Raw genomic sequence first — 55,662 nt, 5'->3', positions numbered from 1 at the left:
GACCTTCCGCTCCGGCATAAACCCCTGCTGCCACGCCAGATGGTCCGCCCCCAACAATCAGCACGTCGAAAAGATCATCCGTCTGAACCGCCAGACCCAGTCCGATCACTGCGGCAACGGCCTCTGGCGTGTGCGGTTCGATTTTCTGGTCTTTGCCAAAAATAACTGCCGGATAGGCCCGGTCAATCTGACAACGCGCGGCCAGATCATTGCCCTCATCAGACGTGATCGCGACTTCGCGGTAGGGAATTCGGTTGCGTGCGGCAAAACTGGCAATCCGCCGAATGTCAGCGCTTTCCTCACCCCCCAGCAGCGTCAGCGCACTGTCAGCGTGTTCGACCGCCCGCCTGCGCCGCGCCGCCAGAACGGTGACGACAATATCGCTCATCTCCGGCATGTCCGACATCAGGCTCAGCATGTCCTGACGCGGCACACACAGAACCTTGCTGTCCCTGACAGCGCGTGCACCAGCCAATGACACACCACCCGACAAGAACTGCAGATCGCCAAAAAACTGACCCGCGCCAAGTGTTGCATTTCCCATTCGCTCGGATGTGCGCGGGTCAACGGCCTCAACCTCGCCTTCCAGCACGTAGTGCAACTGATCCATCACAGCGCCCGGTTCTTGCACCATGTCGCCGCTCTTGAAGTCGCTGATGGTCCCGACCTTGCGCATCGCCGCGACGTGGCTTTGGCTCAACGGCGTGCGCACCATGGTGGCCAGATCGTCAGCAAAACTTTCCATCAGCTTTCCTTTCCCTGACCAAACAACCCACCAAGGCTTCGCTTGATGATAGTGCGCACTTTGGGGCGCTTTTCGGCTGCGAACGGCAATGGCCTGCAGACTTCAATCGCGGCCACGCCAACACGGGCGGTCAGTGCCCCGTTTACCAGCCCCTCACCAAAGCGGCGGCTTAGCTTGCCCAACAAAGACCCACCAAGGATCGGCTCAAGCATGTCATCACCCACCGCCACGGCCCCGGTGGCCACCAGATGGGACAGCACCGCACGGGTCAGCCGCCAAGACCCGAAAAATCCAGACCGCCCACCATAGACTTCGGCTACGCGCCGGATCATCCGCAAATTGCTGGTCAGGGCCGCGGCAACGTCCGCAAGCGCTATCGGCACCAGCGCGGTGACCGTTGCAACCTGCCGGGCTGCGGCTTCGACCTCACGGCTGGCGGCGCGGTCCAGCGGGGCCAGCAACTCGACTTCCGCCAGCGCCAGCAACCCTTGTGCATCCAATTGATCACCGCGCAATTCTGCCAGACGGTCCCGGCCCCAGCGGGTGTCTTCGCGCCCTTTATAAAGACTTACCAAATGGTCCGTGACATTGCGTGCCGCCGTCAAATCCCCTTGCGCCAATGCTTCACCGGCCTCATGGCGCAATCCGTCAAGCCGCGCCAACCGACCAAATGCCGCTATCTCGCGCAAACATATCAGCGCCAGCACCAGCAGAAATGCGGCGATCAGCACCGTCATCGCCCAGCCAAGCAACGGATAGCGCGCGATCAGGTTGGTCACAAAATTCCACGCTGCGATGGACACAAGCGCCGCAACCAGCGCGCCACCGAGCGCCCAAAAGAGCCGCATCAACAGTGAGGGTTTGCGCGCCGCCAACCGCGCTGCGATCTGCATCGCCTGACCCTGCGGCGCAGGGACCGTGAGATCAGGAACCGGAGGGGCCTCTGACACGGCCGGACGCGGTTTGCTGTCTTTTTCAAGATCAAAAAGGACGGGTCCTTTTGCCATCACGCGGCCTCCACTTTCCATTCATACCGGACATCGGGCAGTTTCTCATCTGTATTGCTGCCATCGGTGCGTGCCACCTCGACAAACCCATGGCGTTCATAAAACGCGCACGCCCGCACATTGACCTGAAACGTCCAAAGGCTCAGATGCGCCGCCTTGGCCCGCGCGTCATCGAGAAGCGCCGATCCAACACCGTGTCCTCTGACACTTCGGGTCACATAAAGCGCATCAATCTCGGTGCCATCACTGGCAATAAACCCAACCACACCCCCGTCGTGTTCGGCCACTGTCACCCATCCCCGGTCTATCAAATGACCGGCATGGGCGATGTTTTCGGCCCGCGTATGCAGGCTCGGCATCCAGCTGGTTGTTTCTGCAAATTCAGACAATATCGCGCCAACGGTGCCAGCGTCTGTTGTGCGTGCCGGGCGCAGGTGGGTCACAACCGATCCCCAATCAAAAATTCCGCCACTCTGTCGAGCCGGATATGCGGCGGTCCGTCACCGGGCTTGAGGTTCAGGGGTGCCGGGGCAAAGCGCATCACCTGATAATCCTGATCCAGCCATTTTTCCGCCCCCTTGCGCGCCGGATTAAGCAGATGTGCAGGGTCTTGCGGCAAATCACCAGGATAAAAAGCGGCCTCTTTGCCGGTCTCAAGCAGGGTGCCGCGCACCACCTCCAATGTCTCGCCGTCATGGCTCATTGTGGCCTCGGTCGTGGCACGCAAGGATGCAATTGCCATCGCTGCAGTGCCCGCACCTGCATATTGCGCCCGGTCGCGCGCCTCACGGGTCAATGCCTCCATGATCGCGGTCAGGCGCGGGTGCTGTACATGATGCAAATGATCCGCCTTGGTGGCCGCAAATAGGATTTTCTCAACCCTCTTGCCACCCAAAAGACTGCTCAGAAAACCATTGCGACCGGGCCGAAACGCCGCAAGAATCTCGGCCATTGCTGCGCGCAGATCCTCGACCGCCCGCGGGCCCTGATTGATGGCACCCAATGCGTCAACCAGCACCACCTGACGGTCGATGCGCGCAAAATGGTCCCTAAAAAACGGAAGAACGACCTGTCGCTTATACGCCTCAAACCGCCGCGCCATTTCCCGGATCAGCGACCCGCGCGGCCCGGTATCGGTGCCCGGCAGCGGTGCAAAAGTCAGTACCGGCGATCCCGCCAGATCACCGGGCAACAAAAACCGCCCCGGTGTGCAATCGGAATACCCACTTGCCCGCGCCCTTTGCAGATACGCGGCAAAGGATGCGGCAAGTGATTTGGCCTCTGTCTCTTCTAGCTTGGTTTGCGGATCTGTCTTGGCAACCAACGCACGATACTCGATCGCTTCTTCACGGGTCTCAATACGCCCCAGAACCTGCGCCGACCAGTTTGTATAGCTGATGTCCATAAGCGCAAGATCAAGCAGCCATTCGCCGGGGTAATCCACGATATCAAGGTGAATGGTGCGCGGCCCCTGCAGGCCGGCAAGCAGCCCGTTGGGCCGCACCTTGAGCGACAATCGCAGTTCAGAAATGGCCCGTGTGCTGTCCGGCCAATGTGGCGTCGGACCCGTCAGCGCCCCCAAATGCGCCTCATAATCAAAGCGTGGGATGGTGTCGTCGGGTTGTGGCTGTAAAAACGCGGCCTCAATCCGGCCCTCGGATGCGGCCAACAGCCCCGGCATCCGCCCCCGGTCCAGCAGGTTTGCCACAAGTGACGTAATAAAAACCGTCTTGCCGGACCGCGCAAGCCCGGTCACGCCCAACCGGATCACCGGCTCGAAAAAGGTCTCTGACACGGTGTCCTGCACCGCCTCAACCTGCCGCCAGATGCCATCGGCAATGCGTGAGATAACCAAAACTGCACCCGCCTCAAAATTGTCCTTGCCGCAACATAAGGGTCCGGCACAGGGATTGCCAGAAGCAGGCCACCACGCTAGACGCTGCAAATGCCCCGCTATGCCCTGAAAATTGAATACAACGGCGCGCCATTTGTGGGTTGGCAGCGCCAGACATCGCTGGCTTCGGTGCAGGGTGCGGTTGAGGCGGCGCTGGCCAAATTGGAACCGCACGATCACAAGATCGCCGCCGCCGGGCGCACCGATGCGGGCGTACATGCTCTGGGTCAGGTGGCGCATTGTGACATGAGCGCGCAATGGGATCCATTTCGATTGTCAGAGGCTTTGAATTACCACCTTAAACCGCAGCCTGTTGCGATTGTGGATTGTGCCGCCGTAGGGCATGATTTTCACGCACGCTTCGCAGCACTTGAACGCCGCTACCTCTTTCGCATCCTGTGCCGCCGCGCCCCGGCGACCCATCAGGCGGGTCTGGTCTGGCAGGTCAAAAATGATTTGGACGTGGATGCGATGCAGGAGGGCGCAAACATCTTATTGGGCAAACATGACTTCACGACGTTTCGGTCGACCATCTGTCAGGCCGACAGCCCCGTCAAAACGCTGGATCATCTTCGCGTAACGCGGGTCGAGACAATTGCCGGAACCGAAGTGCATTTTGACGTCCGCGCGCGGTCGTTCCTGCACAATCAGGTGCGTAGCTTTGTGGGGACGCTGGAACTTGTCGGGGCGGGGTCATGGACGCCTGCGGATGTCCAGACCGCCCTTGATGCCCGCGACCGTGCGGCCTGTGGCACGGTGTGCCCACCGCATGGATTGTATCTGGCCGGGGTGTCCTATCCCACCGATCCATTTGCGTAAGATTAGGGTAACGCGTTCCAGTCGCCGTGAAACTTGCCCTCTTCATCCACCCGGTCAAACCCATGCGCCCCAAAGAAATCACGCTGTGCCTGAATAAGGTTGGCGGTGCCACGTCCCCGGCGCATTGTGTCGTACCATGCTAATGATGCCGACAGCGCCGGCAAGGCGACACCCAACGACACGCCCGCCGCGACCACCCGGCGCAGGGCACCGATGCTGTCAGCCACTCGCGCACGCATCGTAGGCGCAAGAATGAGGTGACCGGCAGGCAAATCGCTGCGAAACGCATCCGCAAAATCATCCAACAGCGCTGAACGAATGATGCACCCGGCACGCCAGATCTCGGATATCCGCGCCATGTCGAGCGACCATTCAAATTCCTCGGAGGCCGCCGACAAGAGGCGGAACCCTTGCGCATGGGCCAGAATACGGCCCACAAGCAGTGCCATTTCCAGATCATCGTCGCCGGGCATATCCACGTCCTGCACACCTGCCGCCGACAGCGGTTCGGCCATCAATCGGGTATCTTTTTCAGACGACCACCCGCGTGCGCCCACCGCAGCCTCAATGGTGCTGGCCGACTGCCCCAGTTTCAAGGCTTCGATCAACGTCCAACGTCCTGTACCTTTTTGTCCGGCCTGATCGCGGATCACATCAACCATCGGCTTGCCGGTTCTGCTGTCCGTCGATTGCAGCGCTGCGGCTGATACCTCAATCAGGTACGAAGACAGCGGCCCCTCTTGCCACCGCTCAAAGAGCGCTCCGATCTCGTGCGCGCCTTGCCCACCTGCATCGCGCAGCATCCCATAAACCTCTGCGATCATCTGCATATCGGCGTATTCGATGCCGTTGTGCACAGTCTTTACGAAATGCCCCGCACCATCCGGGCCCAGATGCGCCACGCAAGGATCGTTCTCAAATTTGGCCGCAATCGCCTCTGCCATCGGTCGCAGCTGTTGCCACGAATGATCGGACCCACCCACCATCAGGGATGGTCCGTGGCGCGCGCCTTCTTCCCCCCCGGACACGCCCATTCCAACAAAATGCAATCCCGATTCCGCCATTGCAGCGGATCGGCGGCGCGTCGCGTTGAAATCAGCGTTGCCGCCGTCAATGATCGTGTCGCCCTCACTCAGCAAGGGGGTGATCGCCTCAATCATCTCATCCATCGGTTCACCAGAGGGGATCATGAACAAGATGCTGCGCGGCTGTGCGATGGCTTTGACAAAGTCTTCAAGCGCCTTGGTGCCGGTCAGTTTGGGTGCCAAGGGCCCCGCTTCGTCGATGAACGCGGTAACCCAATCGCTCTCTCGGTTGCAAACCGCCACTTCAAATCCGTGATCTGCAAGATTAAGTGCCAAAGCGGAGCCCATCGTCCCCAACCCATAGACGCCAATATCCGCGCCGCTCTTGGTCTTGTTCATAAAGCCTCTTGCCCCTTTTTTGACAGATCAAGAGTGATACGGCAGATCGCGCAGCGCAAGACCAGTTCAACAATTTGATTTCAATTGAAAATTGAGTTATACACAGGTGTTAAGAATAATAAACAAAACCTGAGGCACTCTGGATACTCATTATGATGCACGTTTTTAAACGCGCATGGGCAGATATGTTCATGCCGATATTGCGCCGACCCAAACGGGTGCAGGTTGCCGCACTTTGTTACCGTGATACGGACGAAGGCAAACGTGTTCTGCTGATCACAAGTCGGGATACCGGACGCTGGATCGTGCCCAAGGGCTGGCCAATTGACGGGCTCGACGGGCCCGGTGCGGCTTTGCAGGAAGCCTGGGAAGAAGCCGGTGTCAAAAAGGCCGACATAGAATCAGAACCGGTCGGCCTTTACGCATACGACAAAGGTCTTGGCGAAGGCATGACAGTGCCGGTTGAGGCGCGGGTATATCTGACCCGCGTGCGCAATCTCAGCGAGGAATATCCAGATTCGAACCTGCGAAAACGCGCATGGTTTGCCCCGCAAGAGGCCGCAGATCTGGTGGACGAGCCTGATCTCAAGGCGATTTTGCGCGCTCTTTAGCCCCCCTGTTGAACGTCACCATTTTGTAACAGACCTGCAATGACGCGCTTGCACGGGCACGCGGTCTATGTCACCTCATCCGCGACCAATTATGTTTCCGGGGGGATAACTGGGCATGGCCAACGCACCGCAAGGCAGCCAGTGGAAAACGCTGGACACAGACCTTAACCGCATCAGTCAAGTTGAACTGGCCACCGCCTATGTCGGACGCCCGATGGTCGGCATGGGCATCGCGCTTGCGTTCATGGTGCTGGCCGGTGTTGCTGCGGCCGTTTTCTTTGGCCAAACGCCGGTAAGTTTTGTCGTTGTCGTGGCGGCGATTTTCGGGGCCTACATGGCCGTGAACATCGGTGCCAATGATGTGGCCAATAATATGGGGCCGGCGGTGGGGGCCAACGCGCTGACTATGGGCGGTGCGATCCTGATTGCCGCACTGTGCGAAAGTGCCGGGGCGCTTTTGGCTGGCGGCGATGTTGTCTCGACCATCTCAAAGGGCATCATTGATCCAGCCTCTATCGCGGATACAAAAGTCTTTGTCTGGGCGATGATGGCGGCGCTGATCTCGTCTGCTTTGTGGGTCAACCTGGCGACATGGGTCGGTGCGCCGGTGTCCACCACACATTCCGTGGTTGGCGGCGTCATGGGGGCAGGTATTGCCGCCGCGGGCCTTGGTGCGGTCAACTGGTCGTCCATGAGCCTGATCGCCGCAAGCTGGGTCATTTCTCCGGTGCTGGGCGGTGGTGTCGCTGCCCTGTTTCTGGCGTTCATCAAGGCGCGCATCATCTACCAACAAGACAAGATCGCCGCGGCACGCATTTGGGTCCCCGTGCTGGTGGGCATTATGGCCGGGGTTTTTGCCGTCTATCTGGCGCTCAAAGGCCTTAAGAAGGTGATCGACGTTGACATGCCCACGGCGCTGTTGATTGGCGCTGTTGTCGGGGCTCTGGCCTTTGCGATATCGACACCGATGATCCGGCGCAAATCCGAAGGCATGGAAAACCGCAATAAGTCGGTCAAGCTGCTCTTTGGTCTGCCGCTGGTGTTCTCTGCCGCCCTGCTCAGCTTTGCGCATGGGGCCAATGACGTGGCCAACGCCGTGGGCCCACTAGCGGCGATTGTGCATGCAACAGAGTTCGGGGTGTCCGAGGCCAAGGTGGTGATCCCGCTTTGGGTCATGGTCATCGGGGCCTTTGGCATCTCCTTCGGGCTGTTTCTTTTTGGTCCCAAACTGATCCGCATGGTCGGCAGCCAGATCACCAAGCTTAATCCAATGCGGGCCTATTGTGTGGCTTTGTCAGCCGCTATTACCGTGATTATCGCCAGTTGGCTGGGCCTGCCCGTCAGCTCAACCCATATCGCGGTGGGGGGCGTCTTTGGCGTGGGCTTTTACCGCGAATGGCATATGGAACGGCGGTTGCGCAGCCCTGATGTGCAGGCAGGGACCGTCAAGCGCATCGCCCCCGAAGAACGCCGCCGCCGCAAGCTGGTGCGCCGCTCGCATTTCATGACCATTGTTGCGGCTTGGGTGATCACGGTGCCTGCCGCCGCGACCATGTCTGCACTGGTGTTCTGGGTGCTCAATGCCATAGCGAACTGAGACCCGGATGTCCGCCTCAGATTACCAGCACCAGCATGAGGATGGAGGCCGCCAACACCGCCATCCCCGCCCATTCACGCCCCGTAATGCGTTCGTGAAAAAACAAGGTTGAGGCCGCGACGCTCAGGATCAACTCCACCTGCCCCAGCGCTTTGACATAGGCTGCGTTCTGCAAGGTGAACGCGATGAACCAGCACAGGCTGCCGCCCATCGATGTCAGCCCAATCCACACGGCAACACGCCGCGCAGACCAGACCGCGCGCATCTGGCCCGGTTCACGAAGCCGCAGCCAGACCATCATGATCAGCGTTTGCATCACAACCACAGCGGCCAATGTGATGGTGGCGCGCAAAATCGGATCATCTTCGATAATCGTCAGGCTTGCGCCCCGGTAGGTAACTGCCGAGATCGAGAACAAGAAACCGGACGCGATCCCAAGGGCCGCCGCCCGTTTGTTCACCTGACCCATGTGCCAGCCTTGCGCGTCCTCGCCGCCCGACAGCAACAGCAATCCCACAATGCCTAGGGCGATTGCGGCAAAACCAATCAGCGTGACGCCTTCGCCCAGCACGATCCAGCCCATCAGGACGGTCTGGATAACTTCGGTTTTCTTGAACGTGATACCGACAGCAAAATTGCGTTGTTTGAACAGCAACACCACACAAACCGTCGCCGTTATCTGTGCGGTCGCTCCAAACAGGCCGTAAATCCAGAAATTCAGATTGAGCGCTGGCATCGGTTTGCCAGAGATTACCAAATAGGTGGCCAGCAGACCAAGGATGAACGGAGCGGAATAGATAAACCGGGAAAAGGTGGCCCCGGCGGCGGACAGCGTTGTTGTCGACAGATGCTTTTGCAACATGAAACGGCCGGTCTGAAAGACCGCGGCGGCGATGCTGACAATGATCCAGAGATCAGGAATGGGACTGTTCATCCCTTCCCATACCGCTAATCCGCGCGCGGCTGCCAGAGCGGATGTGCAACAGGGTCTTTGCGTCTGAACAGAAACTGGCGGAACACCTGCGCATAGGACCTATACACATAGCCATCGTTGCGGCGCAGATACCGCGATCTATGCGCGCGGTAGAGCGCCGGCAAACGGTACCATGAAACGGTTGGATGCATATGATGCACCACGTGGAAATTGTTGTTCAGAAACAAAAGCGCCAACAGACCGCGATCCTCGACAACCACGCTGCGGCCCGAAGCACGCGCATGTGCCTGATGTTCCAGAAATGTGCGTATCTTGAGGATCGACAAGGCGACATAACAAGCGCTCAGATAGACCCACATCGGCACTGCCGACAGCGACACCACCCACAAGACCCCGATCACGCCGGGCAGATGGATCAGCCAATCCAGTGCCACCCGCCTGTCCCCCGCGGCAATCATCCCAAGGTCGGCGCGGATGAAGCTCACCATCCCAATCAGCGGCCCCAGAACCATACGTCCCAAAAGGGTGTTGTTCACCGTCAGCAGAACCTGCATCGGGCGCGGCAATCTCGCCCAAACGCCCGGGTCCAGATAATTGGTCTCAGGATCATCATAGGGGTCGGTCAGGTTGGCATCATTGTGATGGGCAAGGTGCAGGCGCTTGAACCTCAGATACGGCACAAACAGCCCTGGCTGGATCAGGCCCAGCGCGGTCGAGGCCCGCTCTGAGCGGAAGGGATGCCCGTGCAGAATCTCATGACTCAAAGATGAATGCAGAGCCAAAGTAAATATCAGCAAACCAAAGCTGAGGCCCGCCCAGCCGTCTGGCAGCCAAAGTGCCGTCGCCCAGACCGTCAGACACCCGGCAAACAACCAAAGCGTCGGCCAGTCCCACCCTGATATTCCGCGTCTGACAGAAGCTTTCTGTTTGCCGGCGTTGGAAAAAAGGGTCGGCGGGGTATTCATCAATTGCCTTGCGTGGACGTCAGTAACGCGTTTGTGATATCGCGCTGAACCCCGTTCCGCCATTCCGATAATGGTTAACATTGTTCGCCATCTGTGATATTTATCACCGCATGCGGAATATGATGACCAAAATTGAACGCGCGAGCCGGTTCCGCCAGCGATTGGCCGTGGCAATGAAACAGACCAACACCAGCCAAAGCGGTCTGGCGCGCGCCATTCAGGCAGATCGGTCAACCCTATCACAGGCATTGACCGATGACGGAGCACGCTTGCCCAGCGCCCATTTGATCGGGGCCTGTGCCAGCGCTTTGGGTGTCTCGAGCGACTGGTTGCTGGGCCTGTCGGACCGACCTGAATCCGCCGCTGATCTGTTGTCCAATAGCTTTGAAGTGTCGCAGGCCCCGCGCGCGCATGTGGATGAACAGATCTTTGATTGGCACCGCGAGGCGCTTGGCTACAAAATCCGGCATGTGCCAGCCACCTTGCCCGATATGCTGAAAACCGATGAGATGCTCGCATGGGAATACGGGCCGCATATGGGTCGGACCACGCAACAGGCCATCAACGCATCACGGGACCGGCAGGAATGGATGCACAATTCCCGTTCCGAATATGAAATCGCGATGCCGCTTTACGAGGTTGAAAGCTTTGTGCGCGCCACGGGCTATTATGGCGGGCTGACCGCCGCGATTCGGATGGCGCAGACCGATCAGCTGATCACGCTGTCACGCGCATTGTACCCGCGCCTGCGCATCTATCAGTTTGACGCCCGCCGCCTCTACTCCGCACCCATCACCATCTTTGGCCCGCTGCTGGCTGTGCTTTACACGGGTGGCCATTACATGGCATTTCGCGACAGCCAACGGATCGAAACCTTCACCGGTGATTTTGATTTACTTGTGCGCGAGGCCCAGCGCACCGCCCGTGACTTTCCTGATTTCCTCACCGACATGCGCGCGTTGATCCGCTAAGGTCAGACCTTCGGGTCGGGGTTCTCCGTGTGGCCATCGACGGCGATCACCTGCCCTGACACCAACCGCGCCGCGTCCGAGCCCAGAAACACCGCCATATTTGCGATATCGCGGGCCTCAACGAATGACCGCATCGAGGTGCCGACAGCATAGCCGTCATAGACCTGATCGCGGGTCATGCCTTTGGCTGCGGCTTCGCGTGCCAGAACGCCTTCCATGCGCGGCCCCTCGACTGCACCCGGACAGATTGCATTGGCGCGAATGCCAAACGGCCCCAACTCCATCGCAAGGGTCTTCATCAGCCCGATCATACCCCATTTTGCCGCCGCATAGGGCGCGCGGTTCGGATAGCCATAAAGGCCCGCTGTGGACGAGGTGACCACAATGGAACCGCTGCGCGCAACTTTCATCAAAGGGGCCGCATATTTCGCCGCCAGAAAAGCCCCTTCCAGATTGACGCTGACACAGGCGCGCCAATCATCCAGCGCCACATCTTCGACCAATGCCGTTGGCCCTGCGATACCCGCATTCGCGCACAGCACGTCGAGGCCATCAAGCTGTGCAAACACCGCCCGCATGTCCGCCTCGTCTGCCGCATTTGCCCGCTCCGCATGCCAGTGATCAGGACAGGCCGCCAGCGCGGTGGCGTCCACGTCCGTCACCCACACCTCAAAACCTGCGGCGTCGAACCCCTCGGCCATGGCGCGCCCGATCCCGGAGGCCCCCGCCGTAATTAAACACCGCTTCACCGTGGCGCACCGATGGCACGACCAAGCCCAATTGGTTTCGGCAACCGGGCATGGCCCGCCGCAAACCGTCCCAATGCAGCCTCAATCGCCGAACTGGGTGTTGATGGCTTGCGGGTCTCCAGCGACACATGCAGCAGAAAATGCTCCCCCGTCGCCAGCATCCGCTCCCCTTCGCGCATCTCGTGCCACAGGTGCATCTTTTTGCCCGCGCCCTCGATCACGCGGGTGGTGATGGTGATGACAGCACCTGCGTGCACTTCGTCCAGATGGCGAATGTGGGTTTCGGCCGTGAAATAGCTGCCACCACTGGAAATATAGGCCGCATCGCAGCCGATGATCTCCATGAACCTGTCCGTTGCATCAGCGAAGGCATGCAGATACCGCGCTTCGGTCATGTGTCCGTTATAATCCGTCCAATCCAGCGGCACGGTGCGGTGGGCGGTCAACACAGGTTCATCCGCACTCAGGTCGTCCGCGACTGCGCCCAACGCCGTGCCGTGGCGCATCATTTTCTCCTGAATGTTCAGCAACGCCCCCGCGCCCCAATCCTGCGCTTTCAGCCCCCGCATCATCGTCACCAGATTGGTGTCGCGGATACGTTCCAATTCGCGGATCGAATGATGCCCTGATTGCGCATCCGACTGACCTGCAATCAGGTCCACCAGTTCATCGGTAAACTCCGGCACATCCATCAATTTGGTCCACGGCCACTGCAAACAGGGGCCAAACTGCGCCATGAAATGTTTCATGCCTGCCTCGCCCCCCGCCACGCGGTAGGTTTCAAAAAGCCCCATCTGCGCCCAGCGGATGCCAAAACCATAGCGGATCGCGTTGTCGATTTCCTCGGTAGTGGCGATGCCGTCTTTGACCAGCCACAAGGCTTCACGCCAGACCGCCTCAAGGAACCGATCCGCCACATGGGCGTCGATCTCTTTTTTCAAGTGGAGGGCGTACATGCCCAGTGACGCGAGTATGTTCTTGGCGCGGTCAATCAGCGGCCCATCAAACCCCTCGCGCGGGACCAGTTCAACCAGCGGCAACAAGTAAACCGGGTTAAACGGATGCGCGACCATGATCTGATCGGGGCGCGCCATGCCTTCCTGCAACTGGCTGGGTTTGAACCCCGAAGTGGACGAACCAATCACCGCCTCAGGGTCACAGGCCTGCTGGATCGCGCCAAAGGTCTTGTGCTTGATTTCCAGCCGTTCTGGCACGCTTTCCTGAATCCAGCTTGCCCCCTGAACCGCTTCCTGAATGGAACCATGAAAGCTGATCTCGCCCTCATCGGGCAGCGCCACATCCGTCAACCCCGGCAACGACCTACGCGCGTTGCCCATGACTTCGGCAATCTTGCGTTTTGCTTCCGGGTCCGGGTCGAACACCCGCACGTTCCAGCCGTTCAACACAAACCGCGCGGCCCACCCGCCGCCAATAACCCCGCCGCCAATAATTGCTGCTGTCTTCGTCATTTTAGCACCCGTAGTTGGCTCACATCGTAGCCATTGAAATCCAAAATCTCCCGCGCCGCCCTGATCCGGTCAGCACCGCCTTTAGGGCTGCGGTCTGCGATGAAACCGAACCGCCCGTTGGGCGTGCCAATCACCGCGGTCCGGAAGCCTTCATCGACCCATAACACCCAGTATGCATGATCATCCCAATCCAGTGTGAACCGCCCCTGCCCAATCATGGTGCCCAAGGTGGCACTTTGGTCAGAACCGGATGTGACGGATGACTGGCCACTGGTTTGGGTCCAGGTAAACGTGTCACCCGCCCCCGGTATGATGGTGAACCCGGTCAGCGCGCGTTCGGTGGTGAAGTATTCCCGCACCGTCCACGTACCTGCAAAGCTTTCGAGATCAAACCGCGAGGTCGCGCCAATCAGCGCATTGGTGTCGCGGTAACCGTTAACCTGTTGCACAGGGGCCGTACAGCCAACCAGGATGACCAACACCGCACCGGAAATAAACCGACGTAATACAGACGTTATGCCGCCATCCAAAATCACGACTTCGGAGCCCGTTTTTCCAGCCCCAGTTTTTCACGCACCTCTGCCGGGGTGATCACCCGCGCGCCCATATTTTCAATGATGGTGCCCGCACGTTCGACCAGCTGCCAGTTTTCGGCCAGTTGCCCTTTTGCAAGCCACAGGTTGTCCTCCAGTCCCACACGCACGTTGCCCCCGGCGAGCACCGCCGCTGCGACATAGGCCATCTGATTGCGCCCCAGCCCAAAGGCCGAAAACGTCCAGTCATCGGGCACATTGTTGACCATCGCCATGAAGGTATTCAGATCATCCGGTGCGCCCCAGGGCACTCCCATGCACAGCTGCACTAGCGCGGGCGCGTCCAGTACGCTGTCCTTAACCAGTTGTTTCGCATACCAAAGATGGCCAGTATCAAATGCCTCAATCTCGGGCTTGACCCCCAGATGCGTCATCATCCGCCCCATTGCCGTCAGCATACCGGGCGTGTTGGTCATCACATAATCGGCCTCAGCGAAATTCATCGTGCCGCAATCAAGCGTGCAGATCTCGGGCAGGCATTCGGCGATATGCTGCACCCGCTCAGAGGCTCCGATCATATCTGTGCCCTCAACGGGCGGCATCGGATGTTCGGTTGGCCCAAAGATGATGTCGCCGCCCATGCCTGCGGTCAGGTTCAACACCACATCTGTCTCGGATTCGCGGATACGTTCGGTCACCTCACGGTATAATGCCAGATCCCTGCTAGGCTTGCCGGTTTCGGGGTCACGCACGTGGCAGTGCACAATCGCGGCCCCCGCGCGTGCCGCCGCAATGGCGCTGTCAGCGATTTGCGCAGGCGAGCGTGGCACATGCGGGCTGCGATCTTGGGTGCCGCCCGATCCGGTGACGGCGCAGGTGATGAAAACCTCATTGTTCATGGTCAACGGCATGGGCGGTGTCCTTTGTCTGGGGGGTAGTGATTGCGTTTGGCCGCATCTTGGCGCAGGTTCGCGGCCATGACTTTGCATAAAGCGAACTAACTTTGATTAAATCCGCAAAAATCAAGACCAGCCACGTCACCCTTCTGGTGCTCGACGGATCGAACACCCTGTCTTTCGCCGCCGCCGTCGATCCACTGCGCGCGGCCAACCGACAAGCTGGCGCTCCCCTTTATGACTGGCGTTTTGCCACCCCGCGGGATCACCCGGTGATGTTGACCAGCGGGCTGTCCATCCCGGCATCACCCATTCACAAAATTGAACAGACTGACCTTCTGCTCATCGTTGCAGGCTTTGACCTTGAGGCCCAATCAACCCCCGCGCTCAGCGCCAGCATTCGCCGCATCGCAAGTACCGGCGCGACCATAGCTGGCATTGACGGTGGCCCATGGGTGATGGCGCGCGCGGGTATTTTGGATGGCCATCAAGCCACCTGCCATTGGGAAGACATGGAAAATTTCGCCCAAGAATTTCCGCAGGTGGACCTGGTGAACAGCCGGTTTCAGATCAGCGAGCGCAGACTGACCAGTGCCGGGGCGGCCCCGGCGATCGAGATGATGTTGCATCTGGTGCGCACCCGCCATGGTGGCTCCCTCGCCGCTAAGATTGCCGCCACCTTTATCTATGATCTGGCAACCCCGACTGCACGACCGCAAACCCGCCGCACCGCGCTGCCCCATAATGCGTTGACCGCGCGGGCCCATGCGATGATGGAAGCCGCATTGGACAGCCCCCTGCCGATCCATACACTTGCACGCCGATTGGGGGTCAGTTCGCGCGCCTTGCAGGTTCAGTTCAAGGCGCGTCTGGCCACAACACCTCAGGCGCATTACCTGTCGCTGCGCCTTGCCGAAGCAGAACGTCTGGTGACGCAAACGGCCCTGCCCCTGCAAGATGTCGCACTGGCGACAGGGTTTGGATCGCAGGCCAGCTTTGCCCGTGCATTTCGCGCAGCGTTTGGAAAATCGGCAACGTCAGCACGGCGCAAGTAGCAGGCCCTAGATTTCACGCCGCAGTGCTTTGACAGGCAGGTTCGGCAGGCCCTCTTTGGCCGTTTCTGCCAGCTTCATAACGTCAACTACCATCGCGCTGATCGGTGTGGCGAGGCCGGCTTTGACCCCCATCCGCACCACCTGACCCTGAAACGCGTCGATTTCAGTTCTGCGCTTTGCCATCAAGTCATAGGACATCGAGGTGCGCGCCTGTGCATCAATCGTCAGCATGGAGGTCGCGACGCAGGAAAAAAGCGGCGTCGGCAGCCGCAAGATCGTAGGGATCAGACCCACAGGCACGGGCATTGCCGATGACGGCTCTATGCCGCTGGCCGTCAAAATGCGCAGCGCCTCGGCCCATTGGTCCGCCAGCAATTTGCGCCACCTGCGGTCGCGCAATTGTTTTTGCAAGGTCAGACCACTCAGCGCATTGAGCGCATTGTTGAGGTTCATCAGGAACTTGCCCCATTGGATCTGGGTAATGTCGGCCGTTTCCTCTATCGCCAGTTGCGGCACGCGAAGTGCCTGGGCCAAAGCGCCGCTTCCGGCCTCAATCATGATATCCCCACTGCTCGCGCGGTGAAAACAACCCTGTCCCATCGGCACAACATTGAATGGCACCATGCCTGCGCGCACATCAGAATTGGCCAACACAGCGCGCAGTGTTTCAGCATTTTCAGTCCCATTCTGGAGGCTGATCACGCGGGCCTGCGCTGGCGCATGGGCCGCAATGGCGCGGGCCATCGTCGCGGTATCACCAGATTTTACAGTCACCAGAATGATGTCCGCATCCGCAAAACAGGTGGGTTTGTCGGTCAGGTTCAGACCCTCGGCATCGACCCGTTGGGCCATGCCGTCAATATCCGTCAGGGTCAGCCCATGCGCCCGGATTTCATGTGCAAACCGCGGCCGCGAAAACAAGGTGATGTTATGGCGTGCCGCCGCAAGGACACCGCCCACGAAACAGCCGATGGATCCGGCACCAGCCACCACGATATGCGGGTTATTTACCAAGGCACCAGCGCATGATTGCCTTTTGCGCGTGCAAACGGTTTTCGGCCTCATCGAAGATCACCGAATGAGGGCCGTCCATCACGGCACTTGTTGCCTCATCATCGCGGTGCGCGGGCAGGCAATGCATAAACAGCGCGTCCGGTTTGGCCCGCGCCATAAGGGCATCATTGACCTGATAACCGCGCAGCTGGTTGTGACGCCGTTCGCGCGCCGATTGCGGATCGTGCATCGACACCCATGTGTCGGTGACCACCAGATCGGCCCCCTGCACAGCCTTGTCCGGGTCACGCTCAATCGTATAAAGCCCGGCAAGCGAGGCCTCGGGATCAAGCGGGGGCGGACCTGTGAAGGTGAGGTCAAAATCAAATTGTTTGGCTGCATGGGCAAAGCTCGCAAAGACGTTGTTGCCGTCGCCGGACCAGACCACCTTCTTGCCCTTGATCGGGCCGTTATGTTCCTCAAACGTCATGATGTCAGCCATGATCTGACAGGGGTGCGTGCGGTTGGTCAGCCCGTTGATGACCGGCACCGTTGCATATTCGGCCATGTCCAGCAGGGTTTGTTCTTCAAACGTGCGGATCATGATCAGATCGACATAACGTGACAGCACCCGCGCGGTGTCGGCGATGGTTTCGCCATGGCCCAGCTGCATGTCGGCCCCTGACAGCACCATGGTTTGCCCACCCATCTGCCGCACGCCCACGTCGAATGAAACGCGGGTACGTGTGGACGGTTTTTCAAAGATCAGCGCGACCATATGATCTTTCAGAGGCTGATCGTCGTCCGGCGCGCCTTTCGGGCGACCTGCGCGGGCGGATTTCATCTTAGCGGCGTTGTCGATGATGCCCCGCAGGTCGGTGGGTGAGGTTTCGTGAATGTCTAAGAAATGCGTCATTGATGTTCTCTATCTGAAGGCTTTCGAAGGCTGACTGCGCCAGGAAGCCAAAGGAATATATACGGCCAAAAAAAGTTACGGCGCGCTCAGGCTGGCGGCGGCATCGTCCAGTCGCGCAATGGCTTGAGCGATCTCTTCGTCCGTGATGGTCAATGGGGGCAAGAGGCGGATCACATTGTCCGCTGCCGGTACCGTGATCACCTCATGCGCGTAGCCTGCTGTCACGATATCGGTGTTGGGTACCTTGCATTTGAGGCCCAGCATCAGGCCGGCCCCCCGCACACTTTCAAACACGTCAGGATGCGCAGCTATCAATCCTTCGAGCTTCTGACGCATGAGGCCCGATTTGCGGTTCACCTCGGCCAGAAAGGCAGGATCCGCGATGATATCCATCACCGCACAGCCGACCGCACAGCCCAAAGGATTGCCGCCATAGGTGGAGCCGTGGGTGCCTGCGGTCATGCCGCTGGCTGCGTCTTCCGTGGCCAGCACCGCCCCAAGGGGAAAGCCGCCACCAATGCCTTTTGCGACCATCATGATGTCTGGTGCCACGCCCGCCCATTCATGGGCAAAAAGCTTGCCCGTACGGCCCACGCCGCATTGCACCTCGTCCAGGATCATCAGAATGCCATGTTCATCACACAGGTCACGCAGGCCTTTCAGGCAGGCATCCGGCAAGGGGCGAATGCCGCCTTCGCCTTGCACAGGCTCCACCATGATGGCGCATGTGGTTTCGGTGATCGCCGCCGTCAGCGCATCGTGGTCGCCAAACTCAAGGTGCACAAATCCGGGCAGAAGTGGGCCAAAGCCCTTGGTCATCTTCTCAGACCCCGCCGCCGCAATGCCAGCCGCAGACCGGCCATGGAACGACCCGGAAAAGGTGATGATATCGCTCCGGTCCGGCTGACCTTTGTCATAAAAATACTTGCGTGCCATCTTTACGGCCAATTCGCAGGCCTCTGTGCCGGAGTTCGTGAAAAAAACCGTGTCGGCAAAGGTATGGTCAACCAGCCGATCGGCCAGCGCCTGTTGCTGCGGGATCTGGTAGAGGTTGGATGTGTGCCACAGCGCCTGGGCCTGATCGGTCAACGCTTTGACCAAGGCGGGGTGCGCATGCCCAAGGGAATTCACCGCAATCCCGGCCCCAAGATCAAGAAAACGTCGGCCGTCCGCCTCAATCATCCAGGATCCTTCGCCTCTTACAAAGCTCAAGGAGGCACGGTTATAGGTCGGCAGAACAGATGGGATCATCGGGATCATCCTGTGATTGGGCTGCATCAAAACGCCAGAAGGCCATGGGGGCAACAAAGCGTCAATGGGGTTTGGGATAAGAGTGCCAAAGCGTGGCACATGGATCAGCCCTAGATGGGGCAGCGCGGGGCAACGTTAACGGTTGCGTCGTCGGGTTGTATGAGGTGCGCAGTTGATCATGGGACCTGCATAAATGGGAAAGGCCGGTCGCGTAAAGGGGTAATTTCACGACTGCGGCCTTCTGTGCTGTTGCATGTAGTGTAAGTGAGATCTGCCAGAAATAATGCGCGGGGTCTGATCTTGTCGTGCGTTGCCGTTTTGCCGGTTCGGCAGGTACAAGGGGGCGCAAAACGGCTGCTATTGGCCGGGCTTGGGATGTCCCGGGCTATTTCTGGTATGTGCTTTTTTGATGTAACAGCGTTCGCCGAGGCCAGTTTTGTCACCCCTTTCAGCTTTGTAGGCGTGAACTGTGCCGCTCTTTACGATATGTTGTTTTTCAATGTGATACCTGACGATGGGACAAGGACGGGCGCGGTCCCATCACTGCCCAGGCTGTGTTGCCGGCGCTGTGTGAGGGCGCGGCTAAACCGCATATCCAAAGGCTCCATCGCAGCGCTTGACGGATCAACGCTTGCGCCCACCGCCTGAGAGGGTAAAATGGCGTCTGATTAATGACAAAGCGGTCCGCCGAAATGGGCCGCTTTTTAACTGGGGAACCCCATATGTCCTGGACCGATGATCGCGTAGAGACCCTGAAAAAGATGTGGGGCGAAGGCCAGTCTGCAAGCCAGATTGCAAAGGAACTGGGCGGCGTGACCCGCAATGCCGTGATCGGTAAAGTGCACCGTCTGGGCCTGTCGAACCGCGCCACAACCAGCACGGCGGCCAAGGCTGAAGCCAAGGTCAAGCCAGCCCCCAAGGTTGAACCCAAGGCCAAGGCCGCGCCCAAGCCGGACGGGCCGATCATGCAAACGCAATCGGCAACGCCGCCCAAGCAAAGCCTGCCTGCGCGCAAACAAATCATTCCAGCGGGTCAGCCGCTGCCCCCACAGCCGTCAGCCAACGAAATCAGCCCCGAAGCGCTTGCCAAGGTCAATGAGGTTGAGAAGAAGGCCAAAAAGATCGGCCTGATGGAACTGACAGAGCGGACCTGCAAATGGCCCGTGGGTGATCCCGCAACTGAGGACTTCTGGTTCTGCGGCCTGCCTGTGAAACAGGGTAAACCCTATTGCGAGGCGCATGTCGGCGTGGCGTTCCAGCCGATGTCAGCGCGTCGTGATCGTCGGCGGTAAGGCGGAATCGAGCCGGGTTTCCGCATCGCGGGACTTTGCCACCGAATTCAACGAGACAGAAAACAAGCACCATTCCTAGTTTTTTGGGATGTTGACCGTCCCGGTAATGTGCGATTGCCTTAATGGCATTGCCTTGTACATAATCTCGGCACCTGTCGTAGCGATCCCTTGGCCTGTCATTCCGTCGAACTTTCCAGTTCCGCCGACAATAGACCAATCGTTCGCTTTGCCTTGTTCGCCCGCTTTCCAACGCATGGTGAATGTGTCTTCGCCCTCTCCGAACACACAGACGCCCTGTATCGAGTTTTCGCCGTTCTGCGCACCGAAGCCACCTCCAACACAACGCACAGGCCCTTCTTCCAATGGGCCTTCGACAACTTCGAAGTAGCCTCGGTTGTCCTGCATAAAATATACACTGTCCGACAACTGAAAGTATTCCTGATTGAGCGGATAGATATTGTTGATTTCAATACGTTCCCCGGCAAAAGCCGGACCTGAGGTCAAAAAACCTACGAGTGCTATGTTGAAAACGGAAGGTTTCATGAATTTCTCCTGACCAGTTGTCGAACTTTACATAAAGACTGACCGGTTCAAATGATTTTTTTTCGGCTTTCCGCATGAAGAGCGTCGAATTCAGTGGTCACTGACACGGATTGAGATGGAACACGATGGGCTCAAGGCCGCCATTCGCGCATTACCCTGCAACAATCCCCACCCAACAGTGAGTTGCACCTTTGTGCGCCCCATGGTTCTAGTACACTGTCTTGCTTGCCGCCCGAAAGGCCTATCCCCATGCCCGATACCATACGCGCCGCTGATGCTCTTGCCCGCCGTCTTTACACTGCGGGGTGCCGTACAGCATTTGGGATGCCGGGGGGCGAGGTGTTGACGGTGATTGATGCGCTGGAAAAGGCGGGCATCCGATTTATTCTTGCGAAACACGAAAACGCCGCTGGTTTTATAGCCGAAGGCGTGCATCACCGTGATCATGCGCCTGCCATTCTGGTTGGCACCATCGGCCCCGGCACTCTGAACGGGGTCAATACAGTCGCCAATGCCTTGCAAGATCAGGTGCCATTGATCGTGATTTCCGGCTGCATGGATGCAGATGAGGCGGCGCGCTATACCCATCAGGTTGTGGATCAGCAGGCGGTGTTCCGACCCATCACCAAGGCCAGCTTTTCGCTGAACGCCGGTGCCGCCCACACAATCGCGGACAAAGCTGTTGCCATCGCAACCGAAGGCCAGCCCGGACCAGTGCACATCGACGTGCCCATCTCTGTTGCGGATGCACATATTTCTGCGGATGCCCCGGCATCGCGTGCCCCTGCGTCGCCTGCAATACCGACAGGCGCTGATCTTGCTACAGCCCGCGGCTGGCTGGAAAGCGCGCAACGCCCCGTGATGATCGTCGGTGTGGACGCAATGAACCAAGGGGCCGAGGCGGCGATTCTAGAGTTTGCCGAAGATCACAATGTGCCGGTGATCACCACCTACAAAGCCAAGGGCATGTTCCCCGAAGACCATGGTTTGGCTTTGGGGGGTGCGGGGTTGTCACCTTTGGCAGACACCCATCTGGCACCTTTCGTGAAAGCGGCTGATCTGATCGTGTGTGTCGGCTATGATCCGATTGAAATGCGTCCCGGCTGGCGTGATGTCTGGACCCCACAGAGCCACAACATCATCGACATCACGGCAGTGCCGAACCACCACTATATGCACCAATCTTCACTGAATTTTGTGACAGATTGCGCCGCGACGCTCAGGGCGCTGAGTGACGGGCTCGATGTCGTCGAAACCTGGACCAATGGTGAGATTTACCAGCTCAAATCGGCCCTCGCCGGCACATTCCGCTCTGATGAAGACTGGGGGCCAGCAGCCATCATTGACACCTGCCGCAAGGTACTGCCGCGCGACGCCATCGGCTCGGCGGACAGCGGCGCGCACCGGATTTTGCTGAGCCAAATGTGGGAGTGTTACGAACCCCGCGCGTTGATGCAGTCCTCTGCGCTGTGCACCATGGGCTGTGCCGTGCCGATGGCGATTGGCGCGAAACTGGCGAGCCCGGAGCGCACGGTTGTGTCTTTTTCAGGCGACGCCGGTTTCTTGATGGTTGCGGGCGAATTGGCCACCGCCGCGGAACTGAACCTTGCACCGATTTTCCTGGTATTTGTTGACGCCTCGCTGGCCCTCATTGAGAAAAAGCAGCGAGAACGCCAGTTGCCCAACCACGGTGTTGACTTTGCCCAGCATAATTTCGCGGCGATGGGTGTCGCATTCGGCGGCGCAGGCGTAACCGTGCGCAATCGTGACGCGTTGGAAAGCGCGCTGAAAGATGCGATGATCGCAGAAAAATTCACTGTCATTGCTGCCGTGATTGACCGGGGGGCGTATGATGGTCGCATCTAAGGGCGCATTGGACGGACTTTTTATTCTCGACCTGAGCCGTATTCTGGCCGGGCCGACCTGCACCCAGTTGCTCGGCGATCTGGGGGCCACGGTCATCAAGATCGAGAACCCGCTGACCGGTGGTGATGACACCCGGGGCTGGGGGCCCAATTATGCGCTTGATACAGCCGGCAACCGCACGGATCTTTCTGCCTATTTCATGGCTGCAAACCGTAACAAGCGCTCTGTCGCTGTGGATATTGCAACACAAGAAGGGCAAGCCACATTGCGCCATCTGGCCGCCCGCGCGGATGTGGTGATTGAGAATTTCAAACCTGACGGGTTGGTCAAATATGGACTGGATCACAAGACCCTGCTCGCGACTCACCCGTCATTAGTCTATTGCTCGATCTCCGGGTACGGCCAGACCGGGCCAAACCGCAGCCAGCCGGGCTATGATCTGATGGCTCAGGGGTTCGGCGGGATTATGTCGATCACCGGTGACCCGGCCGGCGTGCCGACAAAAGTCGGCGTCGGCATCGCTGATGTGATGTGCGGCATGTATGCAACCATCGGCATATTGGCAGCCCTGCGTCACCGTGATGCAACCGGCGAGGGTCAGCACATTGATCTGTCTCTGGTCGACGCGCAAATGGCCTGGCTGGTTAATGAGGGCACCAATTTCCTGACCTCGGGCATTGAACCTGAACGGCGTGGCAATGCGCACCCCAACATCGTGCCCTACGACGCCTTTGAATGTGCCGACGGGCATTTCTTGTTAGCGGTGGGCAATGACGCACAGTTCGCGCGGTTCTCTGACGCCATTGGCCTTGTGGGGTTGTCGGAAGATGGCCGTTTTACCACCAATCAATCGCGCATCGAAAACCGCGCGGCCCTGATGGACCTGATCCGGCCGGCAATGCGAAAAATACCCAAGGCGGCTTTGCTGGAGCGCCTTCATGCCGTCAAGGTGCCGTGTGGACCGATCAATACCGTCGGTGAGGCGCTCACCTCAGATCAGGCAAAGGCGCGCGGGGCGGTTGTGCGTATCCCCCATGACGATGTTCAGGGGGGCGACCTGCCGTTGTTGGGAAACCCGCTGAAATTTTCGCGCACAAAGATCCGCTATGATCGTGCGCCGCCACGGTTTGGGCAAGACACCGACGAGGTTCTTGAAACATGGGGACCCAAGGGCGCGGCCATACCCAAGTAATGATCCGCTACATCGCTGATTTTGCGCGATTACCCGCCCATTTTTTGGCTCGGCGCTCATTTATTGACACATTTCTTCACGAATAACTTAAGCGGCTTCACGTTGCCGTGTGACATCCCCAGCTGACGTTCTATGCGGCAATACTTCGCGTTAGTCTTGTTACTCGAACAGCGTAAAACCGGAAGGCCGAATTGATGACCCTTGATATTTGCGGTGCGCCATTGTCGCTCAAAACACCTGCCGCGCTTGAAGCGTGGAACAAGATGGTTCGGGCCTTTCTTGCGCATCAGGCCGCAACACCGCAGCATCTGGGGGCGGTTCTGACATCTGAGCCTGATTTCGTCATGGGCCATGCGGCGCGCGGGTTGTTTTCATTGATGATGGGCCGTTCAGAGCTTTGGCAGGTGGCCGAAGATGCCCGAACGGCAGCACATGCAGCACGCGCCGGGGGTCCGATCACCGCCCGAGAGCAAGGGTGGTTGACCGCACTTGACCGGTGGCTTGCCGACAGCCCGACAGGTGCTGTTGCCGCCCTCGAAGAGGTGCTGGCCACCTGTCCAAGCGACACATTGTCCGCCAAGGCAAGCCATGCAATCCGCTTTATTCTGGGTGATGCCCACGGGATGCGTGCGTCAATAGAACGGGTGCTTTCTGCGCATGGGTCTGATCATCCTTTGCGTGGGTATGTGATGGGCTGTCACGCCTTCACACTGGAAGAAACCGGCGATTACGCGGCGGCTGAAAAGGCCGGACGCGCCGGGCTGGTTTATGCACCTGATGATGCATGGGGCCTGCATGCCGTTGCGCATGTGCATGACATGCGCGCCGAACCGGACGCCGGGATTGCCCTGATTGAGACCCACAAAAGCGCATGGGATCAATCCAACAACTTTCGCTATCATGTCTGGTGGCACAAGGCGCTGCTGCATCTGGACCGGGGCGAATTTGATATCGCACTGGCGCTGTACGATACGCAAATCCGTGTCGAAAAAACCGACGATTATCGAGATATTTCGAATGCCACATCCTTGCTGATGCGGCTTGAACTTGAAGGGATTAAAGTTGGAAACCGCTGGGAAGAGCTTGCTGAATTCTCAGAGAACCGGGTTGAAGACGGGTGTCTGGTGTTTGCCGATCTGCATTACATGCTTGCCCTTGCCGGGGCCGAAAAAGGCGCTGCAAAACAGGCGATGACCGCAAGGTTCGCTCATGATGCGCGCCAGACCGGTGATATGGCATCGCGGGTCGCTGACCCCGGTGTGACGGCGCTTGCGGGGCTGAATGCCTTTGCCGAAGGACGCTATGGCGATGCGTTCGTGAAATTGGCGGATGCTCGCCCAAAAATGCAAACCATCGGCGGCAGCCACGCACAGCGCGACGTATTTGAACGGATGACCATTGACGCGGGCCTGCGGGCGGGCCATTTCGACGAAACTGAAACGATATTGCTTGAGCGGTTGGCCCTGCGCGCCGGGAACGAAGATCGGTTTACCGCAACCCGATTTGACCGTCTGTCACGTGCGCGCAGCATCCCGGCTCAATAATTTATTAACCATTGGATCACAGTGCGGCCATGACCCTAGCCGATGCAACCACAATACCGTCCCGCCCTGTCACCGCGCTGGGTGCGATGTCGTCCGTCCGCGTGCGCGATCTGCGCCTCGATTTTTTCCGTGGAATTGCAATGTTCATCATCCTGATGGCACATACGCCGGGCAATTTTCTGACTTCATGGATACCCGCGCGCTGGGGGTTTTCGGACGCCACTGAGATATTCGTGTTTTGCTCTGGCATGGCCAGCGCCATCGCCTTTGGCAGCGCGTATGACCGTATGGGCTGGCGGCTTGGCTCTGCGCGTGTCGGCTTTCGGGTTTGGCAGGTCTATTGGGCGCATATCGGGCTTTTCGTCGCGGTTGCTGCCCTGCTCGCCGCGATTGATTTCTATGGGGGCTATGACAAGAATTATATCGGGTCGCTGAACCTGTGGAAGTTCTTTGAGGACCCTGCGGTGCCGCTGGTGGGCCTTGTGACGCTGACATATGTGCCGAATTATTTTGATATTTTGCCGATGTATATGGTCGTTTTGATCCTGATGCCGGTGATCATGGCATTGTCGCGTGTGCATCTGGGGCTGGTTGCCGCGTTTGTGATTATCATTTGGCTGCTGGCTCAGGATGCATTGCTGCAACGTCTGGGGCTGGGGCATTTGCATTTGGCCCTTCCGGCAGAACCCTGGTCGGACCGCACATGGTTTTTTAACCCCTTCGGCTGGCAGCTTGTCTTTTTCACCGGGTTTGCGTTTATGCGGGGCTGGTTGCCCAAGCCGCCGGTGACCAACGTATTGATCGCACTTGCCGCATTTGTGGTGATTGCCAACATCCCGCTCTCAAACATCGGTGTCCGCGCTATCGCCCGCGATTGGTTTTTTGTGACCGAAACCGGCAATCCGGTGATCGATGCGCGTCTGGCCATGAAAGGGCTGATCGACAAATCTGATTTTGGCCTGTTCCGCTATCTGCATTTTCTTAGCCTCGCCTATCTGGCGTGGGTAATTGCTGGTGACAAAGGCGCAAATCTATTGGCCCGGGGCACCGGTGCGCTTGCCTCCGCATGGGGCGGATTGGTCGCGATCATCCTTAAGGTTGGTCAGCAGTCTTTGGCGGTATTTGTGGTGTCGATGTTCACGGCGCGTGTGATGGGTTTTGTCATGGACCTGACAGGCCGCGAGGTCCGCACCGTGTTGCTGGTCAATCTTGGTGGTGCTGCGATCTTGGTTGCGACGGCCTATGGTGCGGGATGGTTCAAATCACATCCCTGGCGCAAAAAGGCGACCCCTTGATGCTGCGCCGTGAATTCATAACCTTAATGGTGGCCTTAGCCGCAGTGCCGAGCACCGCACGCGCAGACCAGCAGGGGTTGACCCTTGGTGACCAGACCACACCATTTGACGACACTACTGTCATCAATCTTGCGCGGGCGCTGGCAGCAGACGCGTATCAGCCACGCCCGCAGGTGCACGAGGGCTGGCGCAACCTGACCTATGACCAATATCGCCAAATCTGGTTTGATGCCCGCAACGCGCTTTGGGAAAGCACGGAAACGCCCCAGCGCGTTGATGTCTTTCCTGCGGGTCTTTATTTCCCTCAGGCCGTTGCACTGAATGTCGTTGCGGGAGGTACTGCCCGGCCCATCGCATTTGACATGGGGGTCTTTGACACCACTGATCAGTTTCCCGATCTGCAATTAGACAACATGGGCTATTCCGGCCTGCGCCTGCGGGCCGAGCTGGAAAAACCCGGTATCTTTCAGGAATATGCGGTGTTTCAGGGGGCCAGCTATTTCCGCGGCATCGGGACCGGCGAAACCTATGGGTTGTCGGCGCGTGGTCTTGCCCTGAAAACCGGCGACCCGATGGGCGAGGAGTTTCCTGACTTTACCGCATTCTGGCTTGAAACGCCTGAGGCTGACAGCGACACGATTGTGCTGCACGCCCTGCTTGACAGCCCGTCATGTGCCGGCGCTTTCCGGTTTCGGATCACCCACGGTGCGGTGCTGGAAATGAAGGTCAGAGCCCAAATTTTTGCCCGCGAAGAGATCAGACATCTTGGCATTGCGCCACTCACCTCGATGTTCCTGTTTGACGACACCATGCGCCAGCGGTTCTCTGATTTCCGCCCTGCCGTGCATGACAGTGACGGGCTGCTGATCCACAATGGCGCAGGCGAAGTGATCTGGCGCCCGTTATCGAACCCCACCAGCTTGCAAATCAGCGCCTTTGGTGATGCCGACCCACGTGGGTTTGGCCTGATGCAGCGCAAGCGCGCGTATTCTGACTTTAACGATCTTGAGGCGCTGTATCACAACCGCCCCGCCGTCTGGATCACCCCCGGCGAAGGCTGGGGACGCGGGGCTGTGACACTGGTCGAAATACCCGCTGATCTGGAAATCTATGACAATATCGTGGCCTATTGGCGGCCCGCTGACCCGTTGCCTGCCGGATCTGAACATCAGATGAGTTATACGCTGCATTGGGGTGCTGATCCAACGGCGGCAACGGCAGATGTGCCTGTCAAAGTGCTTAATACCGCCATGGGCGGGCGGCCCGAGGGTGGCCAGATCATCGTGATCGACTTTGCCGACAGTGCGGATGTGCCACAGGATTTGTCAGAGGTCGAGATCGTGTTGCGCGGCAATGCCGGGTCCGTGACCCCGGGGATTTTGCAGCGCAACCCCGACACCAACGGGCCACGCCTTGCCTTTACTTTCAAGCCCGACGGCGCGACCCTGGCTGAATTCCGCGCCCAACTGCGGATGAACGGCGAACCACTGAGCGAAGTCTGGCTTTATCGGTGGACCGCCGTATGACCCATTCCGCACCGATCCATCAAAACATGCCGCCCCGATCACCGCTGGCCATGCAGGCGCAGGATCTGGCTGAGGCCCCTGCCCCTCGTGCGCGCAGCGAAGTACCACGCCGGTCTTTGGGGTGGCGATTGGCGGTGTTTGGTCCCGCCCTGATCGGCACAGCGCTGTTGCTTTATGGTCTTTACGGGTGGTTCGCGGGCAGTGGCATGACCGGGCTGGAATGGGCCTTGCTGTCGATGATCGGGGCCACTTTTGTCTGGGTCACGCTGTCTGTCAGCACCGTCGGTGTCGCGGTGGCCGGTATTCTCGCGCGTGAAGACGCAGATGACCGCGCGCCCGCAGATGTGACACCCATCGATGTCGCGCTGCTGGTGCCGATTTATAACGAAGTGCCGTGGGATGTTTTTGGCAATGCGGCCGCCATTTTGGATGATTTGGCGCGGCGTAAAGGGGCACATCGCTATACGCTTTTTGTATTGTCCGATACCGGCGATGACGCAATTGCCGCTCAGGAATGGCAGGCCTTTCAAACCCTGAAACGCGATACACCTGCCGCCATCAATGTACATTATCGCCGCCGCGCTGCGAACACCGACAAGAAGGTCGGCAATCTGCTGGAATGGATCACCGGATGGGGTGCCGCATATGAAGGGATGGTTGTGCTGGACGCTGACAGCCTGATGTCGGGCCGCGCCATTGAACGACTGGCCTCAGAACTCAGTGCCGACCCCGATACCGGGCTGATCCAGACATTTCCCATGCTAATCGGGGCTGATACTCTTTTCGCACGCCTGCAGCAGTTTTCCAACATTGCGTACGGCTGGCTTTTGGCCGAGGGGCTTGCGCTATGGGCGCGTCATGAGGGCAACTATTGGGGCCATAACGCTATCATCCGCACCCGCGCCTTTGCCGCCAGCGCAGGGCTGCCGCATCTGACGGGTCGGGGTCGCGATGATCTGATCCTCAGCCATGATTTTGTTGAGGCCGGCTTGCTTCGGCGTGCAGGTTGGCGGGTGCGGTTTTTGCCGCGTGTCTCTGGCAGCTTTGAGGAAACACCCGGCACGTTGGTCGATTACGTGCTGCGTGACCGCCGCTGGTGCCGGGGCAACCTGCAACACCTGCGTTTGCTTGGCACCGCCGGGCTGCACCCCGTCTCGCGGTTTCACCTGTTCCATGGTGCGGTCAGTTATCTGCTGTCGCCCGCATGGTTCGTCCTGCTGGTGGTGTGGTCGCTGCTGGGTAAAGACGCGGAAACCAACATTGTCCGCTATTTCAATGAGGCCAATCCCTTTTTTCCTGACTGGCCCCCCGCCATGAGCCATATTGATAGCGCAGTCTTTCTGGTGATCATGTACGCGATGCTGCTGACACCCAAGATCGCAGGTGCGGGCATCATCGCCGCCTATCCAAAAGCGACCCGCGTTTTCGGCGGACGGACGGCATTTCTCACCGCCTTTGCGTTCGAGGTGATCTTGTCGATTGCTTATGCCCCGATCCTGATGATCCAGCAAACCAAGGCCGTGTTGCGCGCCACTTTTTCGCGCAGTGAGCTTTGGTCACCGCAGCGTCGCGATGCACGCGGGCATCCATGGGCGATGCTGATCAAGTTTCATTGGGTTGAAACCGTCTTTGGTCTGCTTTTGCTTGCAGGGCTGATGGCCGGATTGATCTCATTCTGGCTGGTGCCGATTGTGTTCAGCCTTGTTTTGTCTGTGCCTTTGTCTGCATTGTCCGCATTGAACATCGCAGGGCGCGCGCCCGAGGGCCTGCGGCTGGACAGCCCCCATACCTTGCGCGAACCAGGCATCGTGACCCGTGCACGCGCCGAACGGGCCCTTCTCAAAGGTCAGTTGACCGCAGCCGACAAAGTGCCTGCCGGTTAGGGTAAGAAGTGGTATTAGGGCCGGGTGACAGGCAACCCACGCTTCACCCATCCCGGCCCCGCGCCTGAGCCCAACATGCCTTCGGGCACATCAATGATCTTTGTGAAACCATCGTCGGTCAGTTGTTTGGACAATCTGCGAGAGCGCACACCGCGTGCACAGATCAAGGCAATGGGTTTGTCTTTCGCCACACCATCCTGTGCCAGCAGCGCCGTTACGAAATCATCGCGGCGCATGTCCAGCGGGACCGCGCCGAAGGGCACGCCGGTGCGTGCCCATTCATCCGGACGCCGGATATCAATCAAGGTGATCTGCCCCGTCTGGGCCGCTGCCATGGCATCCGGCGCGCTTAGGCTCGCATCATCAACTTGCCCGCCGATGTTGAACCACCGGGCCGCAAACGCCCCGCCCAGCCCCAAAAGCGCCACACCGCCCGCGACAAAGCCCCGTCGCGTCAGGCGCGACGAGGCTGAGGGCCGTTCCGGCTGAGGGAAACCGGGGGACGGATTCAGTTTACTGGTGCCGGGCTTGAGAACTGCGGAATGGTTGCGGTGGATTTTGGCTTGGGCTCAATCGAAGCCCAGTTGTTCTCAGCCAACTCCAAGTTGCCGGGAATGTCTTCTTCCCAGAAACCAACGACATTCTTGGTGATGTTGAGATACAGCTTGTCATCCACAATCCGCCACAGGTTCGGATTGCCCGGCACTTTACCACCTTTGGAGACGCCGTAGGCACAGTGGCCATCGTACTGAGGTGCGTATTTCGCAGGGTCGGCTTGAAACTTCGCTTTGTTCTCTTCGCTTGAGAACGCGAATGTCGATCCGTTGTATTCAGCAGTGATCGCCTTGCTGCCGGGCACGCCTTCCGGCTGAACCTCACCAACCGGATTTTGCGGCAGGTTGAAATACGCCACAACATCATAGCCGGACACGGCAAAACCTGTTTCGTCAACGTACTGATCCCCGGCAAATGCTTGACCGGCAAAGGTCAACGCAGTCGCTGCGGCGGCAATGGTAAGAGTGAAGCGGTTCATTTCATGTCTCCTGGATTGATGTGTTCTTAACCAAAGTTAATGAGCCCAATCGGCCTTTGCACCCCACGACCTTGTGACCTCTCGCCGATGTGAGGCGCGGTGAAATCCGCCCTCCGATTTGTGGCGATTATTTCAGAATGGGCGGTTTTACCGGGTCGCTGCCTGGCGGCAGACGCGGCGTATGTTGCAACCCTTGGGTCTGCGGCAGATCAAAGCGCAGACCAACCTTGGCAAATTTCGCGACAGTTGGATCACCGGGGGCAAAGAAACCCACGTCCATCGCGCCCGCCTCAATCCCCGAAAACGTCAGCGCCTCTGACGCCGCGCGAACCAGCGCGTCCTGCGCACGCGGAATGGCCCCGACAAAAGCCAACAGATGCCCGCGCCCGCCACCTGCGTATTCAACCGCGACCAGCCACGCCCCTGCGGCCATGCCCGTTGCTGTCGCAAGTTTGGCATCAATCGCGGCAATCAGGCTTTCAGGAAGGCCCTTTGGCGGCAGCACCCGATCAATTCTTGTCTCCACCTCACCGGCCTCATTGGCCAGGGTATCGCGCAGCCATGCCATTGCGGTGGCCGGCAACAAAATTTCCGATGGTGCAACGCCGATATTGACAGCCATGCCAAGCGGCTGACCGTCCAGCATCCCCGCAATCGCGCGCCCGGACAGCCCCACATATGGGGCCGCATCACCCACATAAGCTGCAAGCCGGGCCGAGCGGTCAAACACAATGACATAGCTCTCTTCCAGCAGAACCGGATTGATCAGATCGCCAACTGGCTCGGCCTCCAGCAGCACGAACAGCTCGACATCCGCAATCCGCTCGTAAAACCGCAGCCGTGCGGCATCATCATCCGGTGCTGCCATCATCACGGCATGGGCCTGATCAAGGGGCGTCAATTCAGTCATGCATCACCTTTGCAACGTCCGCGCGCAGTCTGGGCAGAACATCTGCCTCGAACCACGGGTTCTTCTTTAGCCACCCGGTATTGCGCCAAGACGGATGAGGCAAGGCAAAGACACCTTTTTGGTGATCCCGCCATCCCGCCACAGCTGCCGTGACAGTGGTAAAACCCGGCAGATGATACTTCATCGCATGTCCGCCGATCAACACGGTCAGACGCACATCAGGCACCATCCCAAGTGCTGCTGCGCGCCATGTCTTTGCGCAGACGGGCGGCGGTGGCAGGTCGCTGCCCTTGGCATCATAGCCCGGAAAACAGAACGCCATCGGGACAATTGCAACTTTTGATCGGTCATAAAATTGCGCCTCGTCCAATCCCAGCCAGTCACGCAGGCGCTTACCCGAGGCATCCCAGAAGGGCGTGTTCGCCTCATGCACCTTCAAGCCCGGTGCCTGCGACGCGATCAAAAGCCGCGCACCGGGGGCAAACCAGACCACCGGATTGGGCCGATGCGCTGTCGCTGTCATTGCAAAGCGATCCGTACAAAGAGTGCATTCCCTCAGATCATGGCGCATATCCTTCATACTGCAACAGATACACCGACCAACCGGCTTGCCAACCCGCCGACGCTTTTTCCATCAGCAGTGTTCACATCCAAGGCAAGATGGCCTTATTTCGACAACCTTAGAAATAAAGCTTGTTCAATCGAACATTTCTATTATTCTAGAAATATGAAAATAGATTCGCCCCATACCCCGCCCCTTACCCTTGCCGCCGCCAGCTTTGCCGCACTTGGGTCCGAACAACGCCTGTCGGTCCTGCGCACGCTGGTGCGTGCAGGTCCTGAAGGGTTGAGCATTGGCGCATTGGGCGACCGCACGGGTGTAACCGGATCAACTTTGACCCACCATCTGAAGCTTTTGGCCGCCACTGGCCTTGTGAAGCAGGAACGTCAGGGCCGCAGCACGATCTGCGCCGCCGTTGCTTACGACGAAATTCAGGCCTTGGCGCATTTCCTGATGACAGAATGCTGCGCCGACGCGCAAACCCCCTGCGAGGAGCATCCACATGGCTGACATAAACGCCGCTCCCGCCCGTACAGACACAGCCCCAAAACGTTGGAAATTTGGCGGCGCATGGGGGGCAACGCTGCTGTTGCTTCTGGCTGTTGCGGTCTTTGATCCAGCACAGTTCTTGCCCACCGTGAGCTTTGCCGGGTGGGCTCTGGCAGGGACCGCACCTTTTATCGCCTTTGCCGTGCTTGCGGTTGCGTATCTCAAGGCCAGCGGTGCCGAAACACTGCTTGCGCGGGCGTTTGAGGGCAATCCGGCCCGAATGGTCGTGATGGCGGCACTTCTGGGTGGGCTGTCGCCCTTTTGCTCTTGCGAGGTGATCCCCTTCATCGCGGCACTGCTGGCCGTGGGTGCCCCGCTTGGTGCGGTAATGGCGTTCTGGCTTGCCTCGCCGCTGATGGACCCGGCGATGTTTGCGATCACGTCCGGCACACTCGGCTGGGACTTTGCACTGGCCAAGACGCTTGCGGCTATCGGCCTTGGTATGTTTGGCGGCTTTGGCGTGTTGCTGGCGGCCAACACCCCGCTCTTTGCTGACCCGCTTCGGAAACGCCCCGCCTTGAGCGGGTGCTGCGGTGTGAAGAACCCATTTTCCGGCCATCCGGTCTGGAGGTTCTGGTCAGAGGCACCACGCCGTGCTGTGTTTGCAGAGACCGGTCTGGAGAATGCGCTGTTCCTGACCAAATGGCTGACACTTGCCTATGTGATCGAGGCCCTGATGCTGCACTACGTTCCCGCTGACCTGATTGCTAGTGTGCTGGGTGGTGACGGGATCAAGCCGATCCTGTTGGGGGCTTTGGTTGGCGCGCCCGCCTATCTGAATGGATATGCCGCCGTGCCGCTGGTTGACGCCCTGCTGGCCCAGGGCATGAGCCAAGGGGCGGCAATGTCCTTTGTGATCGCGGGCGGTGTAAGCTGTATCCCGGCGGCCATCGCGGTCTGGGCCTTGGTCAAACCCCGTGTCTTTGCCGCTTACCTTGGCTTTGCCGTCACAGGGGCTGTTATTGCGGGCGTGATCTGGCAGGCCGCCTCCTGAATGGGTCACGCGCACCATCATCACGTTGACCCAGAGAGCGGCGATGCGCGGGTTGCGTTTGCCGTGGCGATTAACCTTGCTTTGACGGTGGCGCAGGTCATTGGCGGCATCATCTCGGGCTCTTTGTCGCTGATTGCCGATGCACTGCATAACTTTAGTGACGCCATTGCCCTGATCATCGCGTTTGCCGCACGCAGGATCGCGCGCCGCCCGGCGGATGCGCGGATGACCTTTGGCTATGGCCGCATCGAAGCGGTGGCAGCACTTGTCAACTACACCACGCTGATCGTGATTGGCCTTTATCTGGTATACGAGGCGATTTTACGGTTCATTGATCCCTCGCCCGTGACAGGCTGGATCATTGTCATCGTCGCGGGCGCGGCCTTGCTGATTGATCTTGCGACGGCGGCGCTGACCTACACCATGTCAAAGACCAGCGTGAACATACGCGCGGCATTTCTGCACAATCTGGCTGATGCATTGGGGTCGGTTGCGGTCATCATCGCGGGCACACTTGTGCTGCTTTACGGCTGGCTCTGGGTTGATCCCGCCGTCACCTTGCTGATCGCGGGGTATATATTATGGCAATCGTTCAGTGAACTGCCCGGCGTTGTCCGCATCCTGATGCTGGGCAGCCCGCCGGACATGGATGCATCCGCCGTGATTGAAACCATTGCGCAGGTTCCGGGTGTGGTGTCGGTCCACCATGTGCACCTTTGGATGATGGGTGAACATGACCCTGCGCTTGATGCCCATGTGGTGCTGGACCCGGGCAGCGATGATCCCCGCATCCGCGCCGAGATTAAGAAACGTCTTGAGACCGAACACCACCTGCACCACACGACACTTGAGATTGAGCACCCCAGTGATCAATGCATCGACGGCCCCACGATCGGGCACTGATCCCCCATCGACAACAGACGCGTTGAACCGCAAAGCACCATAGCGTAGCAATGTGAGAAAAATGCAAAAACGGGGGCCTGCTGAATGTACCGTGTCTGGAGTTTTCTGACGAATTACTCGCTATTGCTTATTTTCGGTGCTGTGATCGCTGTGGTCTGGGCGAATGTCGATTACGAGAGCTATCGTCATTTCGTCGAATTCGAGATTTGGGACCACGCCCCCATTGGGCATTTTCACCCAGCAGACGCCAACCACGAAGCCTATCGCACCCTGACGCTGCATTATCTGGTCAATGATCTGTTGATGGCGCTGTTCTTTGCCATCGCCGCCAAGGAAGTCTGGGAAGCCGTAATCCTGAAAAACGGATCCCTGCGCGGGAAAAAGGCCGCAACGCCCTTGTTTGCAACGTTGGGCGGGATGCTGGGGCCAATCTCTGTCTATCTTGGCCTCGCATATTTGCTGGGGTCAGAGACATATAATGCGGTTTTTAACGGGTGGGCGATCCCCACGGCCACCGACATTGCCTTTAGTTATCTGGTCGGACGCATCGTGTTTGGTGCGGGCCACCCGGCGGTGCGGTTCCTGCTTTTGCTGGCGATTGCTGATGATGCGGCAGGGCTGATCATTCTGGCGGTGTTCTATCCCACGGGCGAACTTGCCCCGATGTGGTTGCTATTGTCTTTCGCTGTAGCAATCGGTGTGTATTTTCTGGCGAACTGGCTGCCCCGCAGAAGGGACCGTGGCAATCAGGATCGGCCGGCATCAACGTGGGTGCGCACCAAATTGCACTTTCTGCCCTACCTGATCGCGGGTTGCATCAGCTGGTATGCCTTCATGCGCTCCGGTTTGCACCCCGCGCTGGGGCTGCTGCCTATCGTGCCGACCATCCCGCATGCGGACCGGGCATTCGGTATCTTTTCTGAGGCAGAAAAATACCTCACCGATCTTTTGAACCAGATTGAACATGCGCTCAAACACCCTGTCGAGGTTGTCCTGTTCTTCTTTGGCCTCCTGAACGCAGGGGTTCAGTTCAACGCAATCGGAAGCGCCACATGGTTGGTGCTGGCGGGGCTGCTTATCGGTAAGCCGGTGGGTATTTTACTTTTTGGCTGGCTTGCTGCGCGGCCCATGGGGCTTGGATTGCCGCAAGGAATGCGGATCATTGATTTGGCTGTTGTCGGCTGTGTGGCGGCCATCGGCTTTACCGTGTCGCTGTTTGTTGCGTCAGTCGCGTTTGATGCTGGTGCGATACAGGATGCGGCCAAGATGGGTGCCTTGTTCAGCTTTGCCGCAGCGGCGATCAGCATCGTCGCGGGCAAATTATGCCGGGTCGACAAGCAAATTAGCTGACCGCCCCCGTGATAAAACAGGTTGCCAGAAACCAAAATGGCGGCGCGTTTTTTCCGGCTTCAGAACGACAAATGAGTACTTGATCGGGCAGGCCCGAACCGGGTGTGAGAGCATTGTACATTTGTTTCCAAATAGGACATAATATAGCCAAATTCGGTGGATAAACCGTTAATACACCTCTGTTAGAGAGGGCGCGGCGAGACCGCACAGCACCAACCGGAGCAGGGAATGCTGGAATTTGAAAATGTATCCAAGTCCTTTTGGACTGGGACCCAATACAAGATCATCCTCGATCGGGTCTCGTTTCGCGTGGAATTGGGTAATTCTCTTGGTATTCTCGCGCCAAACGGCACCGGTAAAACCACCCTTATCAACATGATGGCGGGCCTTGAAAAACCTGACGAAGGTGAGATCAAGCGCGGCTGCAATATCTCGTTCCCGCTTGGATTTATGGGCGGCGTGGTCAGCAAGGTTTCTGCGATGGAAAACGCCCGTTACATCGCGCGGCTCTATGGACTTGATCCCGACTATGTCGAAAGCTTCTGCCGCTGGCTGTGCAACTTGGGTGAATATTTCGACCAGCCGCTTGGCACCTACTCGGCGGGCATGCGGGCACGGTTTTCGTTCGCTCTGATGCTGGCGCTTGATTTTGACATGTACCTCATTGACGAAGGTATGCCCGCAACGACAGATGTCGAATTCAACCGCAAAGCGGGCGAAATCCTGCAGGAACGCCTGCGCACCACCACCATCATCATTGTGTCCCATCAGGCACAAACCCTTGAAAAATTTGCACGCTCCGCCGCTGTTCTGCTAGATGGGCAACTGCATATGTTTGACACCTTGGAAGAAGCGAAACAGCTCTATGACTACGAAACCCAAGGCTAGAAAGTTCCGCATCAAGCGGAGCACGCCAACGCCACCATCCGGCGCTGCCGCCAGCGGCACGGCCGAACCCCATGGTACGGCACCGACGCCCCCGCAGGGCGTGCGCCCCGTGCGCCCGACGGTCAGCGCACCAAGCGCGCAGGCTGGCGAGGTCTCATCTTCTGCCGAGGTGGCTGGTGAGTTGGACATGGACGCCATCCGCCGCGAGGGTCTGACGGGTCGCCAATTGCGCATGGCGCGCCGCGTTGCCCAAAAGCACGAACTTGCTCCGACCTCTGACTTTGATGCGGTGCGACTTTTGCGCGCCAAAGGGATTGATCCGTTCGAACGTTCCAACATGCTCGAACTTGTGGTGCCGCAGGCAGGCGGTGAGCCGCGTGATGGCGGTCCGGGTGATGCAATGGCCGCTTTGCCTGCCCAAAAGGGGGGTGCCGGTGCGTCGGGCCGCGTGCATCTGCCACAGACCGTTCCTGCAGGAGGCAACACATTGCCTTCGAGCGAGATAAGCCCAGCCGAGCGTCGGCAGCGCGAAATTGCCGACATCCAACGCGACATCTCACGCCGCCGCCGTCGCAAGATGGGCCTGCTTCTGATTAGGGTTGCGTTTTTCGTATTTCTGCCGACGATCATCGCAGGCTATTATTTCTATAACAAGGCGACCCCGATGTACGCCACCAACAGTCAATTCCTGATCATTCAAAGTGAGGGATCATCGACCAGCCCATTTGGAGGACTGTTGCCCACACAGTTTGCCAACAGCGCCGACAGCATCGCCACCCAGGCCTATCTGCAATCCAAGGATGCAATGCTGCGCCTGGACAATGACGAAGGGTTCAAGGACCACTTCTCAAATTCCAATATTGATCCGATTCAACGTCTGACGTCGGATCCGACCAACGAGGAAGCCTACAAAATCTATAAGAAAAACGTGAAAATCGGCTATGATCCGACCGAAGGCGTGATCCGCCTGGAAGTGGTCGCCGCCGATCCGCAAGTCTCGGCCAGTTTTTCCGAAAGCCTGCTGAAATACGCGGAAGAGCGGATCAATAACCTGTCCAAGCAAAAGCGAGAAGACGGGATGAGCGACGCGCTCGCCGGCCTTGATCTTGCCCAGCAAAAACGCCGCGAGGCCCAAGAGGCTTTGATCACATTGCAGGTCGAAAATGGCGTCGACCCAGAAGCCGAGATTGCCGCAATCCGCGCCCAGATCACCAACTATGAGGGGCTCTTGATTGAGAAAGAGCTGACGCTTGCCGCGCTTCTAGACAATTCCCGTCCCAACAAGGCCAAGGTGGACGGTGCCCGAGGCGATGTCCGCCGCCTGAATGATCAATTGGACAGGCTGAACGAAAAACTGAATTCGGCAACTCAGGGCGAAAATTCATTGGCCAAAAAAGCCGTGAACATGCAGCTGGCGCAGGCCGATCTGGTCGCCGCGGATACCAACCTGCAACTGGCGATGACCGGATTGGAAGCCGCCCGCAACGAAGCTGGACGCCAGGTCCGTTACCTGACCGTCGCAGTGCGCCCCGTCGCGCCGCAGGAACCCACCTATCCGCGCAAGTTTGAAAACACGATCTTGGCTTTCCTGATCTTTGCGGGCATCTATCTGATGTTGTCGCTTACCGCGTCGATCCTCAGAGAACAGGTAACATCATGACCCAGGTTACGATCCGCGATGTGATTATCGGCAATGATCGCCCTCTGACCATCATTGCAGGCCCTTGCCAATTGGAAAGTGCGGATCACGCGCAGATGATTGCGGGGGTCATGAAAGACGCCTGTGATGCCGCCGGCGCGCAATATGTTTTCAAGGCCAGCTATGACAAGGCAAACCGCACCTCGCTGTCGGGCAAACGCGGGCTTGGCATCGACGAGGGCCTGAAGATTTTACAATCCATCGGCAAGGCCAATGGCGTGCCGGTTCTGACGGATGTGCACACCGAGGCGCAATGCGCCATCGCTGCGGAGGCTGTGGACATTTTGCAGATCCCTGCGTTTTTGTGCCGCCAAACCGATATGCTGCTTGCGGCAGGCGACACAGGCAAGGTCGTAAACGTCAAGAAAGGTCAATGGCTCGCCCCTTGGGAAATGGGCAATATCGTGACCAAGATTGAAAGCACCGGCAACAAACGGATTCTTCTGACGGAACGCGGCACCGCCTTTGGCTATAACACCCTTGTCGCCGACATGCGCAGCCTGCCGCAGATGGCCCAGACCGGGTACCCCGTGGTGATGGATGCCACCCATTCCGTCGCTCAGCCGGGTGGCAAGGGCGGATCGTCCGGAGGCCAACGTGAATTTGCGCCGGTCATGGCGCGCGCTGCTGCTGCGATCGGCGTTGGGGCCATCTTTATGGAAACGCACGAGGATCCCGACAGCGCGCCTTCTGACGGACCCAACATGATTTATCTTGATCAGATGGCTGCCTTGATCAAAACGCTGATGCAGTTCGATAAAATTGCCAAGGCGCATCCGCTGACCTTCTGATATCCCAAACATGACGAGGATTTGCACGTGACAAAACCGGCCTCAACCGTGACCCAAAACACGTGGGAATTTCTGCGGGATGCGATGATCACCCCAACCGGATTTCGAGAATATGATGCGCGGTGGAAATATCCCGATGACATAAACCTTCCGGGAATCACCGCCCTTGGTCTTGGCCTTGGCACACAGATGTACGCCCGCGGGATTGAGCCGGTGATCGCTGTCGGCAATGACTACCGGGACTACTCTTTGTCGATCAAGAACGCCCTCATGCTGGGGCTGATGCAGGCTGGTATTCACGTCAAAGACATCGGTCCCGCCCTGTCGCCCATGGCCTATTTCGCCCAATTTCATTTGGACGCCCCCGCCGTTGCGATGGTCACCGCATCACATAATCCCAACGGTTGGACCGGCGTCAAAATGGGCTTTGAACGCCCGCTCACCCATGGCCCCGATGAAATGTCCGAACTGCGTGACATCGTGCTGAATGGCAAAGGCCAGACGCGCAGTGGCGGCAAATATGAATTTGTACACGGCGTCCGCGAGGCCTATCTTGACGACCTCGTTGGTGACTTCAGGATGACCCGCAAACTGAAAGTGGTTTGCGCCACCGGCAACGGCACCGCCTCCGCCTTTGCGCCAGAGCTTTTTGAGCGACTGGGTGTCGAGGTCGTGTCAAGCCATAACAATCTTGATTACACCTTTCCGCATTACAATCCCAATCCAGAGGCCATGGAAATGCTCCATGACATGGCCGCTTCGGTCAAAGCATCCGGTGCGGATTTTGCCCTTGGCTTTGACGGCGACGGTGACCGCTGCGGTGTGGTTGATGATGAGGGCGAAGAGATTTTCGCAGACAAAGTGGGCGTGATCATGGCCCGCGATCTGGCCAAACTCTATCCCGGCAGCACCTTTGTTGCGGATGTGAAATCAACAGGCCTGTTTGCCTCTGATCCTGAACTCAAAAAATATGACATCAAGGCCGACTATTGGAAAACCGGCCACAGCTATATGAAACGACGGGTCAAGGAACTGGGCGCGCTGGCAGGGTTTGAAAAATCCGGCCACTACTTCCTCGCCGAACCGATCGGACGCGGCTATGACTGCGGCATGCGTGTCGCGGTCGAGATTTGCAAGCTTATGGACCGCAACCCCGATCAAAGCATGTCTGACCTGCGCCGCGCCCTGCCGCAAACCTGGGCGACGCCGACAATGTCCCCCTATGCGTCCGACACCGAAAAATACGGTATTCTCGCCCGCATTGTTGACCGGCTCACCGCCAAAGCCGCTGCCGGTGAACCCATTGGCGGACGGGCCATCAAAGACATTGTCACCGTCAACGGCGCACGCGTGATTTTGGACAATGGTGGCTGGGGTCTGGTGCGCGCCTCGTCCAATACGCCCAATCTGGTCGTGGTCTGCGAAAGTCCCGCATCAGAGGATGAAATGCGCGCGATCTTTGCCGATATTGATGCTGTCATCCGCACCGAACCCGGCGTCGGCGATTACGATCAGACAATCTGAAACCACCAGCATTTCATTGTTCCCCAAATACACCGGGGGTTTGGGGGCTGGCCCCCAAGCTGTCGGACCGCGCAAGCGGTTCGATCTTAAACCAAAGCCGCCGCACAGAACGTCGCAATCAATGCCGGATCCTTGACCCCCGGCGAAGATTCCACACCTGATGACACATCAATCTGCCGCGCGCCGGTCAGCCCAATCGCCTCGGCTACATTCTCGGATGTAAGCCCCCCGGCCAACATCCACGGCACCGGCCACCGTCGACCCGCAATCAAACGCCAGTCAAACGCCAGACCATTCCCACCTGGCAATTCCGAATTTTTGGGCGGCTTGGCATCAACCAAAATCTGGTCCGCAACCCGTCCATAGGCGTCGAGCGCTGCCAAATCATCCGCGTCAGCAACGCCCACAGCCTTCATAACTGGCAATCCGTAACGGGCCTTGACCGCCTGTACCCGTTCCGGGCTCTCTGAGCCGTGCAATTGCAGCATATCAATTGGCACCTGCGCTAATATTGCATCAAGAAACGCATCATCTGCATCTACCGTCAACGCGACCTTGCAGACGCCTTCGGGCACAGATGCCGCAAGGACAGCCGCGCTGGTCAGGTTCACATATCGGGGTGATTTCTCAAAGAAAACCAACCCGACATACCGGGCACCTGCCGCTACAGCCGCATCAATGCCAGCGCTGCTGGTCAGACCGCAAATTTTTACGTTTATTTTTTCAGGCATAGCGGCCGGGTCAGCTTGCCTCGTCGAGAAGGGCCAGCACCTCGTCTTTACCCTGATGCTTTTCGCCTTTCAGCCGCGCCACTTCACGCTCAAGCCGGCGCATTTCGCGGGCCTGTTTCGCCGCCTCGGCGCGCTGGCCGTATTCGCGGATCCATTCCCAGACAAATCCCACCAGCAATCCGACCACGATACTGCCAAGGATCACCAGAAACAGCGGCAGTTGCACGGAAGGATTCAACGCAAACCATCCCGACACCTCGGCTGGCAGTATTTGAAGTGCCACCATTTCGCGGTTCGCCAACGCGACCGAGATTAACGCCACCGCAAAGATGGCGATACAAAAGTAGCGAACGTAACGCATTAGCTTTTCCCGTTTAACCGATCCCGCAACAATTTGCCGGTCTTAAAGAAGGGTACATGTTTTTCTTCGACATTCACAGAGGCACCGGTGCGTGGATTGCGACCAATGCGGGCATCGCGCTTTTTCACCGAGAACGCGCCAAAGCCGCGCAGTTCTACCCGATCCCCCTGCGCCATCGCACCGGTAATCTCATCAAAGATTGTATTAACGATCCGCTCAACATCGCGCTGGTAGAGATGCGGATTATCATCCGCAATCTTCTGAATCAGTTGTGACCGGATCATGGTTTATCCCCCCCGAGATGTGTCTATTTATTGAGGCTCGACTTTGACTATAGAAAGAAACCAGCCAGCCGGGAAGCGTCGTGAACGGCCAAGATGCTGTTTTTTATGCCGAAAGTGCTTATTTTTTTGAACATTTTGGCAATGGGCCGCAGCAATTCGCCGTTTGCTGCAGATTGTTTGTTGCTGCGGTACCTTCCCCGGCCCAGCCGATTCGCGGGTAAAGGCCCTCCTTCAGGCGGTGAGATCAGACCATTGTTACGAGGTCATCGACAAATTAAAGGCCCCGCGCATTTCTGCGCGAGGCCCTTTGTCGTCAGTTCGAATAAGCCGCGTTGGGTTTATTCGTCGCCCTTAAGTGCGGCACCAAGGATATCACCCAAGGATGCACCAGAATCAGACGAGCCATACTGCTCGACCGCTTCTTTTTCTTCTGCGATCTCACGGGCTTTGATCGACACGCCCAAACGGTGGGCTTTGGCGTCCACATTTGTGATGCGCACGTCGACTTTGTCGCCCACGCTGAAACGCTCAGGGCGCTGTTCGGCACGGTCACGTGACAGATCAGAGCGGCGGATAAAGGCTTTCATGCCTTCATATTCCACTTCGATCCCGCCATCTTCGATGGAGGTCACAGTAACCGTCACAACAGAACCGCGTTTCACGCCGCCCACTGCTTCAGCGAACTTGTCGCCGCCGACGCCTTTGATCGAGAGGCTGATGCGCTCTTTTTCGACGTCAACTTCGGACACAACGGCCTGAACCATATCGCCTTTGCGGTAGTTCTGGATGGCGTCTTCGCCACGTTCGTCCCAGCTGAGGTCGCTGAGATGCACCATGCCGTCGATGTCGCCGTCGAGGCCAACAAACAGACCGAATTCGGTGATGTTCTTAACCTCGCCCTCGACTTCCGTGCCCTCGGGATGTGTTTCTGCAAACACTTCCCATGGGTTGCGCATGGTCTGCTTGAGACCCAGGGAAACGCGGCGCTTCGCACCGTCGATTTCCAGAACCATGACTTCGACTTCCTGTGACGTAGACACGATCTTGCCGGGGTGGACGTTTTTCTTGGTCCAGGACATCTCGCTGACGTGTACCAGACCTTCAACACCCGGTTCCAGCTCAACAAATGCGCCGTAATCGGTGATGTTGGTCACGCGGCCAGTGTGCGATGATTCCAGCGGGTATTTCGCCGCAACCAAATCCCATGGATCGTCCTGCAACTGCTTCATGCCCAAAGAGATACGGTGTGTCTCTTTGTTGATCTTGATAACCTGCACCTTGATCGTTTCGCCAATCGCCAGAATTTCGGACGGGTGGTTCACACGGCGCCATGCCATGTCGGTGACGTGCAGCAAGCCGTCAACACCGCCCAGATCAACAAACGCACCGTATTCGGTGATGTTCTTGACCACACCATCGACTTCCTGACCTTCGGTCAGATTGCCAATGACTTCGGCGCGCTGTTCGGCACGTGATTCTTCCAGGATCGCACGACGTGAGACAACGATGTTCCCCCGGCGACGGTCCATTTTCAGAACCTGGAACGGCTGCTTGAGACCCATCAATGGGCCGGCATCGCGCACGGGGCGCACATCGACCTGCGAACCGGGCAGAAACGCAACCGCGCCGCCAAGGTCCACGGTAAAGCCACCTTTGACGCGGCCAAAGATAGCGCCTTCGACGCGTTCTTCTGCTGCATAGGCTTTTTCCAGACGGTCCCATGCTTCTTCGCGGCGCGCCATCTCACGAGAGATAACAGCTTCGCCTTTGGAGTTTTCGACCTGGCGAAGGAACACTTCAACCTCGTCACCAACTGCGATTTTGGGAGACTCGCCGGGATCGGCAAATTCTTTCAGTTCAACGCGGCCTTCCATTTTGTAGCCCACGTCGATGATGGCCTGACCGGCCTCGATGGCAATGACTTTGCCTTTGACAACTGATCCCTCTTCGGGTGTGTCCATCTCAAAGCTCTCATTCAAGAGTGCTTCAAATTCGTCCATAGCTTTTGACATGTAGTTTTCGTTTCCTTTGGTTTTTTATACGGGCCGTGCGGTTGTCTCCGCCGGTCTTTGAATTTCAGTTGGTCCTTGTGGTGGCACTGCGCATAAACGCGTGATGGGCATCGGTACGCAAAAGAAAGAGGGCCGGATGAATCCGACCCTGCCTGAGATATCGCGTCCCGAAGCTTGTTACCGCCCCTTGGACAACGCGCGTATAGGAGATTTGGCCTCGGTTCGCAAGGGCAATTGCCGCATTGCACAGCGATCCACGCTGGATCACGCCGCATGATCAGAAACGGGTGATTTCTATCTGCGGTGTGATCCTGTGATCCCTGTTGCTGAGGACCTAGAACTTCATTCTTCGGTTGGACCGCCTGCGTCTTTCCAGGCGGGGAAACCACCGATATTCGTCACATTCGTGTATCCCATGTCCTGCAACGTTTTGCCTGTCAGGGCCGCCTGACCGCCGGCCCCACAGATGAGGTATAACTCGGCATCTTTTTGAAGTACCGGATTATGGAAGTCCGTCATTGCAGGGTCAGCGCGAAATTCGATCATACCGCGCGGAATGCGGTGCGCGCCCTTGATGGTGCCGCTTTTGGCAATGTCTGAACTGTCACGCACGTCGATAAAGGCCCCTGACCCGGATGCGTGTTTGGCAATCGCCTGTTCGACATCCATTTTTGGAACGCTTGCATGCGCGGCTTCAAGGTATTCTTTGGCGGATTTCATGATTGGTCTCCATTATTTCGATATCGTTAGACTTAGGATGAGCCGGGCCCATTTCCACCCTCATCGGCATAGACTGTTCCCTCACCCTCAGAATTGCTGTTTTGGCGCAGGATATGCCCAACGACCGCGACAAACACCAGCGCCCCGCCAATGAGGGTCGCCCCACTGGGGATTTCGGCAAAAAAGAGCCAGATCCAAATGGGTGCCAACGGTGTCTCAACCGCCCCGATCAGCGCCGTTTCAATGGCTGGCAACAACCGCGCACCAAGCGTAAAGAGCGCCAGCCCAATGGCCGAATTGACCAATCCGAACGCGGCGAGCAGCCCCAGATCCGGCAGGCTGACCACAAGATTGTCGGCAAAAGGCAGTGCTATCATCCCGCTCAGGATCGCGGACAGGCTGGCGGCTGGCAAAGTGGGGATGCCGCGATATCTGCGCGAAATCACCATCATCACCGCCAGTGACAGCGTCATGGCGAATGCCAACAGGTCACCAAACAGGTTCCCTTCGACGCCCAGCCCGACGATGACCCCGACCCCAAGCAGTGAGACAAAGCTGGCCACAAGGGCAGAGCGCCCGGGGCGTTCGCCGATGGCCAGCCACGCCAACGCTGCCGCCACCAAGGGCACCGTGGCATAGATAAACGACACATGCGCCACCGTGGTGATGCGCAGAGCGTTGATATAACAAAGCATCCCAAGCGCCGAGACGATGGCGAATATCCAGCCCGGCGCACCCATCCTGGCAAAGTCGTGCAGTGCCGCGCGCCCCTGCAATGCAAACGCGATTGCAAGTATCCCCAGCGCCCCAAAAACCCCGCGCCAGACCAGCATCGTGCCGGTATCAACCTCAATGAACCGGGTGAACAGGCCTGCGGTCGACCATGCCAATGCCGAGGCCGAAACCAGAGCCAGCCCTAAACGATGGTTCGCATCAGGCATCTGGTGATTTCCAATCGCCGCCCTTGTTCCACCAGCGGTGTGGATTGTCCTGATCATCCAGACCCTTGCAGATGCTGCGCAGCACCTCCTGCACCGTGATCACCGGCTCGTAATAGCTGTGCACCGCATAAATCGCCTCGATCACCTGATCCAACACGCCCTTGTCGCGGGGCAGAAAGAACCGCACCTCATCCACACCGGGCCTGCGACGTGTGTCTGTTTCGGCCCCGGTCGGTGTGCCTTCCAAAGGGCGGTAGTATTCATACCCACTGGCACCCCGATAGGCATTGCGGTCGGTTTTGCCCTGCCGCAATGGAACCACCTTGATGATCTCGTCAAAAATCCGGTCCACGTCCTCGACCGGGGCCTGAAAGGCGATCAGCCACAGCGGCTCCATCGTGATGGGTCGGGTGTCAAAACCTGTCTTAAGAACATTCTGGGGCATCGGGGGTGTTCCTTCCAATTTGTTAACCCTGAACCTCATCTACGCCCCGACTGCTGACATGTATCTGTCAGCAGTGTTGTGCTATCTCTCTCAAAGAAACCGCCAAAGGATCCCATGATGCGATCATCGCGCATGTTTGAAATCATCCAACTGCTGCGCAGCGCCAAAGGCCCGGTGCGCGCGCAAGATATCGCGACGCAACTGGAGGTGACCAAACGCACCATTTACCGCGACATCGCCTCGTTGCAGGGGATGCGCGTGCCGATCGAAGGCGAGGCCGGGATCGGCTACATCATGCGCCCGGGCTATAACCTGCCGCCGATCAATTTCGACGTGGAAGAAGCCGAAGCCATTTCTGTCGGGCTCAGCATGATTGCACGCACCGGGGACAAGGCCCTTGAACAGGCAGCCTTGCGTGCTGTGCAAAAACTGTCCGCGGCAACGACGTTGAGTGAAACGCTGTTTTCCTCAAGCTGGGGTGCAAAACCTGCGGAAATTGATCTAGCGGATGTGCGCAATGCGATCCGGCAAGAGATCAAACTGGCCCTGCATTACCGCGATGCGGAGGGCCGCGTGACCCGGCGCACCATCCGCCCTATTGCGATTGTGTATTATTCTGACGTCGTGGTGGTCGCCGGATGGTGCGAAATGCGACAGGATTTTCGACATTTCCGTGCGGACAGGATGATGTCAAGCGATGTGTTGGCCGCCGACTTCAAAGGCCAATCGCAGGCCTTGCGGCGCGACTGGGCAAAGGTGCATGGGACGGATTTCTAGTGCCCGCCACTAGCCAAAGAATTCGAACAGGAGCCTAAAGTTCCTGCCCTTTCTTGCGCAGCTCATCCAGCAGGTCCTGATAGATCCCGTTGCTGTCGCCCCCGCCAAAGATCGCGGCCCCCCCGGTATAGGCACTGCCATAGGTTTTCGCGACCGTGATGGTTTGCACAAGCCCGGACAGGAGCTGATCTTTTTCAAGCGGTGAAAGTGGATGAATGAACACTCCCCAGAGACGTCCGTGCGCCACCGCATATCGCGCGTCCAAGGCGGAATCGAAATTAGCCTGCATCATCCGCATCATGTCGTCCACCGTCAGCCCTTCGGCACTGGCAATCGGCACCATCGCCCGCATTCGGTCCGCGCCGGGATCGGCAATCACCACCACCGGAATATCGTCAAGCGTGAATTCCAAGGCAGGGCCGCGCACAACGAGATCCGGATCCAGTGCCAGCACGATGTTCGCCAACCGCTCCAGCGTCATGGGCGGCTCGGTCGGTGCCGTCTCTTGAGACAGGGCCAATCCGGGCAACAGGATCAGGGTTAAACATAAGGCGCGCAACATCAGGCAGGTCTCCTTTTGCCGGCCAGCCTGCGCCAAGATGCTGTGAAATGCGATTCACGCTTGGGTGAGTACCGTGCGATGGCGTCATCGCCTCTTAACCGGTGGGCCTTAAACATCGACCCTGGTTAACCAAACCCGCAGGGTGACGCTTGCGGACATCATGTGGTCTCAATGCCGCTATGGCACCTGACACCGCGCGCATCCGGGGCAATGCCCCAACAGGACAGAAGACTGCAGCCCAAGAACCGGGCGGCGCCGCCTCTTTTTTCCAGATGCTGCTGGCAAACCAATGTGCCAGCACAGTTTAGATAAGGTTTTCCCGCTTGGCGTCGATCATCGCCACAGCGGCCGCAACTGCATCCGCAATTGCCATTTCAGTAGTATCGATTGTTACGGCATCAACAGCCGCGCGTAACGGTGCATCGGCCCGGCCCATATCGCGGGCATCACGGGCCTGAACATCCGCCAGAACTTCATCCAGCGTTATCTGCACCCCCTTGCCGCTTAACTCTGCAAACCGCCTGCGCGCGCGGACCTCTGCGCTGGCTGTGACAAACAATTTCACCTGCGCGTCCGGGCAAATCACCGTGCCGATGTCGCGCCCATCCAGCACCGCACCACCTGCCCGTGCGGCAAAGCTCCGCTGGAAGTCCAATAGCGCCGCGCGCACTTCTGGAATGACTGCCACTTTGCTGGCCTCCTGCGCGACCAAAGACGTGCGCAAAGCGTCGTCCTCCAGATCATGTGGCACCAGGTCACGGGCCGCTTGTGCAGGCTCCTTGCCAGCCAGAACCTTGGCCGCCACTGCGCGGTACAAAAGGCCGGTATCAAGATGGGCAAAGCCAAAATGCGCCGCAACCGCCTTGGATATTGTGCCCTTGCCCGATGCAGCAGGCCCGTCGATTGCGACTGTGAAACTGCGTGTCACACTCATTGCCGCCGAACCCAATACCGCACACCACGCCAGACCAAAAGCAGGGCGAGCACGATGAAAGCTACAGATGTGGTCGCCGATTTGCCAACAGTCCAAGTGGACGCCTGAGCGACAAGTCCGGGGTCGAGCGGTTCTGTAGCACCCAGCAATCCGGCCACTGCCGCATTTTCCAAATAATCGAATATCATGCCTGCTGCAGCCGAGATGCCGCCAAGCCAGCGCAGCGCCGTGACCAGCCGTCCACCGATAACACGGGCCTGTATCGCAATTGACCACGCCAAAAGACACGCCAGAAGCGCGGGGTATGCAAGGTCCAGGCGATGCTGCCACCCAAGGTATAGGGTGCGCCCACGGGGTTCGAGATTTGCCAGAAAGGCCTCTGCCTCGCCAAGGGTATAACCGCCGGGACGCAGATCAAATGGCATCAGCCCGCCAGCGGAATCGATGATTGCCGGCAGCGTACACAGAATCATCGCCGCATAAACGCCAAGGGTTGCAGCCAGCAGTGTTCGATATGCCACGCGACGCTTGTTCACATTCCATCGCGCGTCACTTGCGCTCCCAAGGCCTGCATCAGCGGCTCGAATATCGGAAACGACGTGGCAATCGGGCCGCCATCATCCACACGGACGGGTTTCTGTGACGCCATGCCCAAAATCAAAAACGACATTGCGATGCGGTGATCCAACTGGCTGGCGCAGGGCGCACCGCCGGGTACTTCACCATGCCCCCGACCCGTCACGATCCACCAATCAAGGCCTTCTTCGACCTCCATCCCATTGGCACGCAGGCCGCGTGCCATTGCATCGATTCGGTCACTTTCCTTAACGCGCAGCTCTTTGACACCGCGCATAATCGTCTGACCTTTTGCAAAGGACGCTACCACTGACAGCACCGGGTATTCGTCAATCATCGATGCAGCGCGTTCGGGAGGCACTTCGATCCCGCGCAAATCCGGCGAAAACCGCGCCCGCAGGTCCGCCACAGGCTCACCACCTTCGGTGCGTTCATTTTCATAGGTCAAGTCCGCGCCCATCTCGCGCAGCGTGGCATAAAGGCCCGCCCGCGTCGGGTTCAACCCGATGCCCGGCACCAGCACATCACTGCCCGGCACGATCAGTGCTGCACAGACCGGAAACGCGGCAGAGGACGGATCGCGCGGCACATCAATGTGCTGTGGCTGCAATTCGGGCTGGCCTGTCAGGGTGATCACACGTCCCTCGTCGGTTTGCTCAACCGTGATCTCGGCCCCGAAACCTGCCAGCATCCGCTCTGTATGATCGCGGGTCGCTTCGGCCTCGATCACCACTGTTTTGCCGGGCGCATTCAGTCCTGCCAGCAAGATCGCCGATTTCACCTGTGCCGATGGCACCGGCACCACATACCGCACCGGCACCGGGTCTGCCGCGCCGACAATGGTCATCGGCAAACGCCCCCCCTGACGCCCGACAGCCTGGGTGCCGAACAATGCCAAGGGGTCCGTCACCCGCGCCATTGGCCGCCCATTCAGGCTGGCATCGCCGGTAAAGGTCGCAGAAATCGGCGAAGTCGACATCGCCCCCATGATCAGTCGCACGCCGGTGCCGGAATTGCCGCAGTCAATCACGTTCTCAGGTTCGGCAAACCCGCCGACACCCACGCCGTGCACAGACCATTTGCCGCCACCGTGATCCGTGACCTCAGCCCCGAAGGCCCGCATCGCACGGGCCGTGTCCAACACATCCTGCCCTTCAAGCAATCCGGTGATTGTCGTCTCGCCAACGCTCAGCGCGCCCAGAATCAGCGCCCGATGCGAAATCGACTTATCCCCTGGTACCTCTGCGGTGCCGCAAAGCGGGCCGCAGGCACGTGATGTCATTGGAATTGGGGCACCGTGGCTCGACATAAGAGGTCCTCTGGTCTGAATTTCAACCTGTCAATAAACCAGCAAGACGCAAGGGTCCATCGCAAGCCCCTGTGTCCCGCCTCAGGTCTTTCGAAAGGTCAGGTAATGCGGCACGCGACCCTCGCGCAGCGCTTTTTGCTCATAGCGGGTGGACAGCCAATCTTGCCATGGTTCACGCCAATCAGCGGGACGTTGTGCCAACCAATCAAACCCGTGCCGCGGCACCTGTTCCAACGTCTGGCGCACATAGTCTTCGATATCCGTGGCAACGCGGAATATGGCACCGGGTTTCATGACCCGTGCCAGCGGCTCCAGATGCTCTGGTGTGACGAAACGGCGGCGGTGGTGGCGGGTCTTGGGCCATGGGTCGGGATACAGCAGAAAGGCGCGGTCAATGGACCAATCGGGCAGCACCTCAAACAGATCGCGCACATCGCCCGGATGGATTGCAAGATTATCGACAGCGGCGCGCCGGATCTTACCCAAAAGCATCGCCACGCCGTTGATGTAGGGTTCGCAGCCGATGATCCCCACATTGGGATTTTCCGCCGCCTGATGCACAAGATGTTCACCACCGCCAAAGCCGATTTCCAGCCATGCGGGCTTGCCGTCAAAAAGCGTCTTCAGATCAAGCGGTGTGCGGCTTGGGTTTTCTTCCCAACTGACGGGTCCCGGGGACAGCGGGCCAAGGTCCTCGTCGATATATCCCTTTTGGGACTTCTTGAGGGTTTTGCCCTTGAGACGGCCATAAAAATTGCGACGGGGGCGGTTTGGATGTGTCATGCGCCAGCCAATAGCGCCGGTCGCACGGGCCTGCAACGGGGGGCTTTAACGCGAGCTTAAGATCAGCCGGGTTAGGCTCGCAATCTGTTGATCTTTCCAAAGGGTACCTCGTGCGTAAAAATTCCGTGAAACTGCAAACATCGCCGTTCCGATCTGTGCCTGCGCGCGTGGCGTCCGGGGTGCCACCGCAGCTGCCTGAAACGGCGCAAGTCCTGATCCTTGATGATCAGCGGTTTGACCGCCACCGTCTGGCGCGGCTGTGTTCAGGTCTGGACATGGAATGTACCATCACCAATGCAAATAACCTTACTGATTTCGCCGATGTGATTGAAAAGGCGGCATTTGATCTGGTGCTGGTTGATTACAGCTTGCCCGATGGGACTGGCCTTGATGCGTTGTCGATGCTGCGGTTGTCTCCGGGCAACTGCAAGGCCGCGCTGATCATGGTGTCTGGGCAAGGGCAGGAACGGGTGGCGCAGGAGGCGATGAAGGCGGGCTGCAGTGATTACATCACCAAAGATGAGCTGTCGCCGTCCTCGTTTCGCCGTGCGGTCACCAATGCCATGCAGAAATCCGCGCTGACAACCGCCGCGCATACACAAGCCTCCCGGTCGTCTGAAACCGAAGCGGTGTTGGAAAAGTTCGCGACCAAATGCGCGCAAGACATCAAACCGATGGTCAGCCGCATGATGCGCCAATTGCGTGACATGCGCAGAAGTGGTGCCGCGGCTGGCAATGGTGCCAACGATCATATCGAGCACGTCGAGGCATCCTGCATGTTGCTTTGGGAATTTCTGGGCGATCTTGAGAGCTTTCAAGCCCCGGAGGAGGGTTCAGGACAAGCGCCAGACGTCCCGGATGCTCATGACATCGGCGTTCGCAAGCCACCTTCCCCGTTTGCGCGCCAGCCAACCCAAAATGCTGCGCGCGGGCTTTAACCCGTGACCCACAAGGGTGGCTGCGTCTCACCCGTAACGCAATAAGCCACCGCAAACGGTGGCTTATTGCACACCATTCATAGCATTTTCGGGCGGGTCAAAGTGCAGCTTTTAGCTGCGCCACCAGATCGGTTTTTTCCCAGCTGAACCCGCCATCAGCCTCTGGCGCGCGGCCAAAGTGGCCGTAGGCCGCCGTGCGCTGATAGATTGGCTTGTTCAGTTCCAGATGTTCACGAATGCCGCGTGGCGTCAGGCTCATCACGGCGCGGATCGCCTTTTCGATGTCAGCGTCGTGCACATCGTCACCGGTGCCGTGGGTATCACAATAGATCGACAGCGGCTCGCTTACCCCAATCGCATAGCTCAACTGGATAGTGCATTTGTTGGCCAGCCCGGAGGCAACCACATTCTTGGCCAGATAGCGCGCGGCATAGGCGGCTGATCGGTCCACCTTGGTCGGGTCTTTGCCGGAAAAAGCGCCGCCACCGTGCGGGGCTGCACCACCATAGGTGTCCACAATGATCTTGCGTCCGGTCAGGCCCGCATCACCGTCAGGACCGCCAATCACAAAAATGCCCGTTGGGTTCACATGCCATTTGGTCTCCGCATCAATCCACCCTTCGGGCAGGACCTCGCGAATGTAGGGTTCAACGATATCACGGATGCGAGCGCTGGTTTGTTTTTTGTCTGAGTGCTGGTGCGACAACACGATCGACGTCACGCCAACAGGCTTACCGTCGACATAGCGCACGGAAAGTTGGCTCTTTGCGTCGGGCAGCAGCGTCGGTTCTGTCCCGTCTTTGCGGACTTCAGCAAGGCGTTTGAGGATCGCATGCGCATAATGTATCGGGGCCGGCATCAGCTCAGGCGTTTCGTTGGTGGCGAACCCGAACATGATGCCCTGATCGCCCGCGCCCTCATCCTTGTTGCCCTTCGCGTCTACACCCTGCGCGATATGTGCAGATTGTTGATGCAGCAAATTGGTGATCTTGCAGGTCCCATGATGAAATTTATCCTGCTCATAGCCGATGTCCCGGATACATTCTCGGGCAATGGCCTCGACACTGCGCAGCATGGCTTTGGTTTTCTTTTTGGTGCCCAGCCCAACTTCACCCCCGATCACAACGCGGTTGGTAGTGGCAAAAGTCTCGCAAGCCACCCGCGCTTCGGGTTCTTCGGACAGAAATGCATCAAGAACAGCATCGGAAATGCGGTCACAGACCTTGTCAGGGTGACCTTCGGAAACGGATTCCGACGTAAAAATATAATTTTGGCGGGACATGTCGTGCTCCAATTAAATACCAAGTGCCACGTCAGGAAGCCGTTGTGGCACGCCACGAGTGGCTTAGTCTGCGTCACCCTGCGGGTCAATGCCATTCAACCGCCGCCGCAACAGCGCTGCTCCACAGAGTCCGATGAGCAACAGCACAGCAAGGGGCAAATCGCCTGTGCGGCTGTAAAGTGTGGGCGGCAGGGGGGCCGGCAACCGCGCATCTACAAATCCGGCAGCGTTGAGGGGCAGCGATGCTGTGATCTGCCCCTTGGGGTCGATCATCGCGGAAATGCCTGTGTTGGCTGCGCGTGCCATCGGCAAACCCTGTTCAATCGCGCGCATCCGGGCCTGTGCGAGATGCTGTTTCGGTCCCGCGCCTTTGCCAAACCATGCGTCATTGGTGATCTGGATGAGAAACCCAGGGCGTTCCGGCGCGGCGTTCACGTCATGGGCAAAAACCGCCTCGTAACAGATCAACGGCAACGCCTTGCCAAGTGCGCCAAAGTCCAGAACCTGCGCGCCGGGGCCGGCGGAATAACCGTTGCCCTCACGTGACGCCAGCCCATGAATACCAAATTGCGCCAGCGTATTGCCAAAAGGCATGTACTCCCCAAAAGGCACAAGATGGTGTTTGTCGTAGGTCTGTTCGACCACACCGCCCTGCCCCAGCACGACGAGTGAATTGTAAAACCGCATCGGCCCACGCCGCTGCACACCCAAAACCACCGGCGCGCCCGACGCGGTCGAGATTTCTGCAAGTGCCGCTCCCGCCAGATCAAGCGCCCAAGGGATAGCCGTTTCCGACCAGATCACCAGATCAGGGGCTGGACCCGCATCTTTGGGTGGGGCTGCAGACAAGGCCAGCTGGCGTTCAAAGAAGGTTGGAATTTGTTCGGGGTCCCATTTGTCGCGCTGTGCGGCGTTGGGCTGGATCAGACGGATGGTTGGCCGATCTTCGGTGGCTGGCGTAGCACCTGTCTGCGGTGTGACCAAAACAATTGCACATCCAAGCGCCAGTGCGGCTTGCGCGCCGCGCAGTGCCCACGTGCCTTGCTGCGCCAAAACAACGGCAACTGCTATCATGAAAAGGTTCAAAAGATATGGGCCGGTCCAGGACAGCACTTGTCCGGCAATTCCATCAACCAATGCCTGACTTGGCATTGCCCAGGGAAACCCCGTGAAAATGTAAGCGCGGCTCAGTTCAGCGGCAGGCCAGCACAGGACCAGTGGCCAGGCGCGGACTGGTGCCAGTTTGCGCGCGCCCCAGAACGCCACCCCCCAAAAGATCGCAAGCCCCGAAGACAGCAGGACCAGCGCAAAGGGTGCCATCCATCCGTGCCGCGCCGCATCGACCATAAAGGGCGAAACGATCCATTGCAGGGCGTGCACGAAATAGCCGGTGCCAAACGCCCATCCCACAAGTGCTGCACCGCGTTCGGTCGTAGATTGATTATAGAGCCAAACCGCGCCTGTCATCCCGGCCAGTATCAGCAATGGCAGATCATAGGGCGCTTGCCCAAAGGCCGAAACCGCCCCGATGACACCCGCCAAAAAAGCAACCTGCCACACCGCCAGGCGGCTGATCATCCGTTGGAACCGGTGGTGCGCACCCGTAGCCGTTTGATGCGGCGCGGGTCGGCGTCAATCACTTCGAATTCCGGGCCGTCGGGGTGCAACACCACTTCACCGCGCGCAGGCACCCGGCCCGAAAGCATGACAACCAGACCACCCAATGTGTCGATTTCTTCTTCGTCCACAGTGTCGTGATCAGTCAGCGAATGACCAATTTCTGCCTCAAAATCCTCAAGTGGCGTTTTGGCGAGCACCAGATACGTGCCAGGTT

Annotated in this window: 57 protein-coding genes and 1 riboswitch (2 of these 58 only partly in view); of the genes, 23 read left to right on the top strand and 34 right to left on the bottom strand. The window is 58.5% G+C overall.

Annotation, left to right across the window (positions count from 1 at the left end; all coding sequences use genetic code 11):
* The 4 genes in view from ACEWL3_RS04305 to ACEWL3_RS04290 are tightly spaced (each overlapping or abutting the next) and all read right to left on the bottom strand, a layout consistent with a single transcriptional unit that may run on beyond the window.
* A protein-coding gene (locus tag ACEWL3_RS04305) for an FAD-dependent oxidoreductase (protein ID WP_386177809.1) crosses the window boundary here: on the bottom strand, positions 1-745 show its beginning. 872 nt of this gene lie to the left of the window's left edge; the window shows 745 of its 1,617 coding nt (coding positions 1-745); its start codon is at positions 743-745; its stop codon lies off the left edge, out of view.
* Positions 745-1,752 (bottom strand): YcjF family protein, encoded by a 1,008-nt coding sequence (locus ACEWL3_RS04300; RefSeq protein WP_386177807.1) that lies wholly within the window; start codon positions 1,750-1,752, stop codon positions 745-747. Before ACEWL3_RS04300 ends, ACEWL3_RS04305 begins: the two co-directional genes overlap by 1 nt.
* Positions 1,752-2,195 (bottom strand): GNAT family N-acetyltransferase, encoded by a 444-nt coding sequence (locus tag ACEWL3_RS04295; protein WP_386177805.1) that lies wholly within the window; start codon positions 2,193-2,195, stop codon positions 1,752-1,754. Before ACEWL3_RS04295 ends, ACEWL3_RS04300 begins: the two co-directional genes overlap by 1 nt.
* Positions 2,192-3,607 (bottom strand): YcjX family GTP-binding protein, encoded by a 1,416-nt coding sequence (locus ACEWL3_RS04290; RefSeq protein ID WP_386177803.1) that lies wholly within the window; start codon positions 3,605-3,607, stop codon positions 2,192-2,194. The genes ACEWL3_RS04295 and ACEWL3_RS04290 overlap by 4 nt, the downstream gene beginning before the upstream one ends.
* A gap of 90 nt (positions 3,608-3,697) precedes the next feature.
* Between ACEWL3_RS04290 and truA the strand changes: the two genes are divergently transcribed.
* Complete coding sequence (gene truA, locus ACEWL3_RS04285; protein WP_386177801.1) at positions 3,698-4,465, top strand: tRNA pseudouridine(38-40) synthase TruA; 768 nt, start codon at positions 3,698-3,700, stop codon at positions 4,463-4,465.
* Between the two features lie 2 nt (positions 4,466-4,467).
* Here truA and gnd read toward each other — a convergent pair whose 3' ends face one another.
* On the bottom strand, positions 4,468-5,889 hold the full coding sequence (gene gnd, locus ACEWL3_RS04280) for an NADP-dependent phosphogluconate dehydrogenase (RefSeq protein ID WP_386177799.1): 1,422 nt from the start codon (positions 5,887-5,889) through the stop codon (positions 4,468-4,470).
* Between the two features lie 152 nt (positions 5,890-6,041).
* Here gnd and ACEWL3_RS04275 point away from each other — a divergent pair, with 152 nt between their 5' ends.
* Positions 6,042-6,500, top strand: coding sequence for an NUDIX hydrolase (locus ACEWL3_RS04275; protein ID WP_386177797.1), 459 nt, complete (start codon positions 6,042-6,044; stop codon positions 6,498-6,500).
* 115 nt (positions 6,501-6,615) lie between these two features.
* Complete coding sequence (locus tag ACEWL3_RS04270; protein WP_386177795.1) at positions 6,616-8,097, top strand: inorganic phosphate transporter; 1,482 nt, start codon at positions 6,616-6,618, stop codon at positions 8,095-8,097.
* A 16-nt stretch (positions 8,098-8,113) separates the two neighbouring features.
* Here the strand turns inward: ACEWL3_RS04270 and ACEWL3_RS04265 are convergent, their stop codons facing one another.
* Complete coding sequence (locus ACEWL3_RS04265) at positions 8,114-9,031, bottom strand: DMT family transporter (protein ID WP_386177793.1); 918 nt, start codon at positions 9,029-9,031, stop codon at positions 8,114-8,116.
* A gap of 14 nt (positions 9,032-9,045) precedes the next feature.
* Entirely contained in the window at positions 9,046-9,996 is a 951-nt protein-coding gene (locus ACEWL3_RS04260) for a fatty acid desaturase (protein WP_386177791.1), read from the bottom strand.
* 110 nt (positions 9,997-10,106) lie between these two features.
* Between ACEWL3_RS04260 and ACEWL3_RS04255 the strand changes: the two genes are divergently transcribed.
* A complete protein-coding gene (locus ACEWL3_RS04255) occupies positions 10,107-10,967 on the top strand; it encodes a helix-turn-helix domain-containing protein (protein WP_386177940.1) in 861 nt (286 codons plus the stop codon).
* Between the two features lie 2 nt (positions 10,968-10,969).
* Here the strand turns inward: ACEWL3_RS04255 and ACEWL3_RS04250 are convergent, their stop codons facing one another.
* Genes ACEWL3_RS04250 through bcoG form a run of 4 tightly spaced genes read right to left on the bottom strand, consistent with a single transcriptional unit; the run spans position 10,970 to position 14,629 of the window.
* Positions 10,970-11,716 (bottom strand): SDR family oxidoreductase, encoded by a 747-nt coding sequence (locus ACEWL3_RS04250; protein WP_386177789.1) that lies wholly within the window; start codon positions 11,714-11,716, stop codon positions 10,970-10,972.
* Complete coding sequence (locus tag ACEWL3_RS04245) at positions 11,713-13,185, bottom strand: carnitine 3-dehydrogenase (RefSeq protein ID WP_386177788.1); 1,473 nt, start codon at positions 13,183-13,185, stop codon at positions 11,713-11,715. Before ACEWL3_RS04245 ends, ACEWL3_RS04250 begins: the two co-directional genes overlap by 4 nt.
* A complete protein-coding gene (locus ACEWL3_RS04240; protein WP_386177786.1) occupies positions 13,182-13,721 on the bottom strand; it encodes a lipocalin family protein in 540 nt (179 codons plus the stop codon). Before ACEWL3_RS04240 ends, ACEWL3_RS04245 begins: the two co-directional genes overlap by 4 nt.
* Positions 13,718-14,629, bottom strand: a complete 912-nt coding sequence (bcoG, locus tag ACEWL3_RS04235; RefSeq protein ID WP_386177784.1) for a 3-dehydrocarnitine:acetyl-CoA trimethylamine transferase BcoG — start codon at positions 14,627-14,629, stop codon at positions 13,718-13,720. Before bcoG ends, ACEWL3_RS04240 begins: the two co-directional genes overlap by 4 nt.
* A gap of 92 nt (positions 14,630-14,721) precedes the next feature.
* Here bcoG and ACEWL3_RS04230 point away from each other — a divergent pair, with 92 nt between their 5' ends.
* Entirely contained in the window at positions 14,722-15,669 is a 948-nt protein-coding gene (locus ACEWL3_RS04230) for a GlxA family transcriptional regulator (RefSeq protein WP_386177782.1), read from the top strand.
* 6 nt (positions 15,670-15,675) lie between these two features.
* Here ACEWL3_RS04230 and ACEWL3_RS04225 read toward each other — a convergent pair whose 3' ends face one another.
* From ACEWL3_RS04225 to ACEWL3_RS04215, 3 genes are all read right to left on the bottom strand, one after another.
* Entirely contained in the window at positions 15,676-16,683 is a 1,008-nt protein-coding gene (locus ACEWL3_RS04225; RefSeq protein ID WP_386177780.1) for a 2-dehydropantoate 2-reductase, read from the bottom strand.
* The gene (gene argF / locus ACEWL3_RS04220; protein WP_386177778.1) at positions 16,673-17,578 is read right to left on the bottom strand and encodes an ornithine carbamoyltransferase; all 906 of its coding nucleotides are present in this window, start codon (positions 17,576-17,578) and stop codon (positions 16,673-16,675) included. Before argF ends, ACEWL3_RS04225 begins: the two co-directional genes overlap by 11 nt.
* A 75-nt stretch (positions 17,579-17,653) precedes the next feature.
* Positions 17,654-18,829 (bottom strand): aspartate aminotransferase family protein, encoded by a 1,176-nt coding sequence (locus tag ACEWL3_RS04215; RefSeq protein ID WP_386177776.1) that lies wholly within the window; start codon positions 18,827-18,829, stop codon positions 17,654-17,656.
* Positions 18,830-19,204: 375 nt separating this feature from the next.
* On the opposite strand from ACEWL3_RS04215, the gene ACEWL3_RS04210 reads away from it, so the two are divergent.
* Both ACEWL3_RS04210 and ACEWL3_RS04205 read left to right on the top strand, forming a co-directional pair.
* Entirely contained in the window at positions 19,205-19,477 is a 273-nt protein-coding gene (locus ACEWL3_RS04210; RefSeq protein ID WP_435000507.1) for a hypothetical protein, read from the top strand.
* Between the two features lie 74 nt (positions 19,478-19,551).
* Positions 19,552-20,121, top strand: coding sequence for a GcrA family cell cycle regulator (locus ACEWL3_RS04205; protein ID WP_386177774.1), 570 nt, complete (start codon positions 19,552-19,554; stop codon positions 20,119-20,121).
* Between the two features lie 75 nt (positions 20,122-20,196).
* On the opposite strand, the gene ACEWL3_RS04200 is transcribed toward ACEWL3_RS04205, so the two are convergent.
* A complete protein-coding gene (locus tag ACEWL3_RS04200; RefSeq protein ID WP_386177772.1) occupies positions 20,197-20,664 on the bottom strand; it encodes a hypothetical protein in 468 nt (155 codons plus the stop codon).
* Positions 20,665-20,913: 249 nt separating this feature from the next.
* Here ACEWL3_RS04200 and ACEWL3_RS04195 point away from each other — a divergent pair, with 249 nt between their 5' ends.
* From ACEWL3_RS04195 to mdoH, 6 genes are all read left to right on the top strand, one after another.
* Positions 20,914-22,530 carry a thiamine pyrophosphate-binding protein gene (locus ACEWL3_RS04195; protein WP_386177770.1) on the top strand — a complete coding sequence of 539 codons (1,617 nt, stop codon included), beginning with the start codon at positions 20,914-20,916 and terminating at the stop codon, positions 22,528-22,530.
* Positions 22,517-23,722: a CaiB/BaiF CoA transferase family protein gene (locus ACEWL3_RS04190; RefSeq protein ID WP_386177938.1), complete on the top strand. Its 1,206-nt coding sequence runs from the start codon at positions 22,517-22,519 to the stop codon at positions 23,720-23,722. The genes ACEWL3_RS04195 and ACEWL3_RS04190 overlap by 14 nt, the downstream gene beginning before the upstream one ends.
* 194 nt (positions 23,723-23,916) lie before the next feature.
* Entirely contained in the window at positions 23,917-25,266 is a 1,350-nt protein-coding gene (locus ACEWL3_RS04185) for a tetratricopeptide repeat protein (protein WP_386177768.1), read from the top strand.
* Between the two features lie 29 nt (positions 25,267-25,295).
* A complete protein-coding gene (locus tag ACEWL3_RS04180) occupies positions 25,296-26,561 on the top strand; it encodes an OpgC family protein (protein WP_386177766.1) in 1,266 nt (421 codons plus the stop codon).
* A complete protein-coding gene (locus ACEWL3_RS04175) occupies positions 26,561-28,087 on the top strand; it encodes an OpgD/OpgG family glucan biosynthesis protein (protein WP_386177764.1) in 1,527 nt (508 codons plus the stop codon). Before ACEWL3_RS04180 ends, ACEWL3_RS04175 begins: the two co-directional genes overlap by 1 nt.
* Entirely contained in the window at positions 28,084-29,970 is a 1,887-nt protein-coding gene (mdoH, locus tag ACEWL3_RS04170) for a glucans biosynthesis glucosyltransferase MdoH (protein WP_386177762.1), read from the top strand. The genes ACEWL3_RS04175 and mdoH overlap by 4 nt, the downstream gene beginning before the upstream one ends.
* Before the next feature lie 14 nt (positions 29,971-29,984).
* Here the strand turns inward: mdoH and ACEWL3_RS04165 are convergent, their stop codons facing one another.
* The 4 genes from ACEWL3_RS04165 to ACEWL3_RS04150 form a co-directional block, all read right to left on the bottom strand.
* Positions 29,985-30,398 carry a rhodanese-like domain-containing protein gene (locus ACEWL3_RS04165; protein WP_386177760.1) on the bottom strand — a complete coding sequence of 138 codons (414 nt, stop codon included), beginning with the start codon at positions 30,396-30,398 and terminating at the stop codon, positions 29,985-29,987.
* 80 nt (positions 30,399-30,478) lie between these two features.
* Complete coding sequence (locus ACEWL3_RS04160) at positions 30,479-31,003, bottom strand: YHS domain-containing (seleno)protein (protein WP_386177758.1); 525 nt, start codon at positions 31,001-31,003, stop codon at positions 30,479-30,481.
* Positions 31,004-31,130: 127 nt separating this feature from the next.
* The gene (locus ACEWL3_RS04155) at positions 31,131-31,913 is read right to left on the bottom strand and encodes an SseB family protein (RefSeq protein WP_386177756.1); all 783 of its coding nucleotides are present in this window, start codon (positions 31,911-31,913) and stop codon (positions 31,131-31,133) included.
* Entirely contained in the window at positions 31,906-32,493 is a 588-nt protein-coding gene (locus ACEWL3_RS04150; RefSeq protein ID WP_386177754.1) for a uracil-DNA glycosylase family protein, read from the bottom strand. The genes ACEWL3_RS04155 and ACEWL3_RS04150 overlap by 8 nt, the downstream gene beginning before the upstream one ends.
* A 147-nt stretch (positions 32,494-32,640) precedes the next feature.
* Between ACEWL3_RS04150 and ACEWL3_RS04145 the strand changes: the two genes are divergently transcribed.
* From ACEWL3_RS04145 to ACEWL3_RS04110, 8 genes are all read left to right on the top strand, one after another.
* The gene (locus ACEWL3_RS04145) at positions 32,641-32,985 is read left to right on the top strand and encodes an ArsR/SmtB family transcription factor (RefSeq protein WP_386177752.1); all 345 of its coding nucleotides are present in this window, start codon (positions 32,641-32,643) and stop codon (positions 32,983-32,985) included.
* On the top strand, positions 32,978-34,018 hold the full coding sequence (locus ACEWL3_RS04140; protein ID WP_386177750.1) for a permease: 1,041 nt from the start codon (positions 32,978-32,980) through the stop codon (positions 34,016-34,018). Before ACEWL3_RS04145 ends, ACEWL3_RS04140 begins: the two co-directional genes overlap by 8 nt.
* The gene (locus tag ACEWL3_RS04135) at positions 34,019-34,921 is read left to right on the top strand and encodes a cation diffusion facilitator family transporter (protein ID WP_386177748.1); all 903 of its coding nucleotides are present in this window, start codon (positions 34,019-34,021) and stop codon (positions 34,919-34,921) included.
* Between the two features lie 84 nt (positions 34,922-35,005).
* Positions 35,006-36,271 carry a Na+/H+ antiporter NhaA gene (locus ACEWL3_RS04130; RefSeq protein WP_386177746.1) on the top strand — a complete coding sequence of 422 codons (1,266 nt, stop codon included), beginning with the start codon at positions 35,006-35,008 and terminating at the stop codon, positions 36,269-36,271.
* Positions 36,272-36,499: 228 nt separating this feature from the next.
* Positions 36,500-37,159 carry an ABC transporter ATP-binding protein gene (locus ACEWL3_RS04125; protein WP_386177744.1) on the top strand — a complete coding sequence of 220 codons (660 nt, stop codon included), beginning with the start codon at positions 36,500-36,502 and terminating at the stop codon, positions 37,157-37,159.
* Entirely contained in the window at positions 37,137-38,819 is a 1,683-nt protein-coding gene (locus ACEWL3_RS04120; RefSeq protein ID WP_386177742.1) for a KpsE/RkpR family capsule polysaccharide export protein, read from the top strand. The genes ACEWL3_RS04125 and ACEWL3_RS04120 overlap by 23 nt, the downstream gene beginning before the upstream one ends.
* Positions 38,816-39,649 carry a 3-deoxy-8-phosphooctulonate synthase gene (kdsA, locus tag ACEWL3_RS04115; RefSeq protein ID WP_114877509.1) on the top strand — a complete coding sequence of 278 codons (834 nt, stop codon included), beginning with the start codon at positions 38,816-38,818 and terminating at the stop codon, positions 39,647-39,649. The genes ACEWL3_RS04120 and kdsA overlap by 4 nt, the downstream gene beginning before the upstream one ends.
* Positions 39,650-39,676: 27 nt before the next feature.
* The gene (locus ACEWL3_RS04110; RefSeq protein WP_386177740.1) at positions 39,677-41,173 is read left to right on the top strand and encodes a phosphomannomutase/phosphoglucomutase; all 1,497 of its coding nucleotides are present in this window, start codon (positions 39,677-39,679) and stop codon (positions 41,171-41,173) included.
* Between the two features lie 86 nt (positions 41,174-41,259).
* On the opposite strand, the gene ACEWL3_RS04105 is transcribed toward ACEWL3_RS04110, so the two are convergent.
* From ACEWL3_RS04105 to ACEWL3_RS04075, 7 genes are all read right to left on the bottom strand, one after another.
* Positions 41,260-41,904 carry a phosphoribosylanthranilate isomerase gene (locus tag ACEWL3_RS04105; RefSeq protein ID WP_386177739.1) on the bottom strand — a complete coding sequence of 215 codons (645 nt, stop codon included), beginning with the start codon at positions 41,902-41,904 and terminating at the stop codon, positions 41,260-41,262.
* Positions 41,905-41,914: 10 nt separating this feature from the next.
* Positions 41,915-42,265 carry a lipopolysaccharide assembly protein LapA domain-containing protein gene (locus ACEWL3_RS04100; protein WP_386177738.1) on the bottom strand — a complete coding sequence of 117 codons (351 nt, stop codon included), beginning with the start codon at positions 42,263-42,265 and terminating at the stop codon, positions 41,915-41,917.
* On the bottom strand, positions 42,265-42,549 hold the full coding sequence (gene ihfB, locus ACEWL3_RS04095; protein WP_114877503.1) for an integration host factor subunit beta: 285 nt from the start codon (positions 42,547-42,549) through the stop codon (positions 42,265-42,267). Before ihfB ends, ACEWL3_RS04100 begins: the two co-directional genes overlap by 1 nt.
* Before the next feature lie 338 nt (positions 42,550-42,887).
* Positions 42,888-44,561, bottom strand: a complete 1,674-nt coding sequence (rpsA, locus tag ACEWL3_RS04090; protein ID WP_386177737.1) for a 30S ribosomal protein S1 — start codon at positions 44,559-44,561, stop codon at positions 42,888-42,890.
* 342 nt (positions 44,562-44,903) lie between these two features.
* Positions 44,904-45,281 (bottom strand): rhodanese-like domain-containing protein, encoded by a 378-nt coding sequence (locus tag ACEWL3_RS04085; protein WP_386177736.1) that lies wholly within the window; start codon positions 45,279-45,281, stop codon positions 44,904-44,906.
* A gap of 32 nt (positions 45,282-45,313) precedes the next feature.
* Positions 45,314-46,222, bottom strand: a complete 909-nt coding sequence (locus ACEWL3_RS04080; RefSeq protein ID WP_386177735.1) for a DMT family transporter — start codon at positions 46,220-46,222, stop codon at positions 45,314-45,316.
* Positions 46,215-46,667: a YqfO family protein gene (locus ACEWL3_RS04075; protein ID WP_386177734.1), complete on the bottom strand. Its 453-nt coding sequence runs from the start codon at positions 46,665-46,667 to the stop codon at positions 46,215-46,217. The genes ACEWL3_RS04080 and ACEWL3_RS04075 overlap by 8 nt, the downstream gene beginning before the upstream one ends.
* A 114-nt stretch (positions 46,668-46,781) precedes the next feature.
* Here ACEWL3_RS04075 and ACEWL3_RS04070 point away from each other — a divergent pair, with 114 nt between their 5' ends.
* Positions 46,782-47,444, top strand: a complete 663-nt coding sequence (locus ACEWL3_RS04070) for a helix-turn-helix transcriptional regulator (protein ID WP_386177733.1) — start codon at positions 46,782-46,784, stop codon at positions 47,442-47,444.
* Between the two features lie 34 nt (positions 47,445-47,478).
* Here ACEWL3_RS04070 and ACEWL3_RS04065 read toward each other — a convergent pair whose 3' ends face one another.
* The 5 genes from ACEWL3_RS04065 to trmB all read right to left on the bottom strand — a co-directional run bounded on the left by ACEWL3_RS04065 (position 47,479) and on the right by trmB (position 51,608).
* On the bottom strand, positions 47,479-48,006 hold the full coding sequence (locus ACEWL3_RS04065) for a polysaccharide deacetylase family protein (RefSeq protein WP_386177732.1): 528 nt from the start codon (positions 48,004-48,006) through the stop codon (positions 47,479-47,481).
* Positions 48,007-48,310: 304 nt separating this feature from the next.
* On the bottom strand, positions 48,311-48,940 hold the full coding sequence (locus ACEWL3_RS04060) for a (d)CMP kinase (RefSeq protein WP_386177731.1): 630 nt from the start codon (positions 48,938-48,940) through the stop codon (positions 48,311-48,313).
* Positions 48,937-49,476, bottom strand: coding sequence for a hypothetical protein (locus ACEWL3_RS04055; RefSeq protein ID WP_435000505.1), 540 nt, complete (start codon positions 49,474-49,476; stop codon positions 48,937-48,939). The genes ACEWL3_RS04060 and ACEWL3_RS04055 overlap by 4 nt, the downstream gene beginning before the upstream one ends.
* Positions 49,473-50,825: a 3-phosphoshikimate 1-carboxyvinyltransferase gene (gene aroA, locus ACEWL3_RS04050; RefSeq protein WP_386177729.1), complete on the bottom strand. Its 1,353-nt coding sequence runs from the start codon at positions 50,823-50,825 to the stop codon at positions 49,473-49,475. The genes ACEWL3_RS04055 and aroA overlap by 4 nt, the downstream gene beginning before the upstream one ends.
* An 81-nt stretch (positions 50,826-50,906) precedes the next feature.
* Positions 50,907-51,608 (bottom strand): tRNA (guanine(46)-N(7))-methyltransferase TrmB, encoded by a 702-nt coding sequence (gene trmB, locus ACEWL3_RS04045; protein ID WP_386177728.1) that lies wholly within the window; start codon positions 51,606-51,608, stop codon positions 50,907-50,909.
* A 110-nt stretch (positions 51,609-51,718) separates the two neighbouring features.
* Between trmB and ACEWL3_RS04040 the strand changes: the two genes are divergently transcribed.
* Complete coding sequence (locus ACEWL3_RS04040) at positions 51,719-52,546, top strand: response regulator (RefSeq protein WP_386177727.1); 828 nt, start codon at positions 51,719-51,721, stop codon at positions 52,544-52,546.
* A gap of 97 nt (positions 52,547-52,643) precedes the next feature.
* Here the strand turns inward: ACEWL3_RS04040 and metK are convergent, their stop codons facing one another.
* The 3 genes from metK to ACEWL3_RS04025 all read right to left on the bottom strand — a co-directional run.
* The gene (gene metK / locus ACEWL3_RS04035) at positions 52,644-53,828 is read right to left on the bottom strand and encodes a methionine adenosyltransferase (protein WP_386177726.1); all 1,185 of its coding nucleotides are present in this window, start codon (positions 53,826-53,828) and stop codon (positions 52,644-52,646) included.
* Positions 53,829-53,832: 4 nt separating this feature from the next.
* Positions 53,833-53,882, bottom strand: a riboswitch (SAM-SAH riboswitch).
* A 9-nt stretch (positions 53,883-53,891) separates the two neighbouring features.
* Positions 53,892-55,406 (bottom strand): apolipoprotein N-acyltransferase, encoded by a 1,515-nt coding sequence (gene lnt, locus ACEWL3_RS04030; protein WP_386177725.1) that lies wholly within the window; start codon positions 55,404-55,406, stop codon positions 53,892-53,894.
* Positions 55,403-55,662: the end of a hemolysin family protein gene (locus ACEWL3_RS04025; RefSeq protein WP_386177724.1), read on the bottom strand. Its footprint extends 640 nt past the window's final position; the window shows 260 of its 900 coding nt (coding positions 641-900); its start codon lies off the right edge, out of view — the gene reads right to left on this strand; the stop codon is at positions 55,403-55,405. The genes lnt and ACEWL3_RS04025 overlap by 4 nt, the downstream gene beginning before the upstream one ends.

Source organism: Sulfitobacter sediminivivens (genome assembly GCF_042611115.2).
Classification (GTDB): domain Bacteria; phylum Pseudomonadota; class Alphaproteobacteria; order Rhodobacterales; family Rhodobacteraceae; genus Sulfitobacter; species Sulfitobacter sediminivivens.
Note: the sequence above shows the minus strand (reverse complement) of the source record. Positions and strands in the feature narration are given on the sequence as shown.

What these genes read in the sequence shown, in the direction of transcription:
- ACEWL3_RS04150 (WP_386177754.1), bottom strand. Translation starts at nt 32,493, where the DNA reads ATGAAGGATATGCGCCATGATCTGAGGGAATGCACTCTTTGTACGGAT.
- ACEWL3_RS04215 (WP_386177776.1), bottom strand. Translation starts at nt 18,829, where the DNA reads ATGATCCCATCTGTTCTGCCGACCTATAACCGTGCCTCCTTGAGCTTT.
- bcoG (WP_386177784.1), bottom strand. Translation starts at nt 14,629, where the DNA reads ATGCCGTTGACCATGAACAATGAGGTTTTCATCACCTGCGCCGTCACC.
- ACEWL3_RS04275 (WP_386177797.1), top strand. Translation starts at nt 6,042, where the DNA reads ATGATGCACGTTTTTAAACGCGCATGGGCAGATATGTTCATGCCGATA.
- ACEWL3_RS04060 (WP_386177731.1), bottom strand. Translation starts at nt 48,940, where the DNA reads ATGAGTGTGACACGCAGTTTCACAGTCGCAATCGACGGGCCTGCTGCA.
- ACEWL3_RS04255 (WP_386177940.1), top strand. Translation starts at nt 10,107, where the DNA reads ATGCGGAATATGATGACCAAAATTGAACGCGCGAGCCGGTTCCGCCAG.
- ACEWL3_RS04085 (WP_386177736.1), bottom strand. Translation starts at nt 45,281, where the DNA reads ATGAAATCCGCCAAAGAATACCTTGAAGCCGCGCATGCAAGCGTTCCA.
- metK (WP_386177726.1), bottom strand. Translation starts at nt 53,828, where the DNA reads ATGTCCCGCCAAAATTATATTTTTACGTCGGAATCCGTTTCCGAAGGT.
- ACEWL3_RS04135 (WP_386177748.1), top strand. Translation starts at nt 34,019, where the DNA reads ATGGGTCACGCGCACCATCATCACGTTGACCCAGAGAGCGGCGATGCG.
- ACEWL3_RS04180 (WP_386177766.1), top strand. Translation starts at nt 25,296, where the DNA reads ATGACCCTAGCCGATGCAACCACAATACCGTCCCGCCCTGTCACCGCG.
- ACEWL3_RS04265 (WP_386177793.1), bottom strand. Translation starts at nt 9,031, where the DNA reads ATGAACAGTCCCATTCCTGATCTCTGGATCATTGTCAGCATCGCCGCC.
- ACEWL3_RS04205 (WP_386177774.1), top strand. Translation starts at nt 19,552, where the DNA reads ATGTCCTGGACCGATGATCGCGTAGAGACCCTGAAAAAGATGTGGGGC.
- ACEWL3_RS04075 (WP_386177734.1), bottom strand. Translation starts at nt 46,667, where the DNA reads ATGCCCCAGAATGTTCTTAAGACAGGTTTTGACACCCGACCCATCACG.
- ACEWL3_RS04185 (WP_386177768.1), top strand. Translation starts at nt 23,917, where the DNA reads ATGACCCTTGATATTTGCGGTGCGCCATTGTCGCTCAAAACACCTGCC.
- ACEWL3_RS04260 (WP_386177791.1), bottom strand. Translation starts at nt 9,996, where the DNA reads ATGAATACCCCGCCGACCCTTTTTTCCAACGCCGGCAAACAGAAAGCT.
- ACEWL3_RS04120 (WP_386177742.1), top strand. Translation starts at nt 37,137, where the DNA reads ATGACTACGAAACCCAAGGCTAGAAAGTTCCGCATCAAGCGGAGCACG.
- ACEWL3_RS04070 (WP_386177733.1), top strand. Translation starts at nt 46,782, where the DNA reads ATGATGCGATCATCGCGCATGTTTGAAATCATCCAACTGCTGCGCAGC.
- ACEWL3_RS04080 (WP_386177735.1), bottom strand. Translation starts at nt 46,222, where the DNA reads ATGCCTGATGCGAACCATCGTTTAGGGCTGGCTCTGGTTTCGGCCTCG.
- ACEWL3_RS04175 (WP_386177764.1), top strand. Translation starts at nt 26,561, where the DNA reads ATGCTGCGCCGTGAATTCATAACCTTAATGGTGGCCTTAGCCGCAGTG.
- ACEWL3_RS04130 (WP_386177746.1), top strand. Translation starts at nt 35,006, where the DNA reads ATGTACCGTGTCTGGAGTTTTCTGACGAATTACTCGCTATTGCTTATT.
- lnt (WP_386177725.1), bottom strand. Translation starts at nt 55,406, where the DNA reads ATGATCAGCCGCCTGGCGGTGTGGCAGGTTGCTTTTTTGGCGGGTGTC.
- rpsA (WP_386177737.1), bottom strand. Translation starts at nt 44,561, where the DNA reads ATGTCAAAAGCTATGGACGAATTTGAAGCACTCTTGAATGAGAGCTTT.
- aroA (WP_386177729.1), bottom strand. Translation starts at nt 50,825, where the DNA reads ATGTCGAGCCACGGTGCCCCAATTCCAATGACATCACGTGCCTGCGGC.
- argF (WP_386177778.1), bottom strand. Translation starts at nt 17,578, where the DNA reads ATGACGCATTTCTTAGACATTCACGAAACCTCACCCACCGACCTGCGG.
- ACEWL3_RS04190 (WP_386177938.1), top strand. Translation starts at nt 22,517, where the DNA reads ATGGTCGCATCTAAGGGCGCATTGGACGGACTTTTTATTCTCGACCTG.
- ACEWL3_RS04065 (WP_386177732.1), bottom strand. Translation starts at nt 48,006, where the DNA reads ATGTTGCGCGCCTTATGTTTAACCCTGATCCTGTTGCCCGGATTGGCC.
- gnd (WP_386177799.1), bottom strand. Translation starts at nt 5,889, where the DNA reads ATGAACAAGACCAAGAGCGGCGCGGATATTGGCGTCTATGGGTTGGGG.
- truA (WP_386177801.1), top strand. Translation starts at nt 3,698, where the DNA reads ATGCCCCGCTATGCCCTGAAAATTGAATACAACGGCGCGCCATTTGTG.
- ACEWL3_RS04210 (WP_435000507.1), top strand. Translation starts at nt 19,205, where the DNA reads ATGTCCCGGGCTATTTCTGGTATGTGCTTTTTTGATGTAACAGCGTTC.
- ACEWL3_RS04245 (WP_386177788.1), bottom strand. Translation starts at nt 13,185, where the DNA reads ATGACGAAGACAGCAGCAATTATTGGCGGCGGGGTTATTGGCGGCGGG.
- ACEWL3_RS04105 (WP_386177739.1), bottom strand. Translation starts at nt 41,904, where the DNA reads ATGCCTGAAAAAATAAACGTAAAAATTTGCGGTCTGACCAGCAGCGCT.
- ACEWL3_RS04270 (WP_386177795.1), top strand. Translation starts at nt 6,616, where the DNA reads ATGGCCAACGCACCGCAAGGCAGCCAGTGGAAAACGCTGGACACAGAC.
- ACEWL3_RS04145 (WP_386177752.1), top strand. Translation starts at nt 32,641, where the DNA reads ATGAAAATAGATTCGCCCCATACCCCGCCCCTTACCCTTGCCGCCGCC.
- ACEWL3_RS04300 (WP_386177807.1), bottom strand. Translation starts at nt 1,752, where the DNA reads ATGGCAAAAGGACCCGTCCTTTTTGATCTTGAAAAAGACAGCAAACCG.
- ACEWL3_RS04100 (WP_386177738.1), bottom strand. Translation starts at nt 42,265, where the DNA reads ATGCGTTACGTTCGCTACTTTTGTATCGCCATCTTTGCGGTGGCGTTA.
- trmB (WP_386177728.1), bottom strand. Translation starts at nt 51,608, where the DNA reads ATGACACATCCAAACCGCCCCCGTCGCAATTTTTATGGCCGTCTCAAG.
- ACEWL3_RS04155 (WP_386177756.1), bottom strand. Translation starts at nt 31,913, where the DNA reads ATGACTGAATTGACGCCCCTTGATCAGGCCCATGCCGTGATGATGGCA.
- ACEWL3_RS04125 (WP_386177744.1), top strand. Translation starts at nt 36,500, where the DNA reads ATGCTGGAATTTGAAAATGTATCCAAGTCCTTTTGGACTGGGACCCAA.
- ACEWL3_RS04200 (WP_386177772.1), bottom strand. Translation starts at nt 20,664, where the DNA reads ATGAAACCTTCCGTTTTCAACATAGCACTCGTAGGTTTTTTGACCTCA.
- ACEWL3_RS04195 (WP_386177770.1), top strand. Translation starts at nt 20,914, where the DNA reads ATGCCCGATACCATACGCGCCGCTGATGCTCTTGCCCGCCGTCTTTAC.
- ihfB (WP_114877503.1), bottom strand. Translation starts at nt 42,549, where the DNA reads ATGATCCGGTCACAACTGATTCAGAAGATTGCGGATGATAATCCGCAT.
- kdsA (WP_114877509.1), top strand. Translation starts at nt 38,816, where the DNA reads ATGACCCAGGTTACGATCCGCGATGTGATTATCGGCAATGATCGCCCT.
- ACEWL3_RS04160 (WP_386177758.1), bottom strand. Translation starts at nt 31,003, where the DNA reads ATGAACCGCTTCACTCTTACCATTGCCGCCGCAGCGACTGCGTTGACC.
- mdoH (WP_386177762.1), top strand. Translation starts at nt 28,084, where the DNA reads ATGACCCATTCCGCACCGATCCATCAAAACATGCCGCCCCGATCACCG.
- ACEWL3_RS04140 (WP_386177750.1), top strand. Translation starts at nt 32,978, where the DNA reads ATGGCTGACATAAACGCCGCTCCCGCCCGTACAGACACAGCCCCAAAA.